Source organism: Desulfovibrio intestinivivus (genome assembly GCF_053570665.1).
Genome location: NZ_JBRBQT010000001.1, coordinates 3,265,001 through 3,322,239 on the forward strand (window position 1 = coordinate 3,265,001; position 57,239 = coordinate 3,322,239).

At 56.3% G+C, this 57,239-nt stretch carries 51 protein-coding genes, 2 tRNA genes, 1 other RNA gene and 1 pseudogene (2 of these 55 running past the window's edge); 23 read left to right on the plus strand and 32 right to left on the minus strand.

The features are described from left to right. The 8 genes from rny to ACUZ9P_RS13925 form a co-directional block, all read right to left on the minus strand. Positions 1-1,216: the 5' portion of a ribonuclease Y gene (gene rny / locus ACUZ9P_RS13890; RefSeq protein WP_298998231.1), read on the minus strand. Its footprint begins 344 nt before the window's first position; only the first 1,216 of its 1,560 coding nucleotides appear in the window; its start codon is at positions 1,214-1,216; the stop codon falls past the left edge of the window. 211 nt (positions 1,217-1,427) lie between these two features. Then, positions 1,428-1,611: non-coding RNA, 6S RNA (gene ssrS / locus ACUZ9P_RS13895), on the minus strand. A 12-nt stretch (positions 1,612-1,623) separates the two neighbouring features. After that, positions 1,624-1,896 (minus strand): cell division protein ZapA, encoded by a 273-nt coding sequence (locus ACUZ9P_RS13900; protein WP_449250144.1) that lies wholly within the window; start codon positions 1,894-1,896, stop codon positions 1,624-1,626. A 6-nt stretch (positions 1,897-1,902) separates the two neighbouring features. Next, positions 1,903-2,148: a cell division protein ZapB gene (zapB, locus tag ACUZ9P_RS13905; protein ID WP_298998228.1), complete on the minus strand. Its 246-nt coding sequence runs from the start codon at positions 2,146-2,148 to the stop codon at positions 1,903-1,905. A gap of 133 nt (positions 2,149-2,281) precedes the next feature. After that, positions 2,282-3,637, minus strand: a complete 1,356-nt coding sequence (gene glmU, locus ACUZ9P_RS13910; RefSeq protein WP_449250145.1) for a bifunctional UDP-N-acetylglucosamine diphosphorylase/glucosamine-1-phosphate N-acetyltransferase GlmU — start codon at positions 3,635-3,637, stop codon at positions 2,282-2,284. A 111-nt stretch (positions 3,638-3,748) separates the two neighbouring features. Next, entirely contained in the window at positions 3,749-4,870 is a 1,122-nt protein-coding gene (locus tag ACUZ9P_RS13915) for a glycosyltransferase family 2 protein (protein WP_449250146.1), read from the minus strand. 99 nt (positions 4,871-4,969) lie between these two features. Continuing rightward, positions 4,970-5,380: an OsmC family protein gene (locus ACUZ9P_RS13920; protein ID WP_449250147.1), complete on the minus strand. Its 411-nt coding sequence runs from the start codon at positions 5,378-5,380 to the stop codon at positions 4,970-4,972. A 44-nt stretch (positions 5,381-5,424) separates the two neighbouring features. Next, a complete protein-coding gene (locus ACUZ9P_RS13925; protein WP_449250148.1) occupies positions 5,425-6,009 on the minus strand; it encodes a manganese efflux pump MntP in 585 nt (194 codons plus the stop codon). A 136-nt stretch (positions 6,010-6,145) separates the two neighbouring features. Here ACUZ9P_RS13925 and ACUZ9P_RS13930 point away from each other — a divergent pair, with 136 nt between their 5' ends. Together ACUZ9P_RS13930 and ACUZ9P_RS13935 are read left to right on the plus strand one after the other, a co-directional pair. Beyond that, on the plus strand, positions 6,146-7,087 hold the full coding sequence (locus ACUZ9P_RS13930; protein WP_449250149.1) for a spidroin-2: 942 nt from the start codon (positions 6,146-6,148) through the stop codon (positions 7,085-7,087). Positions 7,088-7,164: 77 nt separating this feature from the next. Beyond that, positions 7,165-7,665 carry a protoporphyrinogen oxidase gene (locus tag ACUZ9P_RS13935; RefSeq protein WP_298998216.1) on the plus strand — a complete coding sequence of 167 codons (501 nt, stop codon included), beginning with the start codon at positions 7,165-7,167 and terminating at the stop codon, positions 7,663-7,665. 112 nt (positions 7,666-7,777) lie between these two features. Here the strand turns inward: ACUZ9P_RS13935 and ilvA are convergent, their stop codons facing one another. Continuing rightward, on the minus strand, positions 7,778-9,313 hold the full coding sequence (gene ilvA, locus ACUZ9P_RS13940; protein ID WP_298998214.1) for a threonine ammonia-lyase, biosynthetic: 1,536 nt from the start codon (positions 9,311-9,313) through the stop codon (positions 7,778-7,780). A 247-nt stretch (positions 9,314-9,560) separates the two neighbouring features. On the opposite strand from ilvA, the gene ACUZ9P_RS13945 reads away from it, so the two are divergent. From ACUZ9P_RS13945 to ACUZ9P_RS13990, 10 genes are all read left to right on the plus strand, one after another. After that, the gene (locus ACUZ9P_RS13945) at positions 9,561-10,271 is read left to right on the plus strand and encodes a class I SAM-dependent methyltransferase (protein ID WP_449250150.1); all 711 of its coding nucleotides are present in this window, start codon (positions 9,561-9,563) and stop codon (positions 10,269-10,271) included. Positions 10,272-10,328: 57 nt separating this feature from the next. After that, positions 10,329-10,745: a nickel-responsive transcriptional regulator NikR gene (gene nikR / locus ACUZ9P_RS13950; protein WP_022657495.1), complete on the plus strand. Its 417-nt coding sequence runs from the start codon at positions 10,329-10,331 to the stop codon at positions 10,743-10,745. Next, on the plus strand, positions 10,745-11,524 hold the full coding sequence (folE2, locus tag ACUZ9P_RS13955; RefSeq protein WP_298998209.1) for a GTP cyclohydrolase FolE2: 780 nt from the start codon (positions 10,745-10,747) through the stop codon (positions 11,522-11,524). The genes nikR and folE2 overlap by 1 nt, the downstream gene beginning before the upstream one ends. Before the next feature lie 183 nt (positions 11,525-11,707). Beyond that, the gene (locus tag ACUZ9P_RS13960) at positions 11,708-12,103 is read left to right on the plus strand and encodes a flagellar basal body rod C-terminal domain-containing protein (RefSeq protein ID WP_449250151.1); all 396 of its coding nucleotides are present in this window, start codon (positions 11,708-11,710) and stop codon (positions 12,101-12,103) included. Between the two features lie 86 nt (positions 12,104-12,189). Further along, positions 12,190-13,356: a C40 family peptidase gene (locus ACUZ9P_RS13965; RefSeq protein WP_449250152.1), complete on the plus strand. Its 1,167-nt coding sequence runs from the start codon at positions 12,190-12,192 to the stop codon at positions 13,354-13,356. 10 nt (positions 13,357-13,366) lie between these two features. After that, the gene (locus ACUZ9P_RS13970) at positions 13,367-13,879 is read left to right on the plus strand and encodes a rhodanese family protein (RefSeq protein WP_192113034.1); all 513 of its coding nucleotides are present in this window, start codon (positions 13,367-13,369) and stop codon (positions 13,877-13,879) included. A 4-nt stretch (positions 13,880-13,883) separates the two neighbouring features. Continuing rightward, positions 13,884-14,873 carry a tRNA glutamyl-Q(34) synthetase GluQRS gene (gene gluQRS / locus ACUZ9P_RS13975; protein WP_449250153.1) on the plus strand — a complete coding sequence of 330 codons (990 nt, stop codon included), beginning with the start codon at positions 13,884-13,886 and terminating at the stop codon, positions 14,871-14,873. 47 nt (positions 14,874-14,920) lie between these two features. After that, entirely contained in the window at positions 14,921-15,301 is a 381-nt protein-coding gene (locus ACUZ9P_RS13980) for a hypothetical protein (RefSeq protein WP_306666374.1), read from the plus strand. A gap of 57 nt (positions 15,302-15,358) precedes the next feature. Then, a tRNA-Thr gene (locus ACUZ9P_RS13985) sits at positions 15,359-15,434 on the plus strand. 305 nt (positions 15,435-15,739) lie between these two features. Then, a complete protein-coding gene (locus ACUZ9P_RS13990) occupies positions 15,740-16,702 on the plus strand; it encodes an Abi family protein (RefSeq protein WP_449250154.1) in 963 nt (320 codons plus the stop codon). Positions 16,703-17,082: 380 nt separating this feature from the next. Here ACUZ9P_RS13990 and ACUZ9P_RS13995 read toward each other — a convergent pair whose 3' ends face one another. Then, positions 17,083-17,247, minus strand: a complete 165-nt coding sequence (locus ACUZ9P_RS13995) for a chaperone protein (RefSeq protein WP_298998109.1) — start codon at positions 17,245-17,247, stop codon at positions 17,083-17,085. Positions 17,248-17,597: 350 nt separating this feature from the next. On the opposite strand from ACUZ9P_RS13995, the gene ACUZ9P_RS14000 reads away from it, so the two are divergent. The 3 genes from ACUZ9P_RS14000 to ACUZ9P_RS14010 are packed head-to-tail and all read left to right on the plus strand — an operon-like array spanning position 17,598 to position 19,751. After that, a complete protein-coding gene (locus tag ACUZ9P_RS14000) occupies positions 17,598-18,167 on the plus strand; it encodes an FmdE family protein (RefSeq protein WP_449250155.1) in 570 nt (189 codons plus the stop codon). After that, a complete protein-coding gene (locus tag ACUZ9P_RS14005) occupies positions 18,160-18,933 on the plus strand; it encodes a Rossmann-like domain-containing protein (RefSeq protein WP_449250156.1) in 774 nt (257 codons plus the stop codon). Before ACUZ9P_RS14000 ends, ACUZ9P_RS14005 begins: the two co-directional genes overlap by 8 nt. Next, on the plus strand, positions 18,930-19,751 hold the full coding sequence (locus tag ACUZ9P_RS14010) for a class I SAM-dependent DNA methyltransferase (protein ID WP_449250157.1): 822 nt from the start codon (positions 18,930-18,932) through the stop codon (positions 19,749-19,751). Before ACUZ9P_RS14005 ends, ACUZ9P_RS14010 begins: the two co-directional genes overlap by 4 nt. A 33-nt stretch (positions 19,752-19,784) precedes the next feature. Here ACUZ9P_RS14010 and ACUZ9P_RS14015 read toward each other — a convergent pair whose 3' ends face one another. From ACUZ9P_RS14015 to ACUZ9P_RS14035, 5 genes are read right to left on the minus strand one after another with little or no spacing between them, the layout of a single operon-like run. Beyond that, a complete protein-coding gene (locus ACUZ9P_RS14015; protein ID WP_449250158.1) occupies positions 19,785-20,831 on the minus strand; it encodes an energy transducer TonB in 1,047 nt (348 codons plus the stop codon). Continuing rightward, positions 20,828-21,586 carry an ABC transporter ATP-binding protein gene (locus ACUZ9P_RS14020; protein ID WP_449250159.1) on the minus strand — a complete coding sequence of 253 codons (759 nt, stop codon included), beginning with the start codon at positions 21,584-21,586 and terminating at the stop codon, positions 20,828-20,830. The genes ACUZ9P_RS14015 and ACUZ9P_RS14020 overlap by 4 nt, the downstream gene beginning before the upstream one ends. Continuing rightward, positions 21,579-22,592: a FecCD family ABC transporter permease gene (locus ACUZ9P_RS14025; RefSeq protein WP_449250160.1), complete on the minus strand. Its 1,014-nt coding sequence runs from the start codon at positions 22,590-22,592 to the stop codon at positions 21,579-21,581. The genes ACUZ9P_RS14020 and ACUZ9P_RS14025 overlap by 8 nt, the downstream gene beginning before the upstream one ends. Next, the gene (locus ACUZ9P_RS14030; protein WP_449250161.1) at positions 22,579-23,607 is read right to left on the minus strand and encodes an ABC transporter substrate-binding protein; all 1,029 of its coding nucleotides are present in this window, start codon (positions 23,605-23,607) and stop codon (positions 22,579-22,581) included. Before ACUZ9P_RS14030 ends, ACUZ9P_RS14025 begins: the two co-directional genes overlap by 14 nt. Positions 23,608-23,664: 57 nt before the next feature. Continuing rightward, positions 23,665-25,740, minus strand: coding sequence for a TonB-dependent receptor (locus tag ACUZ9P_RS14035; RefSeq protein WP_449250162.1), 2,076 nt, complete (start codon positions 25,738-25,740; stop codon positions 23,665-23,667). 875 nt (positions 25,741-26,615) lie between these two features. On the opposite strand from ACUZ9P_RS14035, the gene ACUZ9P_RS14040 reads away from it, so the two are divergent. Beyond that, entirely contained in the window at positions 26,616-27,044 is a 429-nt protein-coding gene (locus tag ACUZ9P_RS14040) for a DUF302 domain-containing protein (protein WP_449250163.1), read from the plus strand. Between the two features lie 85 nt (positions 27,045-27,129). On the opposite strand, the gene ACUZ9P_RS14045 is transcribed toward ACUZ9P_RS14040, so the two are convergent. The 3 genes from ACUZ9P_RS14045 to ACUZ9P_RS14055 all read right to left on the minus strand — a co-directional run bounded on the left by ACUZ9P_RS14045 (position 27,130) and on the right by ACUZ9P_RS14055 (position 31,611). Beyond that, positions 27,130-27,609 carry a cupin domain-containing protein gene (locus ACUZ9P_RS14045; RefSeq protein WP_449250164.1) on the minus strand — a complete coding sequence of 160 codons (480 nt, stop codon included), beginning with the start codon at positions 27,607-27,609 and terminating at the stop codon, positions 27,130-27,132. An 84-nt stretch (positions 27,610-27,693) separates the two neighbouring features. Next, on the minus strand, positions 27,694-30,573 hold the full coding sequence (locus ACUZ9P_RS14050) for a response regulator (RefSeq protein WP_449250165.1): 2,880 nt from the start codon (positions 30,571-30,573) through the stop codon (positions 27,694-27,696). Positions 30,574-30,942: 369 nt separating this feature from the next. Then, on the minus strand, positions 30,943-31,611 hold the full coding sequence (locus ACUZ9P_RS14055; protein WP_449250166.1) for a Crp/Fnr family transcriptional regulator: 669 nt from the start codon (positions 31,609-31,611) through the stop codon (positions 30,943-30,945). A 298-nt stretch (positions 31,612-31,909) separates the two neighbouring features. Between ACUZ9P_RS14055 and ACUZ9P_RS14060 the strand changes: the two genes are divergently transcribed. Then, complete coding sequence (locus tag ACUZ9P_RS14060) at positions 31,910-33,358, plus strand: aryl-sulfate sulfotransferase (RefSeq protein ID WP_449250167.1); 1,449 nt, start codon at positions 31,910-31,912, stop codon at positions 33,356-33,358. A gap of 334 nt (positions 33,359-33,692) precedes the next feature. Here the strand turns inward: ACUZ9P_RS14060 and ACUZ9P_RS14065 are convergent, their stop codons facing one another. Next, positions 33,693-35,225, minus strand: coding sequence for an outer membrane homotrimeric porin (locus ACUZ9P_RS14065; RefSeq protein ID WP_449250168.1), 1,533 nt, complete (start codon positions 35,223-35,225; stop codon positions 33,693-33,695). A 330-nt stretch (positions 35,226-35,555) separates the two neighbouring features. Here ACUZ9P_RS14065 and ACUZ9P_RS14070 point away from each other — a divergent pair, with 330 nt between their 5' ends. The 4 genes from ACUZ9P_RS14070 to gcvH all read left to right on the plus strand — a co-directional run bounded on the left by ACUZ9P_RS14070 (position 35,556) and on the right by gcvH (position 39,562). Continuing rightward, positions 35,556-36,890: an MFS transporter gene (locus tag ACUZ9P_RS14070; RefSeq protein WP_449250169.1), complete on the plus strand. Its 1,335-nt coding sequence runs from the start codon at positions 35,556-35,558 to the stop codon at positions 36,888-36,890. Positions 36,891-36,952: 62 nt separating this feature from the next. After that, positions 36,953-37,774, plus strand: coding sequence for a glutaredoxin family protein (locus ACUZ9P_RS14075; RefSeq protein WP_449250170.1), 822 nt, complete (start codon positions 36,953-36,955; stop codon positions 37,772-37,774). A gap of 8 nt (positions 37,775-37,782) precedes the next feature. After that, positions 37,783-39,156, plus strand: coding sequence for a dihydrolipoyl dehydrogenase family protein (locus tag ACUZ9P_RS14080; RefSeq protein WP_449250171.1), 1,374 nt, complete (start codon positions 37,783-37,785; stop codon positions 39,154-39,156). A 25-nt stretch (positions 39,157-39,181) separates the two neighbouring features. Beyond that, the gene (gcvH, locus tag ACUZ9P_RS14085) at positions 39,182-39,562 is read left to right on the plus strand and encodes a glycine cleavage system protein GcvH (RefSeq protein ID WP_449250172.1); all 381 of its coding nucleotides are present in this window, start codon (positions 39,182-39,184) and stop codon (positions 39,560-39,562) included. A gap of 204 nt (positions 39,563-39,766) precedes the next feature. On the opposite strand, the gene ACUZ9P_RS14090 is transcribed toward gcvH, so the two are convergent. The 4 genes from ACUZ9P_RS14090 to ACUZ9P_RS14105 form a co-directional block, all read right to left on the minus strand. Then, positions 39,767-41,134 carry an aryl-sulfate sulfotransferase gene (locus ACUZ9P_RS14090; RefSeq protein ID WP_449250173.1) on the minus strand — a complete coding sequence of 456 codons (1,368 nt, stop codon included), beginning with the start codon at positions 41,132-41,134 and terminating at the stop codon, positions 39,767-39,769. 54 nt (positions 41,135-41,188) lie between these two features. Then, entirely contained in the window at positions 41,189-42,775 is a 1,587-nt protein-coding gene (locus tag ACUZ9P_RS14095) for an outer membrane homotrimeric porin (protein WP_449250174.1), read from the minus strand. A gap of 29 nt (positions 42,776-42,804) precedes the next feature. Then, positions 42,805-44,205 (minus strand): SLC13 family permease, encoded by a 1,401-nt coding sequence (locus ACUZ9P_RS14100; RefSeq protein WP_449250175.1) that lies wholly within the window; start codon positions 44,203-44,205, stop codon positions 42,805-42,807. 94 nt (positions 44,206-44,299) lie between these two features. Next, positions 44,300-45,748 carry an aryl-sulfate sulfotransferase gene (locus ACUZ9P_RS14105; protein ID WP_449250177.1) on the minus strand — a complete coding sequence of 483 codons (1,449 nt, stop codon included), beginning with the start codon at positions 45,746-45,748 and terminating at the stop codon, positions 44,300-44,302. Between the two features lie 217 nt (positions 45,749-45,965). On the opposite strand from ACUZ9P_RS14105, the gene ACUZ9P_RS14110 reads away from it, so the two are divergent. Beyond that, the gene (locus ACUZ9P_RS14110; RefSeq protein WP_298998057.1) at positions 45,966-46,637 is read left to right on the plus strand and encodes a Crp/Fnr family transcriptional regulator; all 672 of its coding nucleotides are present in this window, start codon (positions 45,966-45,968) and stop codon (positions 46,635-46,637) included. An 88-nt stretch (positions 46,638-46,725) separates the two neighbouring features. Further along, positions 46,726-46,872, plus strand: a pseudogene (locus ACUZ9P_RS14115) (transposase); the annotation flags it as partial. A gap of 241 nt (positions 46,873-47,113) precedes the next feature. Here ACUZ9P_RS14115 and ACUZ9P_RS14120 read toward each other — a convergent pair. The 9 genes from ACUZ9P_RS14120 to mfd all read right to left on the minus strand — a co-directional run. Next, positions 47,114-47,190, minus strand: a tRNA-Arg gene (locus tag ACUZ9P_RS14120). Positions 47,191-47,353: 163 nt separating this feature from the next. Further along, positions 47,354-47,623, minus strand: a complete 270-nt coding sequence (rpsT, locus tag ACUZ9P_RS14125) for a 30S ribosomal protein S20 (RefSeq protein ID WP_192113003.1) — start codon at positions 47,621-47,623, stop codon at positions 47,354-47,356. 196 nt (positions 47,624-47,819) lie between these two features. Beyond that, positions 47,820-49,904 carry a glycine--tRNA ligase subunit beta gene (gene glyS / locus ACUZ9P_RS14130; protein ID WP_449250178.1) on the minus strand — a complete coding sequence of 695 codons (2,085 nt, stop codon included), beginning with the start codon at positions 49,902-49,904 and terminating at the stop codon, positions 47,820-47,822. A gap of 3 nt (positions 49,905-49,907) precedes the next feature. After that, positions 49,908-50,786 carry a glycine--tRNA ligase subunit alpha gene (gene glyQ, locus ACUZ9P_RS14135; protein WP_298998051.1) on the minus strand — a complete coding sequence of 293 codons (879 nt, stop codon included), beginning with the start codon at positions 50,784-50,786 and terminating at the stop codon, positions 49,908-49,910. Positions 50,787-50,895: 109 nt separating this feature from the next. Next, the gene (gene recO, locus ACUZ9P_RS14140; protein WP_449250179.1) at positions 50,896-51,648 is read right to left on the minus strand and encodes a DNA repair protein RecO; all 753 of its coding nucleotides are present in this window, start codon (positions 51,646-51,648) and stop codon (positions 50,896-50,898) included. Beyond that, positions 51,645-52,670 carry a RodZ domain-containing protein gene (locus tag ACUZ9P_RS14145; RefSeq protein WP_449250180.1) on the minus strand — a complete coding sequence of 342 codons (1,026 nt, stop codon included), beginning with the start codon at positions 52,668-52,670 and terminating at the stop codon, positions 51,645-51,647. The genes recO and ACUZ9P_RS14145 overlap by 4 nt, the downstream gene beginning before the upstream one ends. An 81-nt stretch (positions 52,671-52,751) precedes the next feature. Next, positions 52,752-53,711 carry a SurA N-terminal domain-containing protein gene (locus ACUZ9P_RS14150; RefSeq protein ID WP_449250181.1) on the minus strand — a complete coding sequence of 320 codons (960 nt, stop codon included), beginning with the start codon at positions 53,709-53,711 and terminating at the stop codon, positions 52,752-52,754. A 114-nt stretch (positions 53,712-53,825) separates the two neighbouring features. After that, positions 53,826-55,070 (minus strand): peptidylprolyl isomerase, encoded by a 1,245-nt coding sequence (locus ACUZ9P_RS14155; protein ID WP_449250182.1) that lies wholly within the window; start codon positions 55,068-55,070, stop codon positions 53,826-53,828. A 65-nt stretch (positions 55,071-55,135) separates the two neighbouring features. After that, positions 55,136-57,239, minus strand: the 3' portion of a protein-coding gene (gene mfd, locus ACUZ9P_RS14160; RefSeq protein WP_449250261.1) for a transcription-repair coupling factor. The gene runs 1,340 nt beyond the window's last position; 2,104 of the gene's 3,444 nt are visible here — the last part of the coding sequence; its start codon lies beyond the right edge, outside the window — the gene reads right to left on this strand; the stop codon is at positions 55,136-55,138.

The window sequence follows — 57,239 nt, forward strand, 5'->3', positions numbered from 1 at the left end:
GGTGGGCTGCAATGGCGTGGATGATCTCCTGGCTTTCGTTGTACTTTTTGGCGAGGTCCGCGCCGATAAGGGCGTGCGGGCCTTCCACCTCGTGGTCAACGGCCTTACCAATGTCGTGCAACAGGCCAGCCCGTTTGGCTTTTTTGACGTCCATGCCGAGCTCGGCGGCCATCATGCCGCAAAGGGCCGAGACTTCAAGAGAATGCTGGAGCACGTTTTGGGTAAACGAGGTGCGGTAGCGCAACTGCCCGAGCAAACGGACAATTTCCGGATGAATACCATGAACGCCCGCGTCAAAGGTGGCCTGCTCGCCCACTTCGCGCACCTGAGTGTCCAGCTCTTGCTCACACTTCTGCACAATGTCTTCAATGCGTGCAGGATGAATGCGGCCATCCTGGATCAAGCGCTCAAGCGCCATTTTGGCAACCTGACGGCGCAGAGGGCTGTAAGCTGAGAGGATAACGGTTTCAGGCGTATCATCTATAATAAGATCCACACCGGTGGCAGCCTCAAGCGCGCGGATGTTGCGGCCTTCGCGCCCGATGATGCGGCCCTTCATGTCTTCGCTCGGAAGGGTCACAGCCGTAACGGTCTGCTCGTTGACGTAGTCGCCCGCGTAGCGCTGGATGACATTACAGAGAATTTCTTTGGCTTTGCGGTCGGCAGTTTCGCGCGCTTCCATTTCAATCTGGCGGATCATACGCGCCGATTCGTGCCGGGTTTTGGCTTCAATTTCGCTGAAAAGCCGGGCCTTTGCCTCATCGGCAGTGAGGCCTGCAATTTCAGAAAGCCGCTGCTCCTGCTCTTCAATACGGGTCTGCAAAAACGTTTCAGATTCAGCAAGCTGGCGTTCCTTGCGGGCCAGATCCTTCTCTGAAGTTAGCAGTTCGTGCTCCCTTGTGGTTGCTTTTTCAAGCTTTTCCTCAAGGCGACCGCCCATTTCTTCAAGTTTACGTTCGCGGGCCTTGACCTCGCGCTCACGTTCCTTGAATTCGTTTTCGAGTTCCCGCTTCTGATTGAACAGATCGTCCTGGCCCTGAAGCAATATCTCTTTTTTCTGGGCCTGCGCCTCTTTGCGCGCTTCCGCCACTATGCGCTTCGCCAGATCTTCGGCGTCGCCCACACGTTTTGCGGCAGAACGCTTGTGCGCGAACACCCCCAGCGCAACCCCCAGCAGCGCCGCAGCTACAAGCGCTGCAATGAACAATGGATCCATGAATCCAGCCTCTCTCTTTTATCAATACGGACCCTGCGCCAACAGGCGCGGGCCGACGAACACCGGCAAGCGGCAAAACCGCCGCACACCGTAGCAAAATTAGCCCGAAGGGGCTGCTGAAACCCTGGCTGGATACCGATTAACGGTCTGGAGTGAACTGCGCAAAAGCATCGGCTACCACGGACGGCAGCCAGATACGTCAAAAGAAGGCGCGTTCCCCGGAGCGCCGTGTCATGCTTGCGGTGCAGAACCTGGATAACCAGGTCGGGCGCCTGTATGTCCTTTCCGGGCTTCCCGGACTTGCCGGGCGTGCACACACAAAGACAGTGACGGCTCCCTATTATATTCTTGTCAGGTTAGCACCGAGGCATAAATCACGCGCGTCCCAGGGAAGCGCCCAAAGGAGCCTAAGAGGACTCCTCTATTTTTGAAAGCAAGGTTGAGACGCGATTCTGCACGTCCGCCTGCTCTTTCTGCGATTGCAACAAATCATCCGCCAGTCCAAGGGCCATAAAAGTCAGCAGAATGTCCTTGGTCTGCCCTCCGTGGAACTTCAGCTTCTGGTCTGCGAACCGTTCCTCCACCAGCCGCACGGCTTCCTGTACGCGCCGCATGTCGGCTCCAGGCTTGAATGCAATGCTCAGCCCAAGAACGGTGAGGTTGATAGTATCCTGGTTCACAAAAACCTACTCGACGCTGTCGTGCTCCTGAATCCTGCGCAGCAAGGCGTCAATGCGATTCAGCGCCTCAGTACGCATCGTTTCTTCGTTTTCAAGAGCTTCGCGCAGCTTTTGGTTTTCTTCATCAAGTGCGTCATTTCTGGCTGCCACTGCGGCAGACTCCGCACTGATTTTCGCGTTTTCCGCCTTGAGGCGGTCAAGTCGGGCCAAAAGCGCCTCAACCTGCGATTCAAGCTGCTCCAAAAGTTCCATGATTTGTAGATAACACCGCGGCATGACCTTGGCAAGAATGGATACGCTCGGGTGAAAAAATACCCGCGCCGGGCCGTGCCGACGCGGGCTGCAAAAAAGCCAAACCCCTTGCGGCACAGGCCGCCTGGGCCGTTTATTTATTCCTGCGGGGCAGATTCTTCTGCTTTTCGCGGGCAATGGCAAGCTCGCCGTTGGGCACGTCGCGGGTAATGACCGAGCCTGCGCCCACAAGGGCGTCGTCGCCCACGGTCACAGGGGCAACCAGGGCGGTATTGCTGCCAATAAAGGCATAGCGCCCGATTTTGGTCTGGAACTTGTGTTTTCCATCGTAATTGCAGGTGATTGTGCCCGCGCCGATGTTGGTGCCCTCTCCTATTTCGGCATCGCCAAGATAGGTAAGGTGGTTAGCCTTGGCGCCTTTGCCAAGGTGGGTCTTTTTAAGCTCCACAAAATTGCCCACATGCGACTGTTCTTCAAGCACCGCGCCGGGCCGCAGGCGGGCAAAGGGCCCCACCAATGCGGTTGCGCCCACACGGGCTTTTTCCAGATGGGAGAAGGAGCGGATCTCTGCATTATTGGAGATCACGCAGTCTCGCACCACGCAGTGCGAGGCAACGCTGGCCCCACGGCTGATGCTGGTGCGTCCATAAATTTCGCACGGACCCGTCAATTCCACGCCGGGTTCAATCTGCGCCAGAGGCCCCACACGCACCGATCCCGGCGCATGTACGATAACGCCGGAAGCAAGCAGACCATCAACAATACGGGCGCGCAGGGTTTCTTCCATGCGGGAAAGCTCAAGCGGCGAATTCACGCCCATGAGCGAATCATCGCGGCCGCACTGGATGCCGAGAACTTCGTATTTTTCCGCAACGGCGAGGCCGATGAGGTCTGTAATGTAATATTCGCCGCTCTTGTTGCTGTTGTTCAGGTGCGGCAAAAGGCTTTGCACCGCACCAAGGCTGCAATAGTACATGCCCGCGTTGACCTCGTTGGAGGGCGGCCCGTAGAGCGAGGAATCATAATCCTTGGCTTCCACAATGGCCTTGACCTTGCCCTGCTGGCGCACCACCCGGCCATACGCGCCGGGGTTGTCCAGCTCAATGGTGGCAAAGGCCAGGTCAGCACCAACGGCCTCGGCAAGAAAAGAACGAACCAGAGATTCCGAAAGCAGGGGCGCGTCGCCGTTGACCACCAGCAAATGGGTGCAACCGGCTTCGGTCAGTGCGGGCAGAGCCTGAATCAGGGCGTGGCCTGTGCCAAGCTGCTGCTCCTGCAGCACAAAGCGGGCATCAGGAAAGGCGGCCTGCACCATTTCGGCGCGATGCCCGGCCACAATCCAGACGTCTTCCGCAAAAACAGGGCGCAGAGCCTCAATGACGCAGGCAAGCATTGGCTCGCCCAGCAGCGTTTGCAGCACCTTGGGCCTGTCCGAGTGCATGCGGGTTCCCTTGCCCGCTGCAAGAATCAAAGCCGCGTTCTTCGGCATGGATATCTCCTTCGTTCGCCACATATGGCGGGAATCTGTGCAGGCAGACCAATAGCCTCTTGCGGGCCAAACAGCAAGACCGCAGAGTTAATCTGCGTTGTGCGGCGCTGTTTAGGCGTTTACCCCGTGCTCGTGCGACGGCAGGACAATCACGCAAAGTCTGGCATAGGTGCTGTGCAGGCGCGCATTCAGCGCATCTGAAGAAAGATCGGCCATGCGGGGAAACATGCGCTTGAGCACCATCACGGCCTTGGCGGCTGCGGGCGTCAGTCGCAGGCCAGACCAATTGGCGAGGCGCAGGCACCGCCCCCCGTAATAATCCTGAACATAGCGCAGGTTGCCCGTATCATTGCGCGGCACGCTGTGGCCGAACAGCGGCGCGGCTGCGAGCACTGCCTTTGTAAAAAAATCCTGCATGACCCGTGAGCGCTCAGGATCAAGCTCGCAGAGATACCCGGCAGAAACAAGGCAGCCGGCTGCATGGGCCAGCCAGCCCGCGCACTTGGCCTGCAAGGGAAACTCCGGCAGCTCGGCCAGCATGCGGCCAACCTTTTCGTGCATAAGTGAGTCATGGTGGTACATACGGGAGCGGTTTTCCGTCATACCACCCCCGTGCTTGCGGTAAAGCACCAACCCATCTGTATTTATGCCCACTTTGGCCCCCAGACCGTAGCCGCGCAACCAGTAATCCTGATCTTCGCAGGATTTTAGACTTTGATCAAAATAGCCAATACGCCGCACAATATCTGTTCGCACCATATAGCAATGCACGGGAGCAAGGTTGGCGTTGCATGCATGCACATCCCAATGGCTGTTGACCAGCGACCACAACCCATCGATCTGCCCATTTGCGCCTTCTGAAAAATCCAGACAGCGACAAATGACAATATCAAGTTCAGGCTGAGCGGTAAAAACTTTCAGCTGGCTCGCCAGCAATCCCTTTGTGTGAAGATCGTCCGCGTCAAGAAAGGCGATGAAATCACCGCGCGCCGCACGCAATCCAGCGTTTCTCGCTGCGGAAAGACCCTGATTTTCCTGATAAATATAGTGCACGTCCGGCCCAAACAAACGGGCAACCTCAGCGGTGTTGTCCGTTGAGCCATCATCCACCACAATCACCTCCACTTCCACCTGCGGGCAACGCTGTTGCAGCAAACTGGAAACAGAGTGAGGAAGAAAACCGGCGTAATTATAGCTGGGGATTATTACTGAAACCAATGGAGGAGGAGTCATGCGATATCCTGTTATGCCGGGTAAGCACCATGCAGGAGTGCTGATAACGCGCACCAAGCAGATTCAAGGCGCGCCCTTCAGCACCCCCGCACGCCAATTTCAGTTCTTCCAAATAAAGGTAAACACCTGCTCCACATCGGGGTGCAGGGTGTGGTGCACGGGGCAGCTTTGTGTGCAGCGCTCGATTACCGTCTTTTCCTTGGCGGAATATTCGCGGTCGGGCATTTTAAAGGTCACTTCAATCTTGCCGATGCGGCGCGGGTCGGCGCTCATGGTTTTGTTGATCTCCATTTCTGTGCCGGTCACGTCCACGCCATGCGTCTTTGCATAAATGCCAATAATGGTCATGGCGCAGGCCCCAAGGGCTGTGGCGCACAGGTCGGTGGGCGAAAAAGCCGCACCCAGCCCCTGATTGTCAGAAGGAGCGTCTGTGATGATCCTTGTGCCGCTCTGGTTGTGGACGCACTCCACGCGCAGATCCCCAAGATATTTTGCGCTGACGGTAGCCATGGCAACTCCTGCGGTTTTGCCGGTCAAACGGCAGTTACTGGTGATTAACCAAAAACATTATGCTCGCGCAACGTGTTGCAGGCAATAGCCAGCAGGGTCAGCCCGCCCAGCAGTTCAGCCCATCCGTTGACCGCGCAGAGATTGGCCAGCGCCTTGCCCAGATACACGCCCACAGCGGTAATAACCGCGCAGACCAGACCGATCATCAGGGCCGGGCTCCAGACAGAAGTTCCCAGAATTGCAAAAGAAAGGCCCACGGCCAGGGCATCGATGCTTGTGGCAACGCTCAGCACCAGCAGGTTGCGCCCTGCGGTGGGATCCACCGAAGGACGCGGACAGGAGGAGCGCGCCCGTAGGGCAGAAAATCCCGAAAACACCATCTTGCCGCCTATCCAGGCCAGCAGGGCAAAGGCGATCCAGTGATCCCAAGCTTCCATATAAGAACGCACGGTAATGCCCAGATACCACCCCACCACCGGCATGGCGAACTGAAAAAAGCCGAATGCCGCAGAAAGCCGGAAGTAATGACGTGCCTGCGGCACGCGCAGGGCGCAGCCAGAAGCCAGGGCAACGGCAAATGCATCCATGGAAAGGGCAACGGCCAGGAGCAGAACAGCAAAAAACGACATAAAAACCCCATGCTGCGGTGCGCAATGACCGCCCAAATTGATTGCAGAGTGGCGTGAACTATAGGGCAAGGGCCGCTCAGGAGCAAGAGAGGTCTTTCGCTTGCGGCTGACACGGCCTCGGGATACAAGGCTGGGTATGCAAACTATTCCTTCTTGGCTTTTCTGCTGGCAATGGATTGCCGCTGTTCTGACCCTGGGCGCAAGCGCCGCTTCGGCCATGCCCGTTATTATCGCTCTCACCCTGGCCACCGGCAGACGGGGGCAGGCCAGACTCAGCGCCTATAGCGCGCGCACCCTCGCCCGCTGCGCTGCGGGGCTGGCTGTTCTGGGCCCGCTGCTGGCCGCAGGCAGTGTTCTTGCCCTGCTGGCAAGCGTGCGCAGCACGGAACATATGTTTGAAGGCGTATCATTGTGGATGCCCGCCATGCTGCCTTACACAACGGCTGTTGCCGCATGGCTGGCTGGCATAATCTGCCTGCTGCTGTATCTTGCGGCTGACCGCGCTGCCCCCGTGCCGCAAGCTGCGCAGGATTACTGGCAGCCGGGGCAGATCGGCCTGCGTGTTGGCCTTGCGCTGCTGGCGGCCCTCTGCTTTTTTGCCGCGCAGGTTTTGCCCAACTGGCCCTTTTCCGGCCTGCCGCAAGGCCTGAGCATAGGGGATGTGGCTCTGGCCGTGCTTCCCAAAACCCTTCACGACTACTTTACCGCATTGGCCCCAGCGGGCAGTGTTGCACTGATCATCCTTTCCCTTGTGGCCCGCAACAGTGGAGCCGCATTCACGCTGGCGGACGAGCAGCGCGCTGCCCGCTGGTGCGCCCTGTGGGCCATGGTGGGCTTTATCCCCCGCTGCATTGACCGCTGGGGGCTTGTGATCGGCTTTTCCCTGCGGCAGGGGCCCTTGCCGCAGGGGCTGGCGGAGCAGGCAATGGGCCTCGTGCCCATGACCCTCGCCATTGCCTGCTGGGTGGCCCTGTTTGTTCTGCGCGCCCCCCGCAAATTCTACTGGCTCAACGTTCTTGGGCTTCTGATGCTTGTGCTTGGCGCGAGTTTTCCGTTCCTTTTGGCGCTTGGGCGCTGATGCTTGCCCCGCACACGGGCAGCGCGTATACCCAACTGCACATACGGATTCGATTTTTCCGCAACCCGGAGGTTCCCATGCGGACTTTGTTTTTTCTGTCCCTTCTCATGCTCTGCCTGACGGTCACAGCCCAGGCTGAACCGCGCTCGTTTACGCTTTTCAGTGCCGACCTGCCCCAAGGCTGGGACGGCGAGGAAAAGATGGGCTTCAAATCGGGCAATCCCGATGAATGCATGCTGATTCTGGGCCTTTCCAACGAAAAGAAAGACGACTACGCCGCACTCATCAGCATTTTTGTTCTGCCCAATACGCAAAATGACGACAGCGCTTCCATTGCCAACAAGCTTGCCCCTCTTCAGGCCAACGCTTCCCAGCCCCGCCCGCAGGGGCCGTTCTGGACGTTTAACGGCGAACTGCGCAGCCAGGCCTTTCCCGCCCCCGGCGTGACCAAGGTCAACGCCACGGCAGACAAGGTCCTTATTGCCATTGTTCAGGATCCTGACCAGCGTGGAGCCGAAGCTATTTTTGCCAGCCTCAAGGGCCTCACCCCCGAAACGCGCAAGCTGCTCGGCCAGTAAACAGACTCTGCACATAGTTGACGCGGCTTTTTCTCAACAGGCCGTAATGTAAAACACCGGCTGCCCTGCAAAGGACAGCCGGTGTTTTACATTTATTCAGCTTCAGACGGGGCTATTCGTGCCAGCCCAGAAACATCTTGTAGGCATCGTTGGTGGATTCTTCCACATGAGGATAGCCCATGGCTTCAACTCGCTTGAGAAAATCCTCAAAAGCTTCCTTCTTTTCATCGGGTGCCTCAAATCCCACAAGCACGCGGCCAAAATCCGCGCCGTGATAACGGTACTGGAACAGCGAAATGCTGAAATCCACGCGCATGGCGTCCATAAAGTCCAGCAGCGCGCCGGGGCGTTCGGGGAAGGTGAAGCGCAGCAAACGCTCGTGCAGAATCTGTGGCGCGTTGCCGCCTACCAGATGCCGCACATGCACCTTGGCCAGTTCGTTATCCGTGAGGTCAATGGCCTCAAAGCCCTTGCCGCGCAATTCTTTCAGCACCTGGGGCACATCATCGCGCCCGTTGATCTTGATGCCCACCAGCACCCTGGCCTTTACCGGGTCTGAATACCGGGTGCAGAGTTCCGTGATGTTGCGGCTGCCAAAAGAGGCGCACAACTGCCGGAAGCTGCCCACGGTTTCGGGGATGGTCACTGCCAGCAGAGCCTCGCGCTGAGCGCCTATTTCCGCGCGGTCAACCACGTGGCTCAGACGGTCAAAGTTCATATTTGCGCCGCTCACAATGGCTACCAGGGTGGCATCATGCAGATCCCCCGCCTTGGCATAGGCCCGCAGGCCAGCCAGAGCGAGCGCGCCCGCAGGCTCGGCAACCACGCGGGTGTCTTCAAAAATATCCTTGATGGCACCGCAGATGGCGTCCGTTTCCACGGTGATGATGTCGTCAAGCAGGTCGCGGCACAGAACAAAGGTTTCTTCACCCACCAGCTTGACGGCCACGCCGTCGGCAAACAGACCCACATCATGCAGTTCCACCCGCTGCCCGGCCATGACGGAACGCCGCATGGCGTCGGAATCCACAGGTTCCACGCCGATGACGCGGATTTCAGGCCGCAGGTTCTTGATGTAGGCGGCAACGCCCGCCGCCATGCCGCCCCCGCCGATGGGGACAAAAACGGCGTGTATATCGCCGGGGTGCTGGCGCAGGATTTCCATGCCGATGGTGCCCTGCCCTGCGATGACATCCGGGTCGTCAAAAGGCGGAATATACACGCAGCCGGTTTCCTGAATCAGGTCAAGCGTATGCTTCCAGGCATCGCTGAAAGACTCCCCGGAAAGCACAACCTGACCACCCAGCCGCTTCACAGCCTCGACCTTGATGGCGGGCGTGGTCACGGGCATGACAATGGTAGCTTCGCACCCCAGCTTGCGCGCGCCAAGGGCAACGCCCTGCGCGTGATTGCCAGCCGAGGCGGTAATAATGCCCCTGCGCAGTTCTTCCTTGGTAAGGTGCGCCATCTTGTTGTAGGCGCCTCTGATCTTGAAGGAAAAAACAGGCTGGAGGTCTTCGCGCTTGAGCAAAATATTATTGCCGGTGCGGCGCGAAAGACTGACCGCCTCGTCCAGGGGGGTTTCTACCGCCACATCGTACACGCGGCTCAAAAGGATACGGTTCAGGTATTCGCTGTGCTTGTCCATGAAAATGTCCTTGCGGGGCTTCGCGCATGGCCGCCCTTGCGGTCGAAAAACGCATTTTTGTAAGGCCAATCTTTATATACCCGCAAGAAATGCTTCTCAAGTGCTTACTTTTTAAAATTCGCGCTGCTTCTACGGGCTTACATTCTGTTTTTGACGCGTTTTTTCCCCGCCACGGGGCACATCGGCCCAAGCTTGCCCCACTGTTGCGTATCTGTACAGCTACAGGCCATTGCGCTATGCTTGCCGAATGACCGAACTGACTTCCGAATTTTCCCAGTCTGAAACGCATGGCCTGACCGAATACACGCCGCACATTTCAGTGCGCGCCGCAGGTCGCCTGTGGCGGCTCACCCGGGCCGCCGACCTTGAGCAGCTTTGGGACGCCATGACGGCCTCGCCCGATGATTTTGACGATGAACGCCTGCCCTACTGGACGGAGCTCTGGCCTTCAAGCGTTGCCCTGGCAGGCTGGCTTGCGCAGCAACGGCAATGCATCGCCGGGCAGCCCTGTCTGGATATCGGCTGCGGCCTGGGCCTCACCGCCATGGTGGGCCAGTGGCTTGGCGCAAAAATGACTGCCATGGACTATGAGGAAGCCGCCCTGCACTTTGCGGCCCGTAACGCCGATATCAACGAAGTGCCGCAGCCGCTGTGGACAGTCATGGACTGGCGGCGGCCCGCCGTGAGGGCGCAGAGCATGCACCGCATCTGGGGCGGCGATATCATGTATGAAAAGCGTTTTGTGGCTCCGGTGCTGCGCTTTCTTGACCATGCCCTTGCCCCGGATGGCGCGGCATGGGTGGCGGAGCCGGGCCGCACAGTGTACGATGCTTTTCTGCACGCGCTGCAAAACGGCGGCTGGCAAGGCAGGAGGGTGTATCACGAAACAGTGGATCCCCTTTACGCCCAGCCCGTGCCCGTCACCGTACACGTTTGGGAAATCAGCCGCCGGGCCTGAGTTCGGGGCGTTCTTCAACCACAGCAATCAGCCCTCACGGGCCATACGGGAAATACCATGGGAAACCTGGCGCGCTTCGGCGTTTCTTTGGATGAAGATCTGCTGGAACCTTTTGACCAGCTGTGCAAACGCAAAAGCTATCCCAACCGTTCAGAAGCCATACGCGATCTTATCCGCAAGGCGCTGGTGGAAGAACGCTGGAGCAACGACGCTTCCGGCGCGGGTACGCTCACCCTGGTGTATGACCACCACAAAAACGATCTGGCCCGTCGGCTCATGACTATCCAGCACGATGACCACGATCTTATTGTCACCACGCTTCACGTGCATCTGGATCACTACAACTGCCTTGAGGTGCTGGTGCTCAAGGGCGAACCCAAGCGTTTGCGCGCCCTAGCCGACAAACTGATCTCCTGCCGCGGCGTCAAGCACGGCACTTTTACCGCTACTACTACAGGACAGGATCTGGCATAATGGAAGACGTACAGAGCCACGCCCCACAGGTTGCCCTGAATATTGACCGCGTGGGCGTTCGCGAGCTGAAGCTGCCCCTGCTGGTGCGCGACCGCTGCCAGGGGACGCAACAGACCGTGGCTACCGTAGACCTTGGGGTGGACTTGCCTTCATCCTTCAAAGGTACCCACATGAGCCGCTTTGTTGAGGCTCTGGAGCAATGGAACGATGAGATCAGCTATCAGTCCGTGCGGCGTCTGCTGGTCAATATCAAGGAACGGCTTGGCGCGCGGCGGGCCTATGCCCGGTTTTGCTTTCCCTATTTTATTGTCAAAAAGGCCCCTGCCTCGGGCAGCCCGGCCACGGTAGCCTACGAATGCCGCCTCACTGGCGAACTGGATGACAAAGGCCAGTCGTTCGTTCTTGAAACCGATGTTCCGGTCATGACTGTCTGCCCCTGCTCCAAGGCCATCAGCCGCGAGGGCGCGCACAGCCAGCGGGCCATGGTGCGTATGCGTTTGCGCATGCGGGCTTTTTCATGGCTTGAAGATTTCATCGACATTGCCGAACAATCCGGCTCGTCCGCCGTCTACACCCTGCTCAAGCGCGAGGATGAAAAATTCGTCACAGAGAGCGCCTTTGCCCGCCCCACCTTTGTGGAAGACGTGGTGCGCAATGTGGCGCAAAAGCTCACGGCCCACGGGCAGGTGGAGTGGTTCAGCGTTGAGGTGGAGAGCATGGAATCCATCCACAATCACAATGCCTTTGCCCGCATTGAACGCGATCTCTCTGTTCGGTGACATGCCGCGCTGGCGGCGACTGCACAGAAGCCTAGCAGCCGTTTTTTCTGAGTATGTGATAATACTCTGAAAACCTGCCCCGACCCTTGATTGCAAAAAACCGCAATCACCCGCCAACCGGGCCAAAAAAAAGTTTTTGTATTCGGGTAATACTTGTGCTAATTAAGCCGTAAGGTGTGAATGATGAGTAGCAGTAGCCTACAGATCGGCGCATCAGCCTTGAATGCCTTTTCGTGGGGCACGGCTGTTACAGCGCATAATGTAGCCAACGTCAGTACGGCTGGTTTTGAGCCGCGCCGTGCCGTCTACTCCAGCAATGCCAACGATCAGGGCGTCAGCTTTGAAGCCGCGATGAAAGACGCGGGATCAAAAGTCGGCCCCAGCTCGGACTGGAATGCCGCCAACGCCGTTCTTGATGTCACTTCCGGTATTCCCCTGGAAGCATCCGCCCCCAGCGGTACGGATCTTGCGCGGGAATTCACTCAGATGATCTCCACCCAGCACGCCTATGAGGCAAACGCGCAAGTAGTGCGCACCAGTGATACCATGCTGGGTACGCTTTTAGACATCAAGGCTTGACCAACTACAGACAAGCGGAGTTATCCCCGTTTTTTTGCGTGACCCGCCGTTGCCTTGTGCTGCGGCGCAACCCACACGGAGTGCCGATGGGTAGATGCCTGAAACTGTGTGCGCTGACTCTGGCTTGCGCCATGAGCTTTGGCTGCGCAGTAAAAAACAACCAGCGTGATGACTACAGCACACAAGCGGAACAGCGTTTTCGCCGTTCTTATGAAGCTGCTTTTGACAACAATGAGCAGCAGGGCAGCCAGCAGCTTTTGCGCAAGGCACGGTCTGCCATTGGCACCCCATATGTTCCCGGCGGCATGTCGCCGGGTGGATTTGACTGCTCGGGATTTGTCTGCTGGGCATACAAAAGCGTTGGCGTGAGCCTGCCGCGCACCGCCCGTGAACAGTCCGTTGTGGGTAAGCGCATCAATAATGTGGAAGATATGCAGGTTGGCGATATTGTCGCCTTCCGCCACCCCCGCCGGGGCTATCACACCGGCATCTATGTGGGCGACGGCAAGTTCATCCACAGCCCCCACCGCCGCACCACCGTGCGCGTCAATTCTCTGGACGACCCCTATTTCAAAGGCACATTCCTCGGCGCCCGGCGCGTCAAAATGGACGGCACTGAAAATCTCGTGGCCGAAGCCCAGACCCGCCTGACCGACTATGCGGAAGAAAAGGCCGTGCGCGATATCTATCGCAGCCACAAGCCCTCCTCCCGCTCCAGCGTTGCCAGCAACGACGACCACAGAAAGGGTAGCAAGGAAAAAGACAAAGACCGCTCCAGGGATAAAAATCCTTCCAAATCGCGCGAGCAGTTTGTGGAAGTGGCCAGTCTGGACAAAAAGCACTCCACCCGCAAAATTGAGGTGGAGAAGGCTGATAAGTCGTCCTCCAGGTCTTCAAGCAAGGCATCCGTCAAGGAAGACAAGTCGGACAAAAAGAGCAGCGCCTCCTCGTCCAAATCCGGCTCTTCCAGGGCTGAAGCTGAAAAGTCCGAGCGCAAGAGCGAAGCCCGCAAATCTGACGCCCCCAAGGCTGAAACGCGCAAGACCGAAAGTCACAAGACGGAAGCCGCCAAGAGCGACAGCAAGTCTGGCTCTTCCAAGGCCAGCGCCTCCAAGGGCGAATCGACCAAGCACGAGTCTGCCAAGTCTGAATCCGGCAAGAAGGACAAGAGTGACGGCAAGGTGGCTTCTTCCAAGTCTGACGATGCCAAAAGCAAAAAAACTCCCGCCAAAAACCGGGATAAGAATTCATAGGACATAGTCGATGCTTCCTAATATTTCTCCTGCAGAAACACTGAAAATGCTGCAGGACAACAAGGCTCGCCTTGTGGACGTGCGTGAAGCGGACGAACTCGCCGCCTTGCGTGTTCCCGGTGCCGAAGCGGCCCCCCTTTCGGTTATTTCGTGGATGGATCTGCGCCCCGCCACCGCTGAACTCCCCATCATATTTACCTGCAATTCCGGCAACCGCACCACCAAGAACAGCGACCTGCTGCAAAAGCTTGCGGCTGGCCCCGCATGGCAGATGGAAGGCGGCGTCAGCGCCTGGGCCAAACAGGGGCTGCCTGTGGAAACGTCCAAACAGACACTGCCCATTTTTCGCCAGATTCAGATTGGCGCTGGCGGGCTGGTGCTGGCTGGCGTGCTCGGCTCCCTGGCGTGGCCCTCAATGCTGTGGCTTTCGGCCTTTGTGGGCGCGGGGCTTGTGTTTGCAGGCGTGACAGGCTTTTGCGGTCTGGGCATACTGCTTTCGGCCATGCCCTGGAACAAAAAATAGTTTTATGCACGCCGCGCCTGTTATTCGCGGCAGGCTGGCTCCCAGCCCTACCGGCTATATCCACCTTGGCAACGCCTGGGCCTTTTTGCTTGCATGGCTTGCCGCCCGGGCCAGCTCTGGCGAGGTGGTGCTGCGCATTGAAGATATTGATCCACAGCGCTCACGCTCCGAATACACCGCAGCCCTCATTGAAGACCTGACCTGGCTTGGCCTGGATTGGGATTATGGCCCGGACAAGCCGGAACCGGCTGGCGGGTGCATGGGGCCGTTTGAGCAAAGCCACCGGGCAAAGCACTATGCGGCGGCCATTGCGCAGCTTGAAAGCGCTGGCCTGACCTATCCCTGTTTTTGCACACGCAAGGAATTGCGCAGCATGGCAGGTGCGCCGCATGTTGATGATGCTGGAGCGCCCTACCCTGGCACATGCCGCAGCCTGAATCAGGCGCAGCGGCAAGCCTTGCTGGAGTCAGGCCGCCGCCCCTGCCTGCGTTTGCAATGCCCGGACGGGCCTGTGAATTTCACCGATACTGTGTTTGGGCCGCAATCATTCACGCTTGCCGACTGCGGGGGCGATTTCGCCCTGCGCCGCTCTGACGGCGTTGTGGCCTATCAGCTTGCCGTGGCCGTGGACGATGCGCTCATGGGCATAAATCAGGTGGTGCGCGGGCGCGACATCCTCATTTCAACGCCGAGGCAGATTGCTCTTCTCAAGCTCCTGGGCTATGGTGCTCCCGCTTATGCGCATGTGCCGCTGCTTCTGGATGACGAGGGCGAGCGCCTTGCCAAAAGGCACCAGAGCCTCGCGCTGCGCAACCTGCGGCAAATGGGCGTAGACCCGCGCAGAATAACCGGATTGCTCGGCGCACTTGCCGGATGCAATCCCGGCGGCAATGCCGCCAGCCCTGCGGAACTGATACCGTATTTTTCGCTTTCGCGCCTTGATGGCGATGATATCCGCCTTGGGCGCGAGCTGCTACGCGCTCTTGTGGCCTGACGGCCACTTGAATACAAACACCGCTCATGTAATGACAGAGGATGTTTATGACCATGCAGAACCTGGATCAGACCTTTTTGGACAAGATTTTTCCCGCTGGCCGTGCAGATGAATTTTTTGACGCGCTCTTTGGCGGCGCAGAGGAAGGCGCTTACGACATCGGCCTTGTTTGCCGCAGTGTTGAGCCGCAAAAGGCCAAGCTGGCCTTTGAACTGCGCCAGCGCCCCGGCAAGTGCCTTGCCTGTAACCTGACCTATGGGCTGCCCCAGGTTTTTCAGCGGCACCCCATCCTGAATGTGGCTGGCGTTGCGCGCGATGTTGCCTCCCACCTTGGCTGGCCTGCGGAATCCACCAAGTGGAAGCTGGGCCACACGGAAGAAGTGAACCGCGAGCTGCACGTCATCCCCCTCGTGGTGGAATGCGCGTAAGCCGAACAGACCTATCCGCTTGACAAAGGCCCTGTTTTTTGGCACTTCATGTCGGTTGCCAGCTTAGCTCAGTTGGTAGAGCAGCTGATTCGTAATCAGCAGGTCAAGAGTTCAAGTCTCTTAGCTGGCTCCACAGAATTTAGCCCTCACGGTGAAAACCGCGAGGGCTTTTTTTGTTGGGGTAACAAGGGGCTACCACCATAAATAAAACTGAGTGCAATTGAGTGAAAAAACTTGCCACGCCCTGCCCCATACCCCTTCGCCTTTTGCCCCATTTCGGCATGGTGGGGCCAGAGGTTCACAGCATGAAAATGCCACATTTCAAATTAGGCTTGACTCAAGACGCATTGATACATATATTGCATTCAACAGTGCCCGTACCTCTGTTGGTGTCCAGTATGCCAACAAGTGCGGGCCCTCTTGTTTTTGAGGATTGATATGCCATTAAATGCCAAGCCTTTCAAAACATATGCGGATTTAGTCACCCTTCTTGAGTCCCGTGGAATGGAAATTGAAGATCGTGTTAGAGCTGAAAGAAAGCTGGCACAGATTGGATATTACCGCTTTACGGGTTTCTCATTTCCTTGCCGAGTCTACGTGAAGGATACCGCTAACAAAATTGTCTTCAATCCACCCAATTCAAATTTTATCAAGAGGAGTGAGCAGTTCGTTACGGGGACAACCTTCAACGATGTCTTTCGCCTGTATCTCATGGATAAACACTTGCGCCTGCTGATGCTGGATGCGATTGAAAGAATTGAGGTTTACATGCGCTCTATTATCGCGCATGAAATGGGCTTTCATTCTCCTACAGCATACAAAGAGAATAATTTTATAAATCCGAAGCATATTAACAATAACAACTGGCTCAGATGGCAGCAGAAACACAATGATGCCATAGCAAATAGCACTCAAGAATGCATTCTATGGCATAGGACAACAAATAGGACAATGCCCTTCTGGGTTGTTATAGAAGCATGGGACTTTGGTTTAATGTCACATTATTTTTCATATCTGAACGGTAAATATCAAAATAAAATTTGTGCAAGGATTGATAAAGCACTTTTACCTAACACACTTGGGAATTGGTTACGCGAAATAAACACTCTGCGCAATCGATGCGCACATCACACTAGAATTTGGAATCAATCGACAAACCACGATCTGAAAATGCCTCAAACTGGAGCTTTGAGCAATGTCACTTGGGGAGCTAAAGGAAAATCTCGACTATTTGGGCTTATCTCAGTAATGTGGTTTCTCGTTGAGCACATTGGGAAAAATTCTTCTTGGCTTTCATCTGTTGCAGAAGTTATTGATACAATGCCACCACTTCCAGCTTGTAACAAGGAAGTAATGGGGTTTCCCTCTCGGTCGTTGCGTGCCATTGACCAATTCATATAATTCTATCTTGCGGGTGTTGCCCGGCAGAAAAAACTTCCGTCATGCGAAATATGACCACAATAAAACTCGGCCCATTATTGAGTTGAGATATTTGCTTAAGGCCGTTAGCCTTTGATTTTAGGCCGCTTTCCTCACCATCTCTGATAGCAGATCATCAAGCAGCTTTGCCGCATTGGCGATTAAGCTCACTCTGGACGCTACCCTTCATACGTTGATACGGCTCACATTTACCAGCCAGACATAATTTGCACCTCACCCCAAAAAACATGCTCGGCTTTCCCCGCAAAGGAGAAAGCCGAGCATTTGTATCATCCTGATTTCTGCCTACCATGCAGGTTGATCAGGAGGCAAGTTATGTTCATTAATGGGGCCGCTCGGTGCTAGTCGCAAACGCCTTCATGTTCGGGGCCTTCGGGAACAGTGCAGGCATGTTGCTTTTTGCCTGTTCCGTTGCACTCAAAACACTTTGTTCCAGCATCGTCTTTTCCCTTGCCCTGACAAGCCGGGCAGGTGGTGTAGTCATCAACTCTCGTATTCTGGGCCATAATGAGTCCCCCTTTCTGGAGTTATGCTATACATTATTACTAGCACTCCGGTGTCAAGGGCACAAGCGACAGTTCCATCCCCGGATATCCGCTGCGGCAGCATGCGGCGCCAGCTTTAGCGCGCTCGTCAGCGAACGCACGGATACCCTCCCAGCGCCGCCAGTTCCCCATCCTCCCAATTCGCCCTGCCCACAGGCTTTCCCACACCCGCCTCCTGCCTCAGCCTGGATTTTTGCTACTGCACAATGTTCACGCTTTTAGTGAAACAGATACCAGCATGACAACCAACGTGGGGGCATATAATAAAATGTACGCAGTTAACCATACAAACACTCTTACACATAAAAACCATGGAAGATATAAAACCCTATCTTGAAAAGGCCGAACAGTATCACGGGCACATTTGCAGCGGGCAGATTCTGGGCATCCGCATGACCCTGATGGCGCTCAAAGCCCTTGGCATGTCGCCGCAAGATGACATGCGCGATCTGGTTATCTTTCTGGAGACTGACCGCTGCGTTGCAGATGCTTCCTACGTGGTCACCGGCGTGACCGTGGGCCGCAGGCGGGTCAAAATGTACAGCTACGGCAAAACAGCCATGTCCTTTCTGGATTTGAAAACCGGCAAGGCCGTGCGGGTCAGCGTCATCACCTCCGACAGGCCGCCCCACCATGCGGACAAAGCCGCCCAGCTCACCTTTTGGGAAGGCTACGCCGACAACGACATTTTTTCCTGCCAGCCTGTGAGTATCGCCATGCCGGAGGGCGAACTGCCCGGCCCGCCCGCGCGCATTGCGACCTGTTGCGTCTGTGGCGAAGATGTGCTGGATTGCAAGGAAATTGTGCAGGATGGCAAAACATACTGCCGGGCATGCCTCAATGGCGCATATTACAGCCCACTTGGGGGCAGCCATGCATAACCGTTGGCATTTGTATGACGAACTTATTGATTCCGTTCCGTCAAAGGAGCTGGTTAAATCCTTTGTTTACGGCGATCACTGGCTGATGGTGGAATCGGACGCCGGGGGCGTGGGCATGGCCCAGCATTTCCCGACCATGCCGGGCGCGCAGGATTCCGCGCTCTCACCATATGAAATTGTCGGCCAGCCCTTGCGCACGGTGGCCGAACGCCTCAAATCGTGGGATTTCAATCAGGCTTCCATCGGTCTTGCGGCCCTGAATGCCGCCAACAACACCCTGGCCCTGCGGCCCGAAAGCCCCATCCAGCCCGGCATAAATCGCATGCCCGGAGATGCCTTCAAATTTTTTCTTGCAGAGGCTACAGACAAAAAGGTTGCGGTGATCGGGCATTTTCCCGGTTTGCGCATGCTGTGCCAGCACTGCGACATGTGCATTCTTGAGCGCAATCCACAGCCCGGCGACCTGCCCGATGCAGCAGCGGAATATATTCTGCCGGAACAGGATATCGTTTTTGTCACAGGCACAACATTCATCAATAAAACCATCACCCGCCTGCTGGAACTGACCCAGAAGGCCAAGGTTTTCATGGTCGGGCCAAGTACCCCCATGCATCCCCTGCTGTTCCGGCACGGTTTTGCTTCGCTTTCCGGCCTGGTGGTGGAAAATGCCGCTGGCGTGGCCCGCGCCCTTAAAGATAACAACTGCGAGGCCATTTTTGCCAGCGGGGGCCTCAAGGTAAATCTGCTGCCCGGCGGTGCCCAGTGAATATTGAATCTTTTGAGAAGCTTTGGGTCGATTATCAGCCAGACCGCAAGGATGCGCTGGATTTCTGGAACAAGCGCGCCCCCTCGTTCAACAAGCGCATCCGCCGCAAAACTGCGGACGAACACCGCCAGCGCCTGATGGAGCACCTTGCGCGCAAGGCTGGCCTTGACCGCAACAGCGCGGTGCTGGATATCGGCTGCGGCCCCGGCGCGCAAAGCCTTGAAATGGCCCCGCTGGTGGGCCGGGTGGAAGGCTTTGACCTTGCGCCCAGCATGATTGATCTGGCAAAGGCCAATGCCGTTGAAGACAACTGCCCCAACGCCAGCTTTCGCGTTCTGGACTGGCAGGCGGCAGACATCGACAGCATGGGCTGGCGCAAACAATTTGATCTGGTTCTGGCATCGCGCACGCCAGCCATCAACAACCGCGCAACGCTGGAAAAGATGATTGCCGCCTCCAGCCGCGCCTGCTGCATGATCACACATGTGGAAATGCGCCATTCTGTCAGGGATCAGCTCAAAAGCATGCTCGACTGGGATGAACAGAAGGCCCGCATTGCCCGCAGTTTCTTCTGCGCTTTCAATATGCTGTTTCTGATGGGTTTTTATCCTGAGGTGGAATACTTTGACCGGGCGTGGGAAAGCGAAACGACCTTTGAGGATGCGGAGCTGATGCACCTCAATTATTTCAGCAGCATGATGACAATTTCTGACAGTCTGAAAGCCGAAATGCGCAAAAAGCTGGCAAGCCTCTGCCGCGACGGGATTATTCAGGAAAAGGTGGAATCAAAGCTGGCCGTCATGTTCTGGAAAATATAGCTCACAGCGCCCGGCCACTGGCTGGACCTTTTGCTATTTGAGGCTGAACTGGATGGGAACAACCACGCGGGCGGCCTGCGGCGGCGGCGCAAAGGGCGAGGCCCGATGCACGGCTTCCAGCGCTGATTCGTCCAGCGAATCAAAACCGCTGCTGGTGCGCAGCTCCACATTTTGCGCCGAGCCGTCCCTGGTGATGGTAAAGGCCACATACACAAGCCCCTGAATGCCCATGCGTTTGGCTTGCGGGCTGTATTCCAGATATTTGCGGATGCGCTTTTTGATGTATTCGTAATTGCCCTTAAGATAACCCCCGGCATCCCCCTGCCCTTCGCTGGCGGCCCCGTTGCCCAGACCGCTGCTGCCGCTTCCGCGCCCCTGCCCTGCTCCCTCTGCCAGCGACATGCCCTGCCCTTGCAGTTTGCTCTGGCTTGCGCCGCTGCCAGCGCCCAACTCTGCGACAGAACTTGCGCCAGCAGCAGTGGCAGACGGCTTCATGTCGGCGGCTTTGGCTGTCATATTGTTGTCTGCCTGTTCCCGGTGCTGAACATTCTGTTCCTTGCGGGGCGTGGCTTTTGTAATTTTTTCGACCTTGGCGGGGTGCGGTTTTTCCTTGGGTGACGCATCGGCTGTTTTTTTTGCCGCCGCTTTTTCGGCAAGCCGGGGTATGGCAAGGGGAGATTGAGAATCCGCCACGGTGGGTTCGACAGATTTTTCCTGCTGTTGGGGTGTTGGGCTTGTTTCTTTTTGAGCGGCTGCCGCCTCTGCGGTAGGTGCCGCCGCATCCGCCTGCGGCTCTGCATTCTGTTCCGTCTGGGCGCTGCCGCCGCCAGCTCCAGCTGGTTCTCCGGCGGTGCCTGAACCGGGCTTGCCGTAAGTCAGGGTAATCACCACCCCGTCAAAATCGCCATTGCCCGCTGGCGGCAACAGGCTGCCCAAAAACCATATCATCCCCAGCACGGCAAGATGCGCCGCAAATGAGGCCGCAAAAAACCACGGACCTCTGGTATGCGGCTTTGCGGGCGGTTCCTCAAGATAGGGAGCCGCAGAAAGTTGCCTGTCGGCTGCGGGTTCCATACTCATGGCGCATCCGGTTCTGTAAGGTGCATCCAGCGCTGGGCCCTGGAGGGCAGGTTGTACAGCTCCTTGATCTGAGGCGCGGTAACAGTAGTGGAAACCGGGCCATCTGCAACCACATGCCCCGCCTTGAGCAGTACGGCCCGCCCGCCCAGATACACTGCCTGTTCGGGATGGTGCGTGGTCAGCATGATCGCTGGCCCGGAGCCGGAAAGTTCGCCAATCAGCTCCAGCAGATGAAACTGGTTGCCGTAATCCAGCCCGGTAACAGGTTCATCCATAACAAGAGCCGAGCACTCCTGACACAGCGCCCGCGCAATAAGCACAAGCTGCCTTTGCCCGCCGGATAGCTCAAGATAGGATTTGCGCGCGCAGCTTGCCATGCGCACCTGCTCCAAAGCGGTCATGGCCCTGCCCACATCATCGGCGGAAAACCTAAGCCAGGGGCTGCGGGCTGTGCGCCCCATAAGCACCACATCAAGAACCTGATAGGCAAAAACGCCCGTATGCATCTGGGGCACATAGGCCAGTGTGCGCGCTAGCTCTCCGCGCGATATTTCTTCCTGCGGGCGGCCTTCCAGAAAAACACTGCGGCGCGGCACAGGCAAAAATCCCAGAATGGCCCGGAGCAGTGTTGTTTTGCCGCAACCGTTGGGGCCAAGCACGTTCACCACTTCTCCCCGGGCCACGCGCAGAGAAACCTGCTGTAGCACTGGCGGGGCATCAAAATAGCCAAGGGTGAGATCACGCACTTCAATCATAGCGTCTCTTCCAGTCGTACCACAGGCTAAAGGCAAACAACGGCAGCAGGATGATCGAGGTGGCGATGCCCAGAGGCAGTTCCACAGTCCAGATCGTGCGGATGAACGAATCCGTCAGCAGAATAAAAAGCGCGCCGCCCAAGGCTGAATTCAGCAGGCCAAGGCGATTGTCCGGCCCGCAGATAAAGCGCATCACGTGCGGAATGACAAGGCCAACCCAGTTGATGACGCCCGCCATGACAACAGTCAGCGAGCACGCCAGCGTTGCCGCCGCAATCAGTTGCATCTTCATGCGCATGCTGTTCACGCCTAGGGCCATGGCCTCGTCGTCGCCCATGGAAAGCGCGTTCACGACCTTGCCGTTAAGGCAGATGAAGGCCAGAGCGCAGAGCATGAGCGGCCCGCCCCATACAAGGTGGCGCGGCTCTGTGCGCGAAAGCGAGCCCATGAGCCAGAACACAATTTCGGGCAATTGCCTGTTGGGGTCTGCCACGTACTGCACAAGCGAGGTCAGGGCCACAAAAAAGGAGCTGCTGACCATGCCGCCAATGAGCAGGGCAAGAAAACGCGCCTTTGGGTAGAGCATGGAAAAAAACAGGGCAAGGCCCACGCCCAGCGCGCCGCCAATAAAGGCAAGTACCTGTGTGGCCGCCATGGATGAAAAAGCCAGAATGCCCACGGCCCCGCCAAAGGCCGCCCCGTGCTGCACACCCAGAATACCGGGCGACACAAGCGGATTCTGAAACATGGCCTGGTACACGCTGCCAGATACCGCAAGGCTTGCGCCCACCAGCAGAGCCGTGACAATGCGCGGCAGCCGCAGATTAAAAAACAGAAACAGCACCTGCTTTTGATCCGGGCTGAGCGTGTTGCCAGACCATGCATCGGCAAGCGCGCGGCAGAGCGCGCCCATGTCCAGAGGGTAGCGCCCCATGTGCAGCGAGAGCAGCACTGCGGCAACCAGCATCACCCCCAGCCAGAGCAAAATTTTTTCAGAACGTGCCATAAGGTTCAAAAAGCTCGTTTATCTGCGCATCGCTCAGATCCAGATTAAAAAACAGTTTCATGAATCGGCGGCTCTCAGCCTTGATATCCGCAGCGTACAGGTCGGGGTGCAGCAAATTTGCCAGCCATTGCACGCCCATAAGCCGCATATAGGTCGCAGGGCGCTCTATCCAGCTGAAGGGGCCGCGCGGGATAAAATAGACCCTGCCCGCCTGCACCGCAGGCAAGGCCGACCACTGGGGGTCAGTGCGTATGCGGCGCATAAGATTGGGGTGGAATACCAGCACCACATCCGGATTGTAGGCCATGACCTGTTCAAAGGTGACCTTGAGCTGAGCGTTTTCCGTGCCGGGCGGGCACATGTGCACACTGTCCGCGCCTGCGGCTTCAAGCACCTCTGAACGCACGGAATCCTTACAGACCGAGGCAAGCCCGTTGGCTTCCAGCGCTACATACACGCGTGTGCGCCGTTCTGACGGCAGATTTTTCATGGCCGCAGCCACCCGGTTAAGCGTTGCATCAGCATACGCTGCGAGGCTCTGCCCGCGCTGTTCGCGATTATACAGCCGTCCCATTGTCAGAAAGCAGGCCGCCATATCCTTCATGCTGCCGCCTTGGGCGGTGGATACCTGCATGCCAAGGCTGGTCAGGGTCTGCTCTATGGGCAAATGGTCGTGCATGCTCATGGAAAGGTAAAAGGCCTTTTTGATGCCGCTTGCCAGCAGCATTTCCCTGTCAGGAATAAATCCCTGCCCATACCAGCCGCCCAGAATGGGCAGGTCGTGATACTGTGGCGGAATAAATTTTTTTTCATAATCCCGCAGGGGGGTGTTCCATGCTGCAAGCAGCTCCGGCGCAAAGGCGTAAAGCGTGAAGGCTGATGGCGGCGTGGGGCAATAGACACTTCTGGCATCGCCGCTGGCGGCGGACTCTGCCGCGCGTGCGCCGCCGGAGCAGGGCAAAAAAGCCACAAGCGTAAGTGCTGCCCAAATCAGAAATGTACGGCGGATCTGCATGATGTTGCCCCAAGTGGGGCCGCCTGCGGGCGGCCCCACCCGATTAAGATTGAGGTATTAGAAGGTCGCGGTAACACCCATAAAGAAGCTGCGGCCAGGCTCCGGATAATAGGCGCTGTACGCATATTCCTGATCAAACATGTTCTTCACGCCAGCTTCCACGGAAAAGTTCTTGTTGATATCGTAAACGGCCTTGAGGTCCACGGTGGTGAAGCCAGGGGCCTTGCGGTAATACGTATCGTAAGGTGCACTGTTCCAGTAGAAGCCGCTGCTCATGTTGACCTGCGGAATAATTGAGAAGCCTTCCACAGGCGTGATGACGCTGTACAGGGTGCTTGTAAGCTCGGGCAACTGGGTAAGCTTGTCGTCGTTGGTGCAGTTGTTCCAGTGCATGTAGTTGAACACCGCCCCCACGCTCACATACTGATTAAACACAGCTTCCGCGCCAAGTTCGTAACCGTAGAAGGTGGCCCGGTTCAGGTTGGTGAACGTAACATTACCGGGATTGCCCTGCGAGGTGATCAGGTCTGTCACATCGCTGTAGTACACGCTGCTGTTGAGCTTGAGCCAGTCGCCAAAAATACCCTTGTAGCCCAGTTCATAATGATAGGCCTGTTCCGGATTAAGATCTGGGTTGGCCGGAGTGCCGTTCGTGCGCATATAGCGCTCGCGCATGGTGGCAAAACGTGATTTTTTGGCAAAGGTGGCGAACACCTCATGGTGTTCCGTCAGGTCATAGAAGGCCCCGACCTGATAGTTGAACAGGGTCTTGGGGTCGCTCAACCCGTCCTTGTAGGAGTTCATGTCGCCCGTGGTGTGATCGCGGCTTTCAAGGGTTTGCGGAACCATGGTGCTGAGGCTGCTGCCGAAAACAAGAGTGAGCTTGTCCACGGGCTTGAGGGTGTATTCCGCGCCCAGATCCGTGTAGGTTTCCGTGATGTGCTCATCCAGCTGCGAACCCACATCAGCGGCCTTTTTCTTGAGCTTCGGCTTCACGCCTGTGTCGTCAAACACGCTGTAGTCATTGTATTCTTTGTGAGAAAGAAGGCGATAACCAGCGGAAAGGGCGATTTTGTTGGCGGGGTTGAAGGTATAGTCAAACGTCAACTGACCGCCGGTGGTGAACTGGTCATACGTCTTGTCCGCAGAATCCCGTTTGGTCATGGACACATCGGTGTAACTTTTTGAGGTGTCCTGATGCCAGTCGTAATAGGCAACAGCCTTCAGGTGCGCCTTGCTGCTGAGGTTAAAATTGCCATTGGCATACACGCGGCTGGTTTCATACTCCGGCCATTCCCAAAAGCGCTTGTAAGGATAGGTGGTTGAGTCGCCAGTGCGGGTCTGGGCGGCATCAAAGGGCTGGCCCTTCTGAAAATGCTGCCGCGTGTAGCCCACCATAACATCCACATCATCGTTGGGCGTCCAGCCGCCAATGATGTTGCCAGAGAGGGTCTGATTGTCCGAGTTGCGCGCGCGGCTGCCCGGCTGATAGGGTGCGGAGTCAAAACTGGCAGGATAGGTGAAGAAATTCTGGTTGTTGAATATAAACGTTCCCTTGAGGTAGTAGAGATCCTGCTTGGTTCCGACGCTTGCCGCAGCCATTTGACCCTGATTCTGCACGTTGCGGTCAAAAAAGTTCATATACTTGGCGGTGGCTTCAAACTCTTTTTTGGGTTTTGCCGTACGCAGGTTCACTGCACCCGCAAGGTTGTTGTTGCTGATCAGCAGGGGCGAGCTGTAGCCCTTGGAGACTTCGATGGATTCAAGGCCATAGGTCAGGATGTTGTTGGCATCCCATTCGTTGCGATACGCGGTTGCAACTGGGATATCGTCAATATACAGGCCCACCTGATAACGGTTGGAGCCACGAATGCTGATGGTTCCCTCATTGCGGCCTGCGGAAGTTTGCAGGTTCACACCTTCCACGCCGCGCAGGGCTTCCCAGAGGTTTCTGGCGGTTTTCCGCTCTATGTCCACCTGGGTGATGTGGTCGATGGTATCCTTGGAAGCTGCCATTTCCAGAGGAGAAAGTTGAACTTCGCCATTACCTTCATTACCGGCGGATGCAGCACATGGGCTGCCTATGATCCCCAATAAAGCCATTACCGCCGCATGCCTTTGCCACTGTTTCATTGTGCCTCCAGATTTGAATCGTCTTCCCTGCCCTCTTCCTGCCAATTATTTAAAAATGCTTCTGATAATTAATATTTTATTGTGTAAACAACCGATTGAAGGGGGGCAACGGTGGCACGATATATTGGGAACCGTGATTATTGGTGAAGCTTTGGGAAGCGATCTCCTTAAATTTCAGGAGGGAAGAGGTAATTAACTAACCTTGCTGTTAAAAAAATAAAAAGACAGCAGGACTCCTTAGCTTTTCGCAGGAGCTGCTGGCTTCAATAAATTCTGGATGAGAAAAAAAGGAGAAATGTTCCGCCAACCGCGTAAAATGAGGATTGATGCTGCAGCTTTTCTGCACTGGGGATGGTGCAATTGCACCCGTCGCATATTGTGGAGAGGGGCACGAATAATTTTAATATTACAAATCAATAGACTAATTAATATACATAGCTTAATTTATCTGATTACAACAAATCTTTGACGGCCTCTCTGCCAAGGGCTATGTTTTACCAATGAATAAAGACAACCTTCCCGTGATTCGGCCCTGTATAAAATGCGGCAACTACCCCAAGCTCCAAACATCCAGACCTGAAGGCAGAACCCACGACATCTTCCGCCTCTATTGCGACTGCGGGAACTGTCCCTTGCAGTGGTCAGTCAGCGAATCTGCCGCCATTCGGCTCTGGAATTCCTACGTAGCATCCTGAGCATGCCTGCTCTACCCTCCGTCTTTTCTTGTTGACCGCACCCTGCGGCATGCACAGTGATGATCCGCCCCCACAGTGCGACATATCCGGTTCCCCCCAAGAGACACATTGACCGGATGCACATGCTGGCGAACCCTGTGCGCAAAAAAATAAACCTGTCGCCCCGCAGCAGGAGTAGTTATGGACAGCCCTGACAATGGCTTGCAACGCGTATTGGCAGCGCCTCAAGATGACCTTGAAACTGTCTGGAAGCGGTTGCTCAACGCCATCGAGAGCACGAAAATTCCTGTTTTTTCTGTCGTAGATCACAAAAAGAATGCATTTGAAGCAGGCCTTGATATGACTGGCGCACGCGTGATTACCTTTGGCAATCCGGCTGTGGGCACAGCCCTCATGCTTGAAGCCCCGGAGGCAGCCCTTGATCTGCCCTTGCGCATTTTAGCGGTGGAAACGCCCCAAGGGGTTTGCCTGCTCTGGAATGACCCAGCTTGGATTGCGCGCCGCCACGGAATTGTCAAAAACGCGGACGTTGCGCAAAAAATACAGAAATTGATGGAGCGACTCACCCATGAGGCGGCTCAACATCAGTCTGGGGCTGGAAACCAGTAGAAAATTGCGGTGGCGGGTACGCCATAAAAAAAGGCGAGCCGGAAAACCCCCGGCTCGCCCCAATCGTTTGCTCCCAAAGAGTGGACTATTTTGTGCTGACGGACAACTCCTGCCCAGTCACCCCGCAGTAGACAAGTAAGAGTTCCACGCCCTCATCGCCCGTATAGCCATAGTGCGGCTTATTGACCATCTCCGCCAGAAAGTCTCCCTGCTTCAACTGCCGCTCCTGACCGTCCACCTCGCTTTTTACTGTCAGCGCGCCCGTATGCACATAGGCAATATTCGGCATTGGGTGAGTGTGGCTGCCCAGACGCGAATTGGGGGGAATCACAATTTTTACAATCTTGATGTCCGCATTCCCTGCCGGGTATGAGCCATAGGGCGTTCCATCCCAGGAGTGTTCGGCTTCAAACAGCACCGTCTTGGTCACGCCGGTGGCAGGGGCCACAGCGGCAACAGCCTGGCCCGCCTCAAACAGCACCTCGTCTCTGCCGCCCGCCCAGAAACCCGCAGCAAAAATGGTAATGCCTGCGGCCATCGCGAGGGCGTAATTCTTTTTAAACATGTACTTCTCCTGCATGGTGCCGTTTCATAAAAACAGGGAAACAATCCATATATTTTAGCTTATACAGTCACTTACGTGCCGACATCAACCTGTATTTTGCCCCCGCCGCAGCCAGCGCAAAATGGTTGCAAACATTTGATCCGGTTCCACCGGCTTGGCAATAAAATCATTCATTCCTGCTGCAAAGCAGCGGTCGCGGTCTTCATTAAATGCATTGGCCGTCATGGCAATGATGGGCAGGTGCTGAGCGGACGGCATCTTTCTAAGCTCGCGTGTCGCCTCCAGACCGTCCATATTGGGCATCTGCATATCCATCAACACCAGGGCATAGTGGCTGGGGCTGGTTTGGCGCACCTTGGCGAGGGCTTCCAGCCCGTCACGCGCAACCTCTACTTCAAGCAGGGCCTCTGCCAGTGTTTCTGTTGCAACAATCATATTTATTTCATTATCTTCCACAAGCAAAATACGGCTGCTTGCAAAATTTACTGAAATTTCCTTGCAGGCATCCTTGATCTGCTCCCTGGCCTTAACAAGGCTGGCGTCTTCAACTTTGTCAAAAACCGCCGTAAACCAGAACGTGCTGCCCTGCCCCAATGTACTATGGGCCCCGGCCTGTCCGCCCATGAGTTCTGCAAGTTTTCTGGTAATGGCCAAGCCAAGGCCCGTGCCGCCAAAACGCTTGGACATGGAAGAATCAGCCTGCTCAAAGGGAGCAAACAGGTTTGGCAGTTGCACCTCGGCAAAGCCTATGCCGGTATCTGTCACCTCAAAGCGGAGTCTCACGTGCGATTCCATTTCCGCGTCCATCAGGGTACGGATGGCAACACTGCCCGAGGGGGTAAACTTGATGGCATTGCTCACCAGATTGAGCAGGGCCTGCGTAACGCGCAGGGCATCGCCCTTGAGCGCGCAGGGCACAGGATCAGATTCCACGTGCAGTTGTATGCCCTTGGCAGAAGCGCTTTCTGCCATGATTGACACCACATTGTCGGAGATAGCCCTTATATCCATCGGTTCGGCAACAATAACCAGCTTGCCGACTTCAATCTTTGAAAAATCAAGGATATCATTGATAATGCGGAGAAGATGCCTGCCTGATGCCTGAACGCGCTCCAGCTTTTCCGTTGTATCCTTATCCTGCGTTTTTTTCCGCAAAAGGTGGGCAAGCCCGATTATGGCGTTCAACGGTGTGCGGATTTCGTGGCTCATGCTTGCCAGAAAGACGCTCTTGGCGGCATTGGCAGCTTCGGCCTGCTCACGGGACAACGTCATCTGGGCCATTGCCAGGCGTTCATTTGTGATGTCGTCAATAACAGACACTATCCCCTTGGAGTGGTCAGCCGGATCAACCGCCGTGCCTGTCATGCGCGCCCAAAAAAGGGTTCCATCGCGGCGCACCAGTTCTTCTTCCCTGCAATAGGTTTCACCATTCCATATCCGCTCGTAAGAGATTTTGCCCGCATCAAGGTACGCCTCGTTGTCTACATACCATATTCTCACGGACTTATCGATCATCCCGCCCTCAGGCCAGCCAAACATTTCGTGCATTCTGCGGTTGCCGCGAATGATTGTGCGGTCGGCGATCAGCGCTATGCCTGAGCTGGCGCAGTCGTATATGGTCTGCAGCACAGCCGTGCGCGCGGCAAGCTCGGCAGAGCGACTGGCAACCTGCTCCTCCAGTTGATCGTTAAGCGCGGCAGTGGCCTGCTCCGCCCTTTTGCGTTTTTGATTCTGTATTGCCAGAGCAATGGACAATGCAGACAAAATGGCAATGGCTACCGCAGCGGCAATTACCGAATTGCGGTATTCGCTCCAAATGGTTCGCGGGCGGTTCAATACTATGGAATCTGGGGGTAACTTGGTGGTGTCGGCACCCCAACGCAGCAACTGAACCCAGTCAAACATGGGCTGCGGCAGCACTGCGGCATCTGTGTTGTCGGCATCAATTTTGCGGATTCCGGTCAGAAACTCAAAACCGACTTTGCCTACTCGCCGCCCAACCTCTGTGGTCATTACGACAGAACCTCCCAGTGCGCCCTGGAGGACATGCGCATCATAGAGGGCCAGCACTGGCGCGTTTGCCAGCCTGGCAACATCGGCGGCCACTTCTGCGGGAACAAAACTGTGTCCGGTGCTGTCTTTGTAATAAGTTCCAAGCAAGACAAGGGTATTGGGGGGCAATGACGAAATCCGCTTCAGCATTTCCGCATAAGGCAGTGCCGCAGTATCCTCCATCTCAATATTTTCTGGCAATGCGGCCAGGGCCGAAACCACCTGAGTATGGAACAAAGACTGTTTGTTGTATGCTCCGGCAACTACAACCAGCTGACGCGTTTGCGGAAAAAGATCGAGCCCATAGCGGAGCGTTCCGGCAATATCCCAGCGGCTGCCCACATACAAAACTGAGTGCGGGCGACCGCGCCACAATACCGCAGGATTCGATATCTGGGTTGCCAGAACTGGCACTTCAAGCGGCACCATGCCCGCGCACTCATATGCAAAAAATTCCAGCGCAGCCTGATTTTGCACTACCACCAGCCCAATGTCTGCCCGGGCAATCTTTTCCTGCAATACGGATGCAAGCCTGGAGCGCCAATAGGTGCTGTCGTTGCGTACAAGGTCGAGCATTTCAACGTAAATATCGTTGAAACTCAGACCTTTTTCCCTGAGGACTTCAACTGTTCCGGCAGCCATGTTGTCTGTAACAGGCAGGCCATATTGCGACCCGGAAAGAATGAGCACGGACTTGTGCTCTGCGGTTTGCGGCTTGCCCGATCGCCCTTCCGACTGCATGCCTTGCGCATTGGCCGTGGCGGCGCTTGCCGCGAGGGTGGAAAAAACGGTATCAGAAGCCAGTAACAGGGCGCAGCCCATGATAACCAGACACATTGCAGCAATGCGCAGGATAGATGGACGATGAAAACTGCTCTTCGGCAGTTCCACAATGGGTAGCAGTGATTGCATCTATTCACCCCTGCGTCGCAAGCCCATTTATAAAACGAGGAATCTGCGTAAGGGTGCCTGCCGTGCGCGCTGCGCACCTCGTGGCTACTGATTACATCTTTTATTTGACAGTAAATGCATCCAGAGGCGAAGTCCAGCTACTACAGGTTGCGCAATCCGTGTGAAGAAACTGTTTATCCTGATATTATAATATGTTAATTTGTTTATTCTTTCAATAGCCATGCATACTTCAAGTGTTGCAGATATTCAAAGACCTGCAATACACCTACACATGTTGCTATTTTTTATTATTTCGCGTTGCGCTACACAAAAAATAGCAGCATACAAACAATACTAAAATACACCGCAAAAGGCAGCTGGCCATTCCAGCTACAGATGCGCTTCTTTGTAAAATTCGTCCGGCTTGAGAATAAAAATTTCATCGCTGTTCTTGTCAAAAGAAAACAGGCCCCGTTCCTGCGCCTGCCGCATCACCTTGTATAGGGTGATGCGGTGCATGCCGAGCAGATCAGCCATATCACGGTAAGATATATCGCGTTTGGCCCGCAGCGGTTCTGAGCTCGGTACAATCCGTGAAGCCAAAAATTTACAAATACGTGTAAGGTGCGATTCCATACACAATGAAACAGCATTTTTTGACAATAGTGTAACTTTTACACTGTAGCTTTTGCAAAGATTAAAAAAAAGTTCAGGATTTTCCACACCCAAACGATGTACATCTTCTCTGGTAAATGTGCAGATATAGCAGTCTTCTGCGCAATCGTGAAAAAAACGCACCTCCCCTTGCCCTGTGGCTATACTCTTATCCCCGTCCATAAACATTGGTGTTTCATTAAAGCATGAGCCATCGCCAAGGTACCAGAGCGTTTTTTCACTTCCATCAGGGGCCAAAGCCATAAGGCGAACCCTGCCACTCACCAGAAAGTACATTTCTGGCTGATTGTCATAAAATTTATGCCCCTTACGAAACAGACGCGGCTTTGTCAGCGCCACGCTTCGCCAACACTCATTTTGTCTGAGCAATTCAGTAAATGACACGTCAGCCCCCTGGGAAAGTGATGAACTCAAGGCGCTATGCGGAATTCCGGCCTCTATCATGCCAGCGTTCCACATGCTGTTTTGGAACCTACCGTACCCTTTTTGTGAATTATGTTGCAAGGACAACGTTTTGACCATTTATCTTGTGGCAGCATTCCAGCGTACACGGTCAAAGGCCTCAGGCAAGTGACCAGCCATCGTGAGACTTTCACTTCGGCACTGCGTGTTGTTGCACTGCTTGCCGGAAAGCCTTCAACGGTTCAATGTAAGCACATTCAGCCCACTCGAGGAGGTTGTCATGGGACACCCGACTATCTATCCCACAGGCGTAACGGTTTATAACCCGGAAAAAGCCTGGAGTGGATTCACCATCATTCAGGCGCCGGATAACGGCGCTCTGCTTCTTGGCATGAACGGTCATGAAATCCGCATGTGGAAGGACGTTCACGGCTTTCCCAACAAGATGTTCCCCGGGGGCATGCTCATGGGCAGCACCGGCACACGCCACCCCAAGCACGGGCTTCAGGATCAGCTTGATCTTGTGCAGATCGACTGGGACGGAAAAATCGTGTGGAAGTTCGACCGCGCCGAATTTGTAGAAGATCCCGGCCAGAAGGCTCAGTGGATGGCGCGCCAGCACCACGATTTTCAGCGCGAAGGCAGCTCCACAGGCTACTATGCTCCCGGCCAGGAACCCAAGATCGACTCCGGCAACACTCTGGTGCTTTGCCACAAAAACACTGTGCAGCCCTACATCAGCGACAAACCGCTGGTTGACGATGTTATCTACGAAGTCACCTGGGACGGCGACATCGTGTGGGAATGGAACTGCTCTGACCATGCGGAAGAAATGGGCTTCACCGAGGCCGCGCTCAATGCCATGTGCCGCGACCCCAACTACCGGGGCGGCACCCTCATGGAAGACGCCCCCGGCGTGGGCGACTGGATGCACGTCAACTCCATGTCCACCCTCGGCCCCAACAAGTGGTTTGAGGCTGGCGACGCCCGCTTCCACCCCGACAACATCATCATTGATGGACGGGAAACCAATATTATTCTCATCCTGGACAAAAAAACCGGCAAGATTGTCTGGCAGCTTGGCCCGGACTATGACCGCAGCCCCGAAGACAAGGCCATCGGCTGGATCATTGGTCAGCACCACGCGCACATGATCCCCCGTGGTTTGCCCGGCGAAGGCAATATTCTGGTATACGACAACGGCGGCTGGGGCGGCTACGGCAACCCCAATCCCGGCGCGCCCAAGGGCGTCAAGGCGGCCCAGCGCGACTACTCCCGCGTGCTGGAAATAGATCCCGTGGCCCGCAAGATTGTGTGGCAGTATACGCCGCATGAAGCAGGCTTCCTCGTGCCACTGGATGCCAGCCGTTTTTACAGCCCTTTCATCAGCTCTGCCCAGCGCCTGCCCAACGGCAACACGCTTATTTGCGAAGGTTCCGACGGCCGCGTTTTTGAAGTGACGGCAGAACACGAAATCGTGTGGGAATACATCTGCCCCTACAAGGGGCACATCAGCCTGCCCATGAACTGGGTGTACCGCGCCTACCGTCTGCCCTACTCCTGGGTGCCGCAGGCAGATGTGCCGGAGGAAAAAGCCATTGAACCTCTGGAAGTCAAAACCTTCCGCATACCCGGCGCGGCCCCGTTTGGCCCCATGTCTGAAGTCAAGGTTGAAGGCACCATCGGTTACTACAGCGGCGCAGGGCACTGCGTAGCAGCAACGGAATAGAAACCTGTTCGCCATACCTTCCTTGCAGGGGCTCCGTCTTCGGACGGGGCCTCTGTTTTTTTGTGGGCCGCCCTTACCTCGCATAATTTTTTTTGCCCCTGCAATGCAGGAAAAAAGGCCTCTGGCGGCAGATGATTGCCCATCCAAGTCGGAGCTTTGTTAATGACTTTCCTGCTCTGCCGCCTCATTGGCATCAGAAGACAGCCTGCAATTGCATAGATCAAGGCTAAAATTGAGGGAGCCCCCACAACAAATTTTACCCTCACGATTTTTCGCCATAAAAAAGGCGGGAGAGCAAGCTCCCCCGCCACATCAGCCCAAGGGCTGCAAAAAATCAGAACTGATAACGGAAGGTCAGCGAAACCCGCCAGTTATCCCGATACTGCGAGTCTTCCACTCCACGCCACGTGCTGCCGTCGAGATGCAGGTTCACGTAGGCGGCTTCAACATTCATAAGCAGATTGTCGTAAATCTTGTAGGTATTGGACACGCTGCCTTCCCAGGCATGGTCGGTGGTGGTGAGGTAGGCCATGGGGCCGTCGGCCCTGCTGGGATAGCTCGTCATATTGGCCTTACGGGGCATTTCCGCACTATTGGTGCCATGAAAATACGCGAGTTTGAAAGTGTGGGTCAGGTCGTCAATAAAGCTGACATCCTTGATGGTGCCCACAACGCCAGCCAGACCGCCGGGGTTGTGCCCGAGAACCTTCCATGTATTGAGATCAAAAAAGCCGCCGCCAAAACCCAGAGGCGTGACCGGCCAGGGGGAGTTGAACACAGGCAGACGTTCCGAACCGTTATAGGGGTTGCTGTCGTCGCCGCTGCCGTACCAGGCGGTTACGCCGGGGGTACCCCAGGTACACTTGTAGTCCACACGCAGGGCGGCATACCAGCCCTGGCGCACGAGATCAAAGGTCTTGGCCTCGCGGGTGGAGCTGAACTGAGTGTAATCTTTCAGCTCGCCCATATCCACGCGGCCATAGGTAAACTCCGCCGCGATATCAAAAGGCTCGAAAGCCGTGATGTCAGAGGTCAGGCCGCCCCAGAAGCCATTGCCCCAGGTATTGTTTGCGTTGCGATACTTTTTTTCAAACGTGCTGACATAGTTGCCGCCGCTGCCAAGCACAGGCATAAGCCCGCCGCGCGGGGCGTAAATGGCAGGTTCGCGCTGATCGGTATTGTTGTTGATGCCGCGCAGGCTGTTCTCGCCAATGAGGCCGTACATGCCCCAGGGGGTTATTTTCAGGCCGTTGCCGGTGATCGGCAAGGTCAGCGCCAACAGATCAAGGTTATCAAGGTAGTTTTTCTGCGTCTGTCCGTTTTGCGTAATTTCCGAATTATCGTTATATGGCCGCGCCCAGAAGCCAGTCAGCCCCATCTTGTAATCACCGTTGCTCACCAGGGGAGAGCTGACGGTCACCCCCGTGGAATACTGGCCGTACACCGCGCTCCAGCCGGTCACATAACCGGGCAGAAGCTGCGGCTGCATACCCATGCGCACCTTTATATCGGTCTTGGGCACGAGCCAGTCAATGTACGCATGCCGGACGCCAATATTTTTTGAACTGTCCGCTCCAAGAGATGCGCCGTCGCCGGATTTTCCCCAGTTCATGGTGCCCGTGCCTACAGTGAACATCAGACTGCCGGACACGTTTTCGCTGGCAATGGCGTCTATCTGGGTGCGCAGGCGCTCGATCGCGCCGAAGGTGTCGCTCCCTTTAATCCCGCGCGGCATGACATTGGATGCTTCAAAGCTCACATCAAATGCCCCCTTGACCTTGAAATCAACCGCCTCGGCCGCTTCCGGCGCAAACAGCAAGCCCCCGGCAAGCAACACTCCCAGTACGTTGTTGCGAACAGCTTTCATCATTCCTCCTGTGCAAGTTGGTGCAACCATACAGAAACCTCTTCCAGTAATGCTCTGTAATGGCGCTTTCCGAAGGCCTGCACCGTTGCCGCAACAACGTTTTTTGAAAAAAGTTTATTTTTTCACAATCAATAGACATCACCTCTCAAAAATAAGTCAACATACTATTTTAAAAGAGTATTTTTATAAATGTGAAAAAAATATTCAGAAAAGGTTGCCGCAACAACGTCACCAGTACCACTGCTAGCCTAGGTTTTTGAACCAACACGGCAGTGGATGATTTTTTTCACAAAAAATGCAAAATGGCAGACAATGAAAAGGAGAGGCGCAATGCAGGATTCGCCGCGCATCAGCAATAACTACTTTGACGGCCTTGCTGTTACAGGACGCCACAAGGCTGTGTTCTTTATCATTATGGTCGCATACTTTTGCGAACAGATGGATAACTGGAATTTCGGCTTTATTGCCCCGGCGCTGATGCACAACTGGGGGCTGACCATGAAGGACATCGGAACCGTGACCTTCTGGTATTTTGCCTCCATGACCCTCGGCGGATTTGTCGGCGGATTTATCTCGGATATCATCGGGCGGCGCAAAACCTTTCTCATTGCCATCACGCTGTTTTCCACAGCCTCCATCATCAATGGCCTCACGGACAGCTTCCACGTATTTGTGGCATCACGCGCCCTGACAGGATTTGGCGTGTTCTGCCTCATGGTGTGTTCGCAAGCCTATATCGCAGAAATGGCCCCGGCCGAGAGCCGTGGCAAATGGCAAAACATGATCGCGGGCGTTGGTTTTTGCGCCGTGCCGGTCGTTGGCATGCTCTGCCGCCTGATTATTCCCCTGCACGAAGAAGCCTGGCGCTACATTTTCTATATGGGCGGCGTTGGCTACATCGCTCTTATCATCGCCTGGCGCTACCTGGATGAATCGCCCCGCTGGCTGGTGGCCCGTGGTCGCATTGCTGAGGCGGAAGCCGTGATGAAAGACCTTACCGGCAGGGATATCGACCTTGCCGATGCGGCCAGCAAATGCCTGACCAGCAAGCCCCCGCTCAAGGACGTGCTGCTTGGCATGTGCAGCTCCAAGTATCTCAAGCGCACCCTGGTTATTCTTCTGCTGGTGGTTTGCACCAACCCGGCAACCTTTGTGGTCACCAACTGGACTGCCACCCTGCTCAAGGCTCACGGCTTCCCCCTTGAAGACACCCTTATGGCCACCACGCTCATTTCCATTGGCGTACCGCTCGGGCTGTTTGCCTCCAGTGCTTTTACCGACAAGGGCGGACGCAAGATTCCCATTGTCATCATGCTGCTTGTGATGGCCGTGCTGGCCCCCATCTTCGGCAATGTGAGTCAGTACTGGATGGTGGTCATCATCGGCGCAGTGCTTACAGCCTTTGTGATGGGCGTGGGCTTCACCGTGTTTTCCTACACGGCGGAATCCTACCCCACCCACCTGCGCAACACCGCCACGGGCTTCCACTCTTCAATCGGTCGTCTGGCCGTTGCTTTCTCACAACCTCTCATTCCTGTTGTCTATGCAGCATACAGCTTTGACGGAGTGTTTTATATTTTCAGCATGCTGTGCATCATCCCCGCCATTATCGTTGGCGTATGGGGTGCGCGCACGGGTGGCAAGTCGCTCGAAGACATTGCCTAACCTCCGGCTAAAACAGGAATTTACGCATCTGCATCCACGGTTTTTTGTAACAGGAGGCTCACATGGGCATAACCCTTTATACCGCGCCGGACTGCATCCGCTGCAAGATCGTCAAAGCCTTTCTTGCCGAACGCGGGCTGGCATACGACACCATAGATTTCAAGGCTGACGCGCAGGAATTCAACACGTTCTACCGCACAAACCGCAAGGCCATTTACCGCAATCCTGAAGGGGTGGAATTTCCCCTCTTCGCCGATGGCAAGGTCATCAAGCAGGGTTCCGGCGAGATCATTGCCTACCTGCTCTCGGGGCACACGCTGGAGGCCTGCGTAACCCGTAGCGACATGCTCCACGGCAAAATTGCGGGGCTTTACCCTTCGCAATGCCCTGCCGGGCAGGAAGATAATTTTGAGGTTCTTGTTGAGCGGCTGGCTGCTGGCGGCTTGCAGGTATGGTTGCAGACCGATGGCCGCAAGCCGGAACTGCTGGAAAAGCTGCTGAAGATCAAGGATGTGCACGCAGTCTGCAATCTTGTGGGCGGCCCTGAGGCAAGCACAAAAATTTTTGGCGGCGCTCCCAGCAAGGAAGAACTGGCAAAAACCATCGCCCTTGTGCAGGCAACGCCCGATGGCGCCGTGCGCTTTCTGGCCATTCCGCTGCCCGCTGGCGATGGCTGGGACTGGCCCAAGAGGGAAGATGCCGCAGCGGCGGCAAAACTGGTGGCCGAAGCATGCGGCCAACCCACTCTGCCCTACAGCATCACCCCCATCACGGCGGATATGGTGTGGGACATGCGCGGGCTTGAACCCCTGCCGGAGCAGAACCTGCTCATGTACCGCTCCGCCTCGCGCCAGCACCTGTTCAAGGCAGACATCGTTAAATAGGGGGCGTCATGCAATCTTTTGATATTGTTATTCTGGGCGGCGGCCCCGGCGGAACCACGGCAGCGCGTATTCTTGCCCAGGCGGGCAAAAGCGTTGCCCTGGTGGAAAAAACGCACCTTGGCGGCACCTGCCTGAACTGCGGCTGCATCCCCACCAAGATGCTGCTCGGCGCTGTGGCCCCGCTGGCCCTCTTGCATGCCCAGCAACGAACCCGCGTAGCCAAGGGCGAAATTGCCGTGGACTTTGCAGCGCTCCAAACGCGCGTGAGCCGCTTCACCTCGGGGACGAGCAAAACACTTGGCAAAAGCCTTGCCAGCATGGGCGTGACGATCTTCACCGGGCGCGGCGAAGGCATTGCACCGGGCACTGTGCGCGTTCATGCCGAAGATGGCACTACAGATCTGACTGCACAGCATATTATTCTGGCCTGCGGGTCATCTTCCGCAGCCTTTCCCGGTCTGACGCCCGATCACGACTGTGTGCTGGACAGCACCGATCTGCTGGGCATTGAATCTGTTCCTGAAAGCCTTGTCATCATTGGCGCTGGAGCCATCGGCCTTGAACTGGGTGACTTTTTCTCGGCCATGGGCAGCAAGGTGACCGTAGTGGAGGCTGCACCCCACATCGCGCCTCTGGAAGATGCCGATGTCGCAACCGAATTACGCCGGGCACTGCAAAAAAACGGCGTAACCTGTCACGAAGGCGCACGGGCCAAAGATTTACGCACTGTTGACGGACAGGCGCAGCTCACCCTTGAAGACGGCACGGTCATCAGCGCAGCCAAGGCCCTGGTGGCCGTTGGCCGCACACCCAACACCGCTGGGCTGAACGCCCAGCAATGGGGCTGCAATCTCAACAGGCGCGGCTATGTTGAGACAAACGCCTTTCTTGAAGCCTCCCCTAACGTCTATGCCGTGGGCGACGTCAACGGCCTTGTGCTGCTGGCCCACGCTGCGGAACATCAAGCTGTGTATGTGGCGGAACGCATCTTGGGCGAAAGCGCCGAAGAATATCAGTCCGGCCCGGTGCCCTCATGCGTATACGGAGCCATGGAAGTCATGCGCGTTGGTCAGACGGCGGAGGCCCTCCTGCGCGAAGGCAAAAACGTGGAAGTCTCCCAGGCGGCCCTGTCCCTGAATCCCATTGCGCAGGCAAGCGGCGGCACAGCCGGATTTGTCAAAACAGTCTGGAGCGATGGCAAAATTGCAGGCATTGCCGCTGTTGGCGCGGGAGTTTCGCACCTCGTGATGGTGGCCCTGCTGCTGATCAAGGAAGGCTATACGGCGCAAAACCTGCACAAAGTCATGTTTGCCCATCCCACGCTGGATGAAATTGTGTCCATGTCCATTATGGCGCCCAGAGTGCGCGTGGAATCCAACTGACCTGGCGACCGCCAAGGAGAATACCGTGAACTTTCCTCACGACAGAAAATACCATGCGGAACATTTGTGGGCGCAAAGCCAGCCTGACGGCACCTGCCTTATCGGCATTACCAACTTTGCCCAGGATCAACTGGGCGGGGTGATCTTTGTTGACCTGCCCGCTGTTGGTGCAAGCTTCCGGCAGGGGGAATCCTGCGCTTCCATTGAATCCGTCAAGGTTACCAGCGAGGCCATCATGCCCATTTCCGGTCAGGTCACGGCCATTAATGAAGCCCTCGCAGACGCCCCGGAACTGCTCAACGATGATCCCTACAATCAGGGATGGCTGATAAAGGTGCAACCCACTGCCCCCGATGAAGGCGGATGCATTACAGCCGAGGAATACGCTCAGTCTGTTGCAAGCTGACCTTCCCCATTGTTAAACTCCCCCAGCAATAGCCCCGAAGAATTGCCCTTCGGGGCTATTCTTGTACCATGCGGTAGCAAAGTACTTCTTCATGTGCATTCACCACGCTGCCGCAACTGACAGAACAACAATCATTGGCTCACAAACGCACAGCCCCTGAGTCTGTAAAAGACCCAGGGGCTGTGAACTATCATGGAGCGGATTTTATTTTACTGCGGTGGGCTTCCAAACTTCAAAGAATTTCGGATAGCCGGGCAACAACGGAGCTTTAACGCTCAGATCTTTGCCCCTGAGGCCGGGATAATCAGGAGCGTAGCGATAAGCCCGGTGGATCATATTGGTAAATGTCTGATGGGCATTGGGCACGGCATCCTCACGGTCGGAGAAAACAGGCTTGGCCTGCCCTGCCATGATGGGATTCACAAATTCCCATACAACCTCACCTGCGGGGGTTACTTCAAAAAGATGTCCCTGATGCGTGGATGTCACAAGTACGTTGCCGTTGGGCAGTCTTTCCGCAGCGCCCTGCCGGTAGCTGAAAAAGCTGTTGGAACCATTGGCGGCGTACTGCCATACGATCTTGCCGCTGGCCGGGTCGACCTCGATCACGCGGGAGCGGTTGCCCTCGGGTCGTTCCGAGCCATTGTCGAATATCTGCACGTTGCCGTTGGGCAACATGGTGGCGTTGTGCTCGCCAAAAACCTGCTGGGTACCGTCGTAGTACCATTCGGGACGCGTCCCCTTGCCGTAGGCGGCGGGGTTGCCCCAGCGCTTGACGATTTTGCCCGACTTTTTGTCAACAATATAGAATTCACTGAAGTTACGGGAATTCAGCAAAATCTGGTCGGTTTTGGGCAGGTACTGCACAGTATTGAAGTGCGACCAGTCAAAACTGTCGTATCCCGGCCCCACAGGTGTGGGCAGAGCAAAGTTGATGTCCAGCTGATCCGGGCCAGTGCCGATGTGATCCCAGGCATGCCATTCCCAGACAGTTTTGCCGTTTTTGTCCACCTCGCGCACAAAATCCACCCAGAAGTCGCGCACGGCCTGCCCCTTGATCTTGACTTCTTCAGGCCACGTGCCGGGCTTGCGGCCCTTGGCCTGAAATTCAGCGGGCGTTTTACGCTCCCACCCCAGAATCATGGTATTGCCGTTAGGCATACGGTCAAAGCAGTGGTGCTGGATCTCGTTTTCCGTAAGCATGGTGTACGACCACACCACGTTGCCGTTCCAGTCCAGTTCTTCAATAATGCCGCCTGCGCCGCCAATCTTGACCGGCTGATCCTTGGGGGCGGCTGCGCGCAGCAGATTGCCGTTGGGCAACAGCGTGGCATAGAGGCCGGGAGGGTATTTGCTCTTCCACGTGTGCACAACGTCGCCATTCATATCAATCAGATAAGTGGTTGTGCATTTGACCGTGGGGGCAAAGAGCGTGTAGCCCTTGAAGGTTTTTTCGGGCACGAGCTTGATGACGCCGGTGGGGCCGTCATGTACCTCATATGCAGGAGCCTGCGTGGACAATCCCAGGGCAAGCAGACCTGCCAACAGGGAAATTGAAGCACGAAATCTCATGATCATATTCCTCCGAGTTCGTGAACATTGCATGTACTGAAATATCGCTCGGGTCTAAAACGAATAAACCACATTGAACGACGCCTTCCATGCATCCTTGACATTGAGGCTTGTGCCAGAGATGTTCTGGTAGTGGCCCCATACGTCATTGTCCAGCCAAAGGTGGATATAGCCCAGTTCCAGGATGAACGTCAGATTTTCCGCGGCCTTGTACTTGCTGTCGAGGTTGACTTCCATACCCGTATCGGCTGTGGTGAGATACGTGCCGAACGAGTTGAAGTCAGTGTTATTGCGGTAGATTTGCCTTCCTGAAGCATCAGTGGCATGCCGCCCGGTGATGTATGAGGCCATTTTTGTGTCGTTGGTGCCGCCAAAATAGTTGACGCGCAGGGTATGGCTTAAGTCATCAAGAAAGCTCACGTCCTTGATGCGCGCGCCTACGCCCCATGTGCCGCTGGGGTTGACACCCAGCACGCCCTTGCCGCCGCCCATGATGGGATTGCCCCGGTAACCAAAGGTGGAGAGCGAGTTGGTCAGGTTATTGGTGGTGGCAAGGTAAGGCAGACGTTCCGAACCGTTATTGGGGTTGTCGTCATCGCCGCTGAAGTACCAGCCGTACAGGCCGGGAAGCCCCCAATCCAAAGCGTATTCTGCCAGCAACATACCAAACCAGCCCCGTCGGTTCAGGTCTTCCTTGCCGTGGTCAACGCTGCCGTAAATGAAATCCCATGAAATTCTGAGCGGTTCAAAGCTGGTCCACTGCCCGGTCAGTCCGCCCCAATACATGGAGCTGTAATCATCGTTCCACAGTCTGGAGGTGCCCCTGCCGGAGCTGAAAGCCGCCGGGTACAAACCATCGCGCAATTCCAGGCCATCGATAGCCTGCCCGGTTATGGGATTGGTCAAAGCAACTTTTTTGCTGCCGCCGGGCATGTTGGTAACTGCGGCGGGCATGAGACTGTTTGGCCCCATGGCGCCGCCCATACCCCAGGGCGTAATTTTGAGTCCGTCCACCGTCACAGGCACGGTCAGCGCAAACAGATCAAAATTATCCATGTAGCTGGCAGGCTGTGAGGTAGTACCGCTCCAGTTGTCGTTGAGCAGGCGCATCCACACGCCGGTAATGCTGACGGCATCGTTCATTTTCCACGATGCCGCTATTCCGGCCACATCGTCCTGAAAAACGGGACTGTCCAGAGCAAATCCGGGGAGTTTTATGCCCTGAAGGCCCATGCGCAGTTTCAGCGGGGTATTGGGAACGACCCAGTCGAGATAGGCGTTTTTGACTTTGACAACGTTGCTGCCGTCTGCCCCCAACGCGCCGCCCTGAGCAGCCATGCCCCAGCGTTGTTCGCCAATTTCAAAAAAAACGGTGCCGGCAAGATTTTCTGAAGCCTTGGCATTCAGTTGCAGATGCAACCTCTGGATAGCTTCAAACTCGTCCCTTTGCTGGTGTATGGCAGCCCACTGTTGCCCCCTAACGTTGTTGCCGTTGCGGTCCTTTCCCATGAAATTACCGCCGTTGATGTAGTCAAAGGCAAACTGCCAGCTTCCCTTGACGTCAAAATCAACTGCCCTGCACTGGGGTGCGCTTCCGAGCAGCAATCCTGCTGCCAAAAGTAATATGCCCAGCTTTTTCATCCTTCCGCCTCCTTTTGTCAGTGTGCGAATTATCCAAGCATGCGCCAGTAGGGCATGGCCACAAAGGCCACAAAAACGCCCGTCAGCACCATGCGTAAAGCCATGACCATGGCCATTTCTTTGAAGTTGATGTAGCCGCAGCTGAAGAAATAGAGATACAGGGCGTATTCGTAGGGGAATATCAGGTTGTCCAGGCCGTACTGAAACGAGAAGTACAGGATGCGTGGATCCAGGCCCATCTGCATGCCGAGTTCGGTAATGGGTGCAGAAAGGGTCGAGGTGGCCGCAAGCGGCGTGAGCAGAAAGTTCAGCACAACACCAACGGCATATGAGCACACAGAGGCCAGGCAGGCCCCTGTTTCACTGAACAGAGGCAACACAAGGCCAGCCAGCCAGTGCGTGACCTTGAGGAATCCGCCAGCGCTGCCGATTGCCATGCAGCCCATGATGAAGAACAGCGGCGCAAAGTTGATTGAGGCCATACGCTTGCCGTCCATGAGGCCTATGCCGGGCATGAATGACAAGGCCGTAATGATAACCATCACAGAGCCCGCACTGAGGCCGTGCAGTTTGTCTGTAGCAAGCAGCACCAGAGTGAGGCAAAGAAGAACAAGGGCGCGCTTTTGCTCGTCTGTAACAGCACCCAACTCCGCGTGTTTCTGCTTCACTGCGGCACACAGGGCGCTCTTGTTGACCGAAGTGCGCAGCACCAGCAGCACAATTGCCAGCGACATGGCCGTGTACAGCATGGCGGGAAGGAAGTTGAACTTGGCGTATTCAATCCAGCTGGTTTGAATACCCATGACCTTGTCCACAATGCCCATGCCCATAACCAGATCGCCTGCCCCTGTAAGATAGGCCAGCTTGGTTGCCCCCACGGCAATGCAGGTGCCAAGCACGACGGCAGTGGCTTCTCGGCTTTTGGGCTTGAAATCCAGGGCATCACACAGGCTCACCGCTACGGCGCAGAAAATCGCTGCCTTGCCCATGATGGAAGGCACAAGAGGAGAAACGATGGCAGCGCCAAGGGTAATACCTGCAAGCGCTCCGGCAAAACTGCCGCCGGTAAGCTTGACGCACGTCAGGGCAATGCGTTTGCCAAGGCCTGTCACCTGAATGATCTTGCCCAGGGTGAAACCACCAATAACGATGATCGGCACCTCGGAAAGCCATGAAGCGAACACCACCTTCTGAGGGGTGCTGCAAAGCAACACGTAAAGAATGGGGAGCAGGATACCCACGGCAATATCGTTCAGCGTGTCCAGAGCCCAGGCAATTACGGCCCAGAGCGTGATCGCCAAAAAAGCTATCATGGGGGGAGTAAGGTTTCCGCTGCGAGGAAGAACGAAATACAAGGCTAGGGGGAGTGCCAGATTGATGCCCCATTTGGCAAGCAGCCCAGGCGTCAGGTCTGAAGTCTTGATAATCATGAGGATCTCCTGTGAAAGCGGGAATCACGGGTTCGCCCCGCTACTAGGCAGAGGCGAACCCAGAAGCACTTCAACGCGAATTTTCTCTAAGGCACTAGCCTTTGGGATCTTCCACAGAAGCCACGCAAAGCGCGTTACTGCCTTCATAGGGCTGGCAGCCCTCAACGGTCACTTCTTTGGCGCGGTCTCCGGCTGCGGCAGCCCCGGGCACACGGAAGGTAGAAACATTCAGCGGCTCAATAGGCGTTTCTACTGGCTTTGCCACCTGCGGCACCCATTCGTAAGGCACACGGTATGCGCGGTAGGTCATGTTCATGGGCACATGTTTGCCCCAGTAAGGTGAAATGAATTCCCACACTATTTCGTGGTTGGGGGTAACCTCGAATACGCGCCCGTCAGAACCCTCGGTGATGAGGGTGTTGCCGTTGGGCAGACGCTGCATGCCGCTGATGAAGGGGCTGTAGAAGCGGTTGCTGTCCATTGGCTCAAGAAATCCGGCTTCCTTGGGTGTGTACTGCCAGACAATCTTGAGAGAAACAGGGTCTATCTCAAGAACGCGGGAATGGTCGCGCAAGGCTGCTTTCACGCCCGTGGGGGAGCCGGGATTGGGCACGTCGTATCCGCCCCATCCGCCGTTGTCGAAAACAAGGATGTTGCCAGCGCCCGGCAGACCATGAGGCACCATGTGCGCATGGTGCTGACCGATGATCCAGCCTATGGCCTTGAGCTCGGGGGAGGTGTCGTAGTCCGGCCCTATCTTCCAGGTGATCTTTCCGGTCTTTTTACTGATGATGAAAATAATGTTGGCCTCGCGACCATCAACAATAATATTGTCGGGATGAAAGCGTTCATCACCAGCATCGTACCATTTGTTGGGGCCAAGCGCAGACATGGAGTTGATGTGCATCCAGTCGCCCATGCCTTCGGGCTGGGTCGGGCGGTAGTTGGGGTTGCGGCAAAGCGTATTTTTGGGGCCTTCACGGAAACCCATTTCGCCGAAATGCTCGTTGCACGACCATTCCCAGAGAATGGTCCCTTCCCAGTCCACCTCAAGGATGAGGTCATCAAGCAGCTGTTTGTCGCTGATTGCGCTATTTCGCACGTTGCGGTGCGCCAAGATAAGAGTCTTGCCTTCAAGCGCCTTGGGGTCCATGCCGGGGGCGTAATACCCTACGGGGTTGCCTTCGCGCTGGAAGTCGTGGTGATAACGTGCAAGCCAGCGTCCAGGGTAGCCAGGATCTTCAACAAATTCATTTTGATCGAATTTCCACACTATGTTGCCGTCCCAGTCAACCTGGACAACATCAAGGCCGTCCTGCACACTGAATTTACCACTGCGGCGGCCTCTGCTTGTCACAAGGTACCCACCGGGGAAAATTTTATTGGGCATACCGTGAACGCCCTTCCAGACATTTATTTCATGTCCGTTCATATCCATAAGCACAGCGCCAACTTCCTGAGCCTGAAAGATGGTGTACCCGCCCCAGCATTTTTCAGGTTTGAATATGGTAACGCCTGTGGGGTAAATTGTTGGATGGCCCATATTAAATTCCTCCAGATCAATTGATGTTTGCGGAATGCGCCAATATCCGTCAGAACGCGAGGAACAGCGCACAAGGTATTTGATCCACTCTATGGGCCAAAATAATATGAATTCGGTGAAGACACGTGTTTCATTTGCAACATTTTTCACAATTAATTGCATTTTGAAGCAAAAGGCTGTTATCAGAAAGCCAGAGCAACTGTTCTAGGGAGGCAACATGGAAAATCGCGGCATCAATTGTGGACGCAGCCTGGCCTTCAAGGAAATGCGCGAAATGAATTCCAGCTGGCGTTCAGTATTGCATCTGGGGCGAAAGCTTGTTTGGGACAAAGGACATCGTGTTCCATTCGGGCGGGAATTGTACTTTCTAGATCGGGGCAGGGTTCGACTGACGAATCAGAATATGGAAGGGGTAGAAAAAATCCTCTGGTATATTCACGAAGGGTGCGTTTTTGGCGAAACCCCGTTCTTTGATCCCATGCCAGCCGAGAGTTTTTTTTCGTGCGCAACAAGCTGCGTGAGCTATGCTTTTACGGCTGAAAATGTAGAAGAAATCTGCAAAGATTATCCTCATCTGCTCATCAACCTGCTCTGCTCCATGTCCCGCAAATTGCGGGTACTTTCAAATCAGGCTTCCTCACTGTACCTTGATAACGTGTTGGCCCGTACCTGCAAATTTTTGGCGCAACACATAATCCCAGGCAGCGACCCCCTGACAGCCGATATGGGAGTTTCCAAGCAGGAGATGGCCAGCCTTTTGGGCGTACACAGGATTTCCTTGTACAAAATCTTGCGGCAGCAGGAGGAAAGCGGACTGTTCGGGCCATTCTCCGGCAAAACCGTAACAATTCTGCGCCCTGAAGAATTTTTTATGCTGGCAGGGAGTTGATGTGCTCCTGAAATGGCTGGGGAATTGATCAGAAACCTGTCGGAAAAATGCCCGCTGAAGGGGCTTGCCCCCGTCTTTGGTGTAGAGCCAAGAAGTGGCCCGAATGTTCCGGTTTACCCGAAATAACGGCATCACAGAAGGTTTTCACCGTAAAATGAAGTTGATCCAGCGGCGTGCGTATGGCTTCCGTAATTTCGAAAATTATCGGTTGAGAGTGCGCGTTCTGTGCTGCTGAAATGGCTGGAGAATTGTTCAGAAACCTGTCGGAAAAATGCCCGCTGAAGGGGCTTGCCCCCGTCTTTGGTGTAGAGCCGGCTTGCCCCCGTCTTTGGTGTAGAGCCGAAAAACTGCCCGTCGAAGGGGCTTGCCCCCGTCTTTGGTGTAGAGCCGTGTAGAGCCCCGTTTTGGTCACCAAACAGCCACCAAAAACAGAAAAAGCCCTTACGGTGATTAACCGTAAGGGCTTGACTTTCTTGTGGTGCGCCCGAAGAGATTCGAACTCCTGACCTACAGGTTCGTAGCCTGTTGCTCTATCCAGCTGAGCTACGAGCGCGTTCAACGAAGAGGAAACTAACGCAAGTCACAGTCGCCGTCAAGCTTTTTTTCAAAATATTTTTTGAAAAGCCTGTGAACTTGTTAAAAATTATTATCTGCAACTTCCCGTAAGGGAATGCGCCTGCCCCTAGGGCAAGCACGCCTCAAACCAATAAAGAAGACTACTGGGCGCTGATGCCGTTAACGGCATGAGCCAGACGCGAAATCTTGCGTGCGGCCTTCTTCCAGTGCAGGGCACCCTTACCGGCAGCCTTGGCAAGCACGGAAGTGGCGCTGGACAGAGCTTCGCTGGCCTGGCCCTGTTCGTTGTTCTGGATGGCGGCGCGAACCTGCTTGATGGCATTCTTCACACGGGTACGGGCGGCGCGATTGCGGCCTGCCCGCTGCAAGCTCTGCTTATGACGCTTGAGGGCTGACTTATGGTTGGCCACTTTGAATCCTCCACATATGTTGGGCTTGCCCGCGCAAGCCATGAAAACAAAAGTTAGCGCGTTGTCGCGAAGAAGGGTTCTTACCACTGGCACGATTACCTGTCAAGCAATCGTGTCTTTTTATCGAATATTTTCTTGTTTGAAGGTGAGGGGAACCGTCAAAAGCGCCCCTCCTCCGGCAAAAGGGTTGAACAACCTACATCTGCAAAGCCGAAAAATCGGCCAGACGCGCAAACCGCGAGCCAAGGCAGTGCAGCATGCTCAATCTGTTGCGGCGCAGTTCCACATCATCGCACATAACCATCACACCTGCAAAAAAGGCATCCACAGCGGGGCGTACCGCGCTCAGGCAAGCCAGCGCGGCGGCATGGTCGTGGGCGGCCCACAGGGCATCAAGGCGGGGCAACATTTCTTCCAGCGTGGATGCCAGCGCTTTTTCCGCGTCTTCACGCAGCAAGGCGGGGTCCCAGTGGTCAGAAAGTTCCTCAGCCTGACCCTGCTTGCGCAGGATATTGGCAACGCGCTTGAAGGTCTGCACCGCAGCTTCATAGTCCGCCGCCAGACTGAATGTTGCCAGCGCCGCAAGGCGAGCGCCGCAGTCCTTCACGTCTTCTGCGCCCGCGCCAAGGGCCGCATCCACCAACAGCGTGTCCTGTCCCTGGCTCATGAAATAGTTGCGCAGACGCGCAGCAAAAAATTCCATGAGCTTGTCCAGAGCATCGTGCGGGGCAAGCTTCCACTGGCGATCGCCATAAAGCTGTTGCGCCTTGGCAAAGAACTGCCGCACGTCAACCGCAAGACCGAACTCAAGCATGATGCGGATGATGCCCAACGCGCAACGCCGCAGGCCGTTGGGGTCGGCAGCGCCAGTGGGGATCATGCCAAGGCCGAAGCAACCCGCAAGGGTATCGGCCTTGTCCGCCATAGAGAGCAGCGCGCCTGCGAGGCTCTTGGGCAGCGGAGAATCCGGCCCGGCGGGCAGATACTGTTCGCCCAGAGCTTCGGCCACAGCCTTGCTTTCGCCTTTGCGGCCAGCATAGATGCCGCCCATGATGCCCTGAAGGGTATCAAACTCGCCCACAAGGCCGCTCACCAGATCTGCCTTTGAAAGGCGTCCGGCGCGCGCGGCATCATCGGCAAGGTCAGGCGCGCAGCTTTCGGCAAGCCAGCGGCACAGAGCCTCAAGCCTGCGGGTTTTGTCGCCCATGCTGCCAAGCCCGCCGATAAAAATGACCGTATCCAGCTTTTGCAGCCAGTGATCAAAGGTATCGCGCAAGTCGGCCTGCCAGAAAAAGCGGGCGTCTTCAAGCCGGGCGCGCAGCACACGTTCCCAGCCGCGCTTGACCACGCCCATGTCTTCGGGGGTGAGGTTCAGCACGGTCAGAAAATGCGGCAGCAGTTCGCCATTGGCCCCTTCAATACCAAAGCTCTTCTGGTGGCTTTCCATGCTGGTGAGCAGCACTTCGCGCGGCACCTCAAGATAGGCGGGATCAAAATCGGCCAGCAGCGGCACAGGGTGTTCGGCAAGGCCCTGAACTTCGTCCAGCAGGCTGTCTTTCCACAGCACTTTGCCGCCAGCGGCAGCCGCCTGGGCATTGCCGCCCTCAATAATGATGTTGCGGCGTTGGGCAGGATCAATGGTAATGGCGCAGGGCCCGGCGAGAGTGGCTAGAAATTCATTGGCATGCGCCACAGCAAAGGGGCCAGCGCCGTGGATGCGGTGCCCGCAAGTCTCACGGCCAGAGGTCATGGGCCCAACGGTAAAGGGCACTATGGCATCATCAAGCAGCGCCAGTAACCAGCGCAGCGGGCGGGCATAGGCCAGGGAATATGAACCCCAGTGCATGCGTTTCTGGAACGAAAGCGCGGTAATCACCGTGGGGCAGATATCAGCAAGCAAACCGGCTGCAGGTGCGCCGCCGGTGCGTTTGCGCACGGCCACGTATTCGCCCTTGTCCGTCTCTACACGAAAAACGTCCTCAAGAGCGCAGGCATTGGTACGCACAAAACCCTCAAGGGCTTTGGTGGGCTTGCCTTCGGCGTCATAGGCCACGCGCACGGGCGGGCCGGAGACGACCTCTTCCCTCTCAACCTGCACAGGGTTGAGGTCTTCAACAATCACCACCGCGCGACGGGGCGTGCTCATGACGCGCAGCGCGCCGTGTTCAAGCCCGGCCTCGTCCAGAGCGCCGCTAAAACGTGAGGCCAGCTCCCCTTCTTCGGGGGCCAGAAAACGGGAAGGCAACTCTTCGCTGCCGATTTCAAGCACAAAGGTCGCCACGGCTTACCTCGCATCCTTTTTGAGCATGGGATAGCCCAGTTCTTCACGCTGGGCTGCGTACAGTCGCGCCACTCCAGCCGCCAGAGCGCGCACCCTGCCGATATAGCCGGTGCGTTCCGTGATGGAGATGGCTCCTCTGGCGTCCAGAAGGTTGAATGTATGCGAGCACTTGAGGCAATAATCATAGGCAGGCCAAGGCAACCCCTGCTCCAGCAGGACTTTGCACTGACCTTCAAAATCGTTGAAATGCCGCAACAGCATTTCAGGATTGCTGGCCTCAAAATTGTGGCGTGACTGCTCCACTTCATTCTGGTGGTAGATATGGCCGTAGGTGACGTTTTTGTTCCAGGCCAGATCATACACGGATTCAACGCCCTGCAAATACATGGTAAGGCGCTCAAGGCCGTAGGTCAGTTCCACGCTGATGGGCGAAAGATCAATGCCGCCCACCTGCTGAAAATAGGTGAACTGGCTCACTTCCATACCATTGAGCCACACTTCCCAGCCAAGGCCCCAGGCGCCGAGGGTGGGGGATTCCCAGTCGTCTTCCACAAAACGGATGTCATGCTGCGCGGGGTTGATGCCCAGCGCCTTGAGGCTTTGCAGATACAGATCCTGCACGTTGTCCGGCGAGGGCTTCATGATCACCTGAAACTGGAAATACCGTTGCAGGCGGTTGGGATTTTCGCCGTAGCGGCCATCCGTAGGACGGCGGGAGGGTTCCACATAGGCCACACTCCACGGTTCCGGCCCAATAACCCTCAAAAACGTGTTGGGGTTGAACGTACCGGCACCGCATTCCACACCCGAAGGCTGTTCGATGACGCAACCCTGGTTGGCCCAGTAGTTCTGCAAAGTTAAAATGACATCCTGAAAATACATGCGCTGTCCTTTGTTCGTAGCCTTTTTCAGACGCATACGCGCGGCTGTTCAATACTAACGCCGCCCCAAACCATCCCAAACCGAATCGTAAATTTCGATGCAAACACGGTCACACGTGACGAAAGTAGCCCCCTTCCCACGAGAGACCCAGGTGATATTGCACAAAACCATCAATAACCTTGGCGCACGCGCGTCGATCTGCCGCAGGCAGATCTTCCGCATGCCAGCCGGAGGGAAATTCTTGCTGCACATGACGCAAAAGGTCAAGCCCGGACGCGCCCAGTTCCACGCCATACCGCGCAGGCCCTGCTGCCGCGCGGCACGAAGGGCAACGCAACTGGGCCTCGTCAACCACAAACTGCGCGGGGCCGGTTATGGCCGCGCCGCAGGTGCCGCATCTGCCCAGATCAGGCGCAAACCCCAAAACGCCAGCAAACCGCAGGCGGAAAAACTGGGGCAGCAGCGAGGGCACGTTTTCCGCTTCTTCCAGCGTCTTGCGCAAATCTTCAACCAGCAGAAAGGCCTCGTCCGCGCCTTCGTCGTTAACGCCAAGCGCTTCCACAAACCGCAGGCAGTTGGCCGCCAGCCCCATGCGCCGCCAGTTTCCGCGCAAGTTTTGCGGCCCGCCCAGCAGCACGGCCTCCTCAAGATTGAGAAAGCTGCCGCGCCCCGAGGCCTTTACCCTGCAATGCAGGCTGTTGAGCACATCCAGGCAGCCGCAAAAACGACGCCTGCTGCGGCTACCGCCAAAGGCGAACAGCGTCAGCAGGCCGTGTTTGCGACAAAGCATTTTCAGCCACAGATCCGCCTCGCGAAAGTGCCCGATTCGCAGCACAAGCGCGTGATCTGCCCATTCGGTCATGGCCTGTCCGCAGGGGGAAACACCAGGTTGCGCACCTGGCCACTCTGCCCCGCCGGGGGCAGTTCTTCACCGTCATACCGCAGGCGCACACCGCCAGCGTTGCCGAGTTTCAACTCCAGGCTCTTGCTGAACGTGAGGGCAAAAGTATCGCCCTTATGCAGCGAAAACTGGCGAGTGTCGGTTTTGTCAGCGCTGGAGTGAACCCAACATTCTTCTGTGGCGGTGATAATAAGCTTGTGGGTGCCTACGGGCACATCGCTGCCCTGCGCAGCGGCAGAGGCCGCCGGAGTAGCCGGAGCTGTTGAAGCAGGCGTGCCCGTGGCAGGCGCGTTTGCGGCAGTGCCGCGCACCGGGGGCAGACCTGGGGCAGCAGGCTGACTTGCCGATTGGGCCGAAGCCTGCGCCGAAGTTTGCGCAGTTGCCTGGGCCGGGGTCTGCCCCTGTGCAGGGGCAGCAGAGCCTTGCGGCTGGCTGGCAACCGCCGGAGCCTGCGCAGAACCTTGGGCAGACGTCTGCACCGGAGCCTGGCCCTGAGCAGCAGGGGCGGAAGGCCGACTGGCCAGATTGCCGGGGTCAACAGATTCGGCGCTCTGCAAGGGGGCGGGCTGCGCCAGACGGCGCGTCTGCCGACTCAGGAAGTCAAACACCCCCTGTTGCCAGGCAACCATCACCACTGCGATCACGCACACCATGAAAAGCCCGGCCAAAATGGGCTTGAGGTTACGCCTCGGGGTGAGGACCATCTCGGGCTCATAAACATTTTGCGGCGCAACGGGTTCAGAAGCAGCCTCAAGCGCCCCAAGCGCCTCGCTGACTTCCTCAGCCGAAAGGCCAACATAGGACGCGTATGAACGGATAAACCCCTTGGTGTACGCCAGAGGGGGCAAGGACGTCTCGTCCCCTTCCTCCAAAGCGCGCAGAAGACGGGCGCTGATTTTCAGCTTGTTTGCCGCATCTTCCATATCCAGACCCCGCTTTTCGCGCTCAATGCGCAAAGCAGCGCCCAATTCCACTAAGGTCATGAAAAGCCTCGATAATGGTCTTGCCGCCCAGAGGGGGCGGCGGTTGCCAGCAAAAAGCCGGAACCACCCGTGGCGGCCCCGCTACATTCTGATATCAATAACGGCCCGGCTGCGAAGCTGGTTGGTGTAGTCCTCAAAACGCTCCATGGCCTTGGGCTGACGCAGTATGCCGTCAATCATCGGCCTGGCCTGCTCAAAGGTGAGCAGTTTGAGTTCTCCGCCGCCAGGGCGGTACAGACGCACCTGCGCCTTGCGACCCTGAAGCTCAAAAATATCAGTTACATCGCCGGGTTTCATACTGGTGAGGCGGGCCTCCCACTCGGGGTTGAGCTTGTCCCACTCCACTGCGCCCATGTCGCCGCCGTTTTCCTTATTGGGAGCGATGGAATACTTGCGCACCACTTCCTCAAACGAAACCGCGCCAGACTTGATCTGCGCAGCCAATGCCGCAGCGTTGGCATTGGGATGATACACCAGAAGGGCCATGTGCAGGCCGGAGCGGTCATACATGGTATCCTTGTGCGCATCGTAGTAGGCCTTGATCTCATCAGGGGTCACAACAACCCGGCGGCCCACTTCCATTGCCATAACACGCTGGCGAATCAAGCCTTTTTCAATATTGCCACGCAGTTCACTGACGCTGGTCTTTTGCTGGGCCAGGCGTTCTTCAAACTGCTGCTTGGTGAGGTTGTTCCCCTTCATGATCTTGGTGATTTCACCATCAATTTCAGAAGAAGAAATGGAAATTTTGAGACGCTTGGCTTCCTGCGCAACCAGAATATCCATGATCATACCATCCAGCGCCTTGCGCAGCACGGCGTCCACGGCCTTGGCCTGGGCGGGATCATTGGGATTGATACGCGCCCGCATAAGATCAGGAACAGCGTTTTTTTGCAGATCGAACATGGTGATGACCTGACCATTCACCACGGCCGCCACCTTGTTGATCTGTGCGGCCTGAGCGCCAAAAGCGGTCATAAAACAGATAACCAGCGCCAAAATAAGCGTTTTTCTCACGTTATACTCCCTGCTTGCGCGCAAAAATTCCGCGCTTTATCTGTAAAATTATATCCCAATCCAGCGCAACATGCAATGCAACTGCCGCAACCGCAGCCATCAGGCAGTCAGCAGCCGGGCCATGTTGCAGGCAAACCCTCAGCGCCTCCGCGCGGAGCCGCCGCTGTCGCGTCTGCGCGGATGCTCGCCCGAGGCTTTTGAAGCGGGGGCATTTTCGGGATTATGCCCCTGATTTTCCAATGCGCCATTGGCCTTGGGATCGTGGGAACCTTCAAGCACATCGCCCTCATACACATCATCCTTGCCAGGCGGCAGAGCCTTCATGTCCTCCGCAGCGCCAGAAACATCCGGCACGGCGGGGGCATCACTGCCCTGCCCTTCAGAATGTGACGGTGGGGGGGCAAGCAGATCGGGGGCAAGCTCCTTGCCCACCATGATGACGGAATTGGTCAGAGCCTTTTCAAGCCAGCGCTCAAAAGCCTCAGACATCTTCTGCTCCCGCAGGATGCCTTCCACAAGCGGATAGGCCTCCGCCAGACTGATGTGCGCGGGCGGGCGGCTTTCAATCAGGCCAAGGCTGCGCCACAGGCCTTCCTCCTGCCGCACGGGTGCGCACTGCCCCGGTTTGAGTCCGGCAGCGGCCTTGCGCCATCCCTGGGGCAGATCGGTGGGCCGCACATTCTGGCACTGGAGCTGCACTTTGCTGCGCGCTTCACTCATGCCACCGGGAAATACGGCGCAAAAGCCTTCCACGTCCTTGCGCGATTCGCCAGAAATCAGGCACACGCGCAAGGTTTCCGGCATCTGAAAATCGTCTTCGTGGGTCTGGTAGTAGTCGCGCAGTTCGGGCAGCGAAACACGGATGCCCGCTGCAAGAACCCGCTTTTCAAATGAGAGCATGGAAAGATGGTCAAGCAGCAACGCGCGCCATTCGGAAGGATCAATTGATTCTTCGGCCAGATATTTTTCCAGTCCGTCGCCGCCGCCGTAATCGTTCCTTACTTCTGCCACGGCTGTTTCCAGCATGGCAGGGCTGATCGACATCTGGAGCCGCTGCAAATCCTGTCGCACCAGCGCATAGATAATCAGTGTGCCCAGCCCTTCGCCGTATTCACGCCGCATGTTTTCCAGCGAAGGAGTACGCATGGCCCCAAGGGAAGGAGAACGGCTGTCGAGCAGGGTCTGCAACCTGCGCAGACTGATGGGCTCGCCATTGACGGTGGCCACCACGCCATCGGGGAGGCGGGTTTCAAAACAGGCCGTCAGCATCAGGCAAAAACAGCAGGCCAGCGCCATGCCTAATGGACGCGCCAAGCGGGCAGACCGAGCGCCGATCTGGAAAAAATGCGCCAAACCTATGAAGGGCTGCATGAATCCGTTCACCATTTTTCCCATATATTCAGACCAGTTCTATGACCTGAAAAACAGACACAGCCACAAACCAGCACCTATGCCCCGGCTTTAACACGAATACCTTCAAGAGCGGTACGCAACCTGTCCAGCCCCTCGGGGAATGAAACATCAGACGGCATCGGCAGATGCAGCCCGGCAGGCGGCAGCATGCGCGCGTCCTTCATGGAAGCCGTAAGGGCTACAATGCGCTCGGGCTGCACGGCGGTCTGCCCGTCCGGCCAGACAAGCCGCACATGGTTGATGTGCACATCGGCCTTTTGCACCTGCAACTCGGTGAGGAACTGCTTGAAATCCAACACGGCAAGGAAGTTGCGCAGTTCTTCGGGGAAGGGGCCAAACCTGTCGCGTATGCCAAGGGCCGCTTCCTCACGCGCCGCGCCGCCAGAGGCCGATGTGAGCGCTTTATAGCAGCGCAGCCTTTCGCGCCCGTCCTCAATGTACGATGCGGGAATATGCGCAGGCAAGCCCAAAGTAAGTTCCGTCTCCACGGTCTGCGCTTCTGGCGTGCCCTTGAGGCGGCCCACGGCCTCCTCCAGCATTTCAAGGTACAGATCAAGGCCCACGCGGCACATGTGGCCCGACTGCACCTCGCCAAGAATGTTGCCCGCGCCGCGCAGGCGCAGGTCTTCCATGGCGACCTGAAAACCGGCCCCCAGATAGTCCATATCCATAATGATGCGCAGTCGTTCCTCCGCAATGGAGGTGAGGCGCTCCGCATCCGGCACCACAAAAAAGGCGTAGGCTTGCCTGTCGCTGCGGCCCACGCGGCCCCGCAACTGATAGAGCTGCCCAAGGCCGAACATCTGTGCCTGATCCACCACCAGCGTGTTGGCGCGGGGAAAATCAAGCCCCGATTCAACAATGGAGGTGCATACCAGCACATCAAGCTCGCCATGCCAGAACTTGTGCATGGTGTCTTCAAGCTCGGTTTCAGACATCTGCCCGTGCGCCATACCTACCCGGGCCGTGGGCACGAGGGTATGCACGTATTCGGCCACCCGCTCCAGACCCTGCACGCGGTTGTAAACCCAGAACACCTGGCCTTCGCGCTCAATCTCTCGCTCAAGCACCTTGCGCAGCACGGAATCATCCCGCCGCAGCACGGCCGAGGCCACAGGCTTGCGATCCTGCGGCGCGGTTTCAATGATGGAAAGCTCGCGTATGCCGGACATGGAAAGCTGCAAGGTACGCGGAATGGGCGTGGCCGTCAGGGTGAGCACATCCACGTTCTTTTTGAGCGCCTTGAGTTTTTCCTTGTGGCGCACACCGAAGCGCTGTTCCTCGTCCAGAATCAGCAAAGCAAGATTGGGCAGTTTGACATCGCTTGAAAGCACACGGTGGGTGCCAATGAGAATATCCACCTGCCCGGCGGCAGCGGCCTTGAGAACTTCCTTTTGCCTTGGGCGCGTCACAAATCGGCTGAGCAGCCCCACATTGACGGGAAAGCCCGCCAGACGCGCGCGGAAGGTCTGATAATGCTGCTCGGCAAGCACCGTGGTGGGGCAAAGCAGCACCACCTGCCGCCCCTCGGAAGCGGCGCGGAATGCAGCGCGCAGGGCAACTTCCGTCTTGCCAAAGCCCACATCGCCGCACACGAGCCTGTCCATGGGCTGGGACTTGTCCATGTCGTCCAGCACGTCCTGGATGGCCTTGGCCTGATCGGGCGTTTCCTCAAAGCCAAACGTGGCCTCAAATTCATGGTACAGCTCGCCCGGAGGGTCATAGCGGAAGCCCTTGGTCACCTTGCGGTAGGCATACATTTCCACAAGGTCGGCGGCGATCTTTTCAATGGCCTTGCGGGCCTTCTCCTTGCCCGAAGTCCAACCCGTGCCGCCCAGCCGGTCCAGCGCAGGTTCCACGCCTTCCGAGCCTTTGAACCGCTGGATAAGTCCCATGCGGTCGGCAGGCACGTAGAGTTTGTCGCGCCCGGAGTATTCGATAAGCAAAAAATCGTTGGCAACAGCGTTGACGTCCATGTGGTGCAGACCGGCAAAACGGCCAATGCCGTAATCTCGGTGCACCAGCAGGTCGCCAGCCTTGAGATCGTCAAAGGAATCCAGCCCCTTGAAAACACGCGAAGAAACGCGGGGCGTCTTTTCCGCCTTGGGGTACAGGATATCCTCGCCCAGAACCAGGGAG

Bases quoted from the DNA above. Each gene is read 5' to 3' on its own strand.
- zapB (WP_298998228.1), bottom strand. From the start codon at position 2,148: ATGGAACTTTTGGAGCAGCTTGAATCGCAGGTTGAGGCGCTTTTGGCC.
- glmU (WP_449250145.1), bottom strand. From the start codon at position 3,637: ATGCCGAAGAACGCGGCTTTGATTCTTGCAGCGGGCAAGGGAACCCGC.
- ACUZ9P_RS13915 (WP_449250146.1), bottom strand. From the start codon at position 4,870: ATGACTCCTCCTCCATTGGTTTCAGTAATAATCCCCAGCTATAATTAC.
- ACUZ9P_RS13920 (WP_449250147.1), bottom strand. From the start codon at position 5,380: ATGGCTACCGTCAGCGCAAAATATCTTGGGGATCTGCGCGTGGAGTGC.
- ACUZ9P_RS13925 (WP_449250148.1), bottom strand. From the start codon at position 6,009: ATGTCGTTTTTTGCTGTTCTGCTCCTGGCCGTTGCCCTTTCCATGGAT.
- ACUZ9P_RS13930 (WP_449250149.1), top strand. From the start codon at position 6,146: ATGCAAACTATTCCTTCTTGGCTTTTCTGCTGGCAATGGATTGCCGCT.
- ACUZ9P_RS13935 (WP_298998216.1), top strand. From the start codon at position 7,165: ATGCGGACTTTGTTTTTTCTGTCCCTTCTCATGCTCTGCCTGACGGTC.
- ilvA (WP_298998214.1), bottom strand. From the start codon at position 9,313: ATGGACAAGCACAGCGAATACCTGAACCGTATCCTTTTGAGCCGCGTG.
- ACUZ9P_RS13945 (WP_449250150.1), top strand. From the start codon at position 9,561: ATGACCGAACTGACTTCCGAATTTTCCCAGTCTGAAACGCATGGCCTG.
- nikR (WP_022657495.1), top strand. From the start codon at position 10,329: ATGGGAAACCTGGCGCGCTTCGGCGTTTCTTTGGATGAAGATCTGCTG.
- folE2 (WP_298998209.1), top strand. From the start codon at position 10,745: ATGGAAGACGTACAGAGCCACGCCCCACAGGTTGCCCTGAATATTGAC.
- ACUZ9P_RS13960 (WP_449250151.1), top strand. From the start codon at position 11,708: ATGAGTAGCAGTAGCCTACAGATCGGCGCATCAGCCTTGAATGCCTTT.
- ACUZ9P_RS13965 (WP_449250152.1), top strand. From the start codon at position 12,190: ATGGGTAGATGCCTGAAACTGTGTGCGCTGACTCTGGCTTGCGCCATG.
- ACUZ9P_RS13970 (WP_192113034.1), top strand. From the start codon at position 13,367: ATGCTTCCTAATATTTCTCCTGCAGAAACACTGAAAATGCTGCAGGAC.
- gluQRS (WP_449250153.1), top strand. From the start codon at position 13,884: ATGCACGCCGCGCCTGTTATTCGCGGCAGGCTGGCTCCCAGCCCTACC.
- ACUZ9P_RS13980 (WP_306666374.1), top strand. From the start codon at position 14,921: ATGACCATGCAGAACCTGGATCAGACCTTTTTGGACAAGATTTTTCCC.
- ACUZ9P_RS13990 (WP_449250154.1), top strand. From the start codon at position 15,740: ATGCCATTAAATGCCAAGCCTTTCAAAACATATGCGGATTTAGTCACC.
- ACUZ9P_RS13995 (WP_298998109.1), bottom strand. From the start codon at position 17,247: ATGGCCCAGAATACGAGAGTTGATGACTACACCACCTGCCCGGCTTGT.
- ACUZ9P_RS14000 (WP_449250155.1), top strand. From the start codon at position 17,598: ATGGAAGATATAAAACCCTATCTTGAAAAGGCCGAACAGTATCACGGG.
- ACUZ9P_RS14005 (WP_449250156.1), top strand. From the start codon at position 18,160: ATGCATAACCGTTGGCATTTGTATGACGAACTTATTGATTCCGTTCCG.
- ACUZ9P_RS14015 (WP_449250158.1), bottom strand. From the start codon at position 20,831: ATGAGTATGGAACCCGCAGCCGACAGGCAACTTTCTGCGGCTCCCTAT.
- ACUZ9P_RS14020 (WP_449250159.1), bottom strand. From the start codon at position 21,586: ATGATTGAAGTGCGTGATCTCACCCTTGGCTATTTTGATGCCCCGCCA.
- ACUZ9P_RS14025 (WP_449250160.1), bottom strand. From the start codon at position 22,592: ATGGCACGTTCTGAAAAAATTTTGCTCTGGCTGGGGGTGATGCTGGTT.
- ACUZ9P_RS14030 (WP_449250161.1), bottom strand. From the start codon at position 23,607: ATGCAGATCCGCCGTACATTTCTGATTTGGGCAGCACTTACGCTTGTG.
- ACUZ9P_RS14035 (WP_449250162.1), bottom strand. From the start codon at position 25,740: ATGAAACAGTGGCAAAGGCATGCGGCGGTAATGGCTTTATTGGGGATC.
- ACUZ9P_RS14040 (WP_449250163.1), top strand. From the start codon at position 26,616: ATGGACAGCCCTGACAATGGCTTGCAACGCGTATTGGCAGCGCCTCAA.
- ACUZ9P_RS14045 (WP_449250164.1), bottom strand. From the start codon at position 27,609: ATGTTTAAAAAGAATTACGCCCTCGCGATGGCCGCAGGCATTACCATT.
- ACUZ9P_RS14050 (WP_449250165.1), bottom strand. From the start codon at position 30,573: ATGCAATCACTGCTACCCATTGTGGAACTGCCGAAGAGCAGTTTTCAT.
- ACUZ9P_RS14060 (WP_449250167.1), top strand. From the start codon at position 31,910: ATGGGACACCCGACTATCTATCCCACAGGCGTAACGGTTTATAACCCG.
- ACUZ9P_RS14065 (WP_449250168.1), bottom strand. From the start codon at position 35,225: ATGAAAGCTGTTCGCAACAACGTACTGGGAGTGTTGCTTGCCGGGGGC.
- ACUZ9P_RS14070 (WP_449250169.1), top strand. From the start codon at position 35,556: ATGCAGGATTCGCCGCGCATCAGCAATAACTACTTTGACGGCCTTGCT.
- ACUZ9P_RS14075 (WP_449250170.1), top strand. From the start codon at position 36,953: ATGGGCATAACCCTTTATACCGCGCCGGACTGCATCCGCTGCAAGATC.
- ACUZ9P_RS14080 (WP_449250171.1), top strand. From the start codon at position 37,783: ATGCAATCTTTTGATATTGTTATTCTGGGCGGCGGCCCCGGCGGAACC.
- ACUZ9P_RS14090 (WP_449250173.1), bottom strand. From the start codon at position 41,134: ATGAGATTTCGTGCTTCAATTTCCCTGTTGGCAGGTCTGCTTGCCCTG.
- ACUZ9P_RS14095 (WP_449250174.1), bottom strand. From the start codon at position 42,775: ATGAAAAAGCTGGGCATATTACTTTTGGCAGCAGGATTGCTGCTCGGA.
- ACUZ9P_RS14100 (WP_449250175.1), bottom strand. From the start codon at position 44,205: ATGATTATCAAGACTTCAGACCTGACGCCTGGGCTGCTTGCCAAATGG.
- ACUZ9P_RS14105 (WP_449250177.1), bottom strand. From the start codon at position 45,748: ATGGGCCATCCAACAATTTACCCCACAGGCGTTACCATATTCAAACCT.
- ACUZ9P_RS14110 (WP_298998057.1), top strand. From the start codon at position 45,966: ATGGAAAATCGCGGCATCAATTGTGGACGCAGCCTGGCCTTCAAGGAA.
- glyQ (WP_298998051.1), bottom strand. From the start codon at position 50,786: ATGTATTTTCAGGATGTCATTTTAACTTTGCAGAACTACTGGGCCAAC.
- recO (WP_449250179.1), bottom strand. From the start codon at position 51,648: ATGACCGAATGGGCAGATCACGCGCTTGTGCTGCGAATCGGGCACTTT.
- ACUZ9P_RS14145 (WP_449250180.1), bottom strand. From the start codon at position 52,670: ATGACCTTAGTGGAATTGGGCGCTGCTTTGCGCATTGAGCGCGAAAAG.